54 protein-coding genes (1 of these 54 only partly in view) are annotated in these 54,720 nt (G+C 65.9%); 17 read left to right on the forward strand and 37 right to left on the reverse strand.

Annotated elements, in window-relative coordinates; translation table 11 throughout:
* Positions 1-689 (reverse strand): alpha/beta fold hydrolase (locus ACK4SV_RS08360; protein ID WP_409917363.1); only part of this gene is annotated, 689 nt, incomplete at its 3' end.
* Entirely contained in the window at positions 689-1,411 is a 723-nt protein-coding gene (locus tag ACK4SV_RS08365) for a DUF4197 domain-containing protein (RefSeq protein ID WP_409917364.1), read from the reverse strand. The genes ACK4SV_RS08360 and ACK4SV_RS08365, both read right to left, overlap by 1 nt.
* 202 nt (positions 1,412-1,613) lie before the next feature.
* On the opposite strand from ACK4SV_RS08365, the gene ACK4SV_RS08370 reads away from it, so the two are divergent.
* The 5 genes from ACK4SV_RS08370 (at position 1,614) to ACK4SV_RS08390 (ending at position 5,966) form a co-directional block, all read left to right on the forward strand.
* Positions 1,614-1,979: a BlaI/MecI/CopY family transcriptional regulator gene (locus ACK4SV_RS08370; protein WP_409917365.1), complete on the forward strand. Its 366-nt coding sequence runs from the start codon at positions 1,614-1,616 to the stop codon at positions 1,977-1,979.
* Positions 1,980-1,987: 8 nt separating this feature from the next.
* Entirely contained in the window at positions 1,988-3,922 is a 1,935-nt protein-coding gene (locus ACK4SV_RS08375; RefSeq protein ID WP_409917366.1) for a M56 family metallopeptidase, read from the forward strand.
* A gap of 184 nt (positions 3,923-4,106) precedes the next feature.
* Positions 4,107-4,538, forward strand: coding sequence for a hypothetical protein (locus ACK4SV_RS08380; RefSeq protein WP_409917367.1), 432 nt, complete (start codon positions 4,107-4,109; stop codon positions 4,536-4,538).
* 14 nt (positions 4,539-4,552) lie between these two features.
* Positions 4,553-5,362: a 3-deoxy-manno-octulosonate cytidylyltransferase gene (locus tag ACK4SV_RS08385; protein WP_409917368.1), complete on the forward strand. Its 810-nt coding sequence runs from the start codon at positions 4,553-4,555 to the stop codon at positions 5,360-5,362.
* A 4-nt stretch (positions 5,363-5,366) separates the two neighbouring features.
* The gene (locus ACK4SV_RS08390; protein WP_409917369.1) at positions 5,367-5,966 is read left to right on the forward strand and encodes a histidine phosphatase family protein; all 600 of its coding nucleotides are present in this window, start codon (positions 5,367-5,369) and stop codon (positions 5,964-5,966) included.
* A 12-nt stretch (positions 5,967-5,978) separates the two neighbouring features.
* On the opposite strand, the gene ACK4SV_RS08395 is transcribed toward ACK4SV_RS08390, so the two are convergent.
* Together ACK4SV_RS08395 and pepN are read right to left on the reverse strand one after the other, a co-directional pair.
* Positions 5,979-8,375, reverse strand: coding sequence for an ATP-binding protein (locus tag ACK4SV_RS08395; protein ID WP_409917370.1), 2,397 nt, complete (start codon positions 8,373-8,375; stop codon positions 5,979-5,981).
* A gap of 96 nt (positions 8,376-8,471) precedes the next feature.
* Positions 8,472-11,099, reverse strand: coding sequence for an aminopeptidase N (gene pepN, locus ACK4SV_RS08400; protein ID WP_409917371.1), 2,628 nt, complete (start codon positions 11,097-11,099; stop codon positions 8,472-8,474).
* A 108-nt stretch (positions 11,100-11,207) separates the two neighbouring features.
* Between pepN and ACK4SV_RS08405 the strand changes: the two genes are divergently transcribed.
* Complete coding sequence (locus ACK4SV_RS08405; protein WP_409917372.1) at positions 11,208-11,579, forward strand: VanZ family protein; 372 nt, start codon at positions 11,208-11,210, stop codon at positions 11,577-11,579.
* Position 11,580: 1 nt separating this feature from the next.
* Here the strand turns inward: ACK4SV_RS08405 and ACK4SV_RS08410 are convergent, their stop codons facing one another.
* Positions 11,581-12,159: a hypothetical protein gene (locus ACK4SV_RS08410; protein ID WP_409917373.1), complete on the reverse strand. Its 579-nt coding sequence runs from the start codon at positions 12,157-12,159 to the stop codon at positions 11,581-11,583.
* A gap of 202 nt (positions 12,160-12,361) precedes the next feature.
* Here ACK4SV_RS08410 and ACK4SV_RS08415 point away from each other — a divergent pair, with 202 nt between their 5' ends.
* Entirely contained in the window at positions 12,362-13,477 is a 1,116-nt protein-coding gene (locus tag ACK4SV_RS08415) for an acyl-CoA dehydrogenase family protein (protein WP_409917374.1), read from the forward strand.
* A gap of 73 nt (positions 13,478-13,550) precedes the next feature.
* On the opposite strand, the gene ACK4SV_RS08420 is transcribed toward ACK4SV_RS08415, so the two are convergent.
* Positions 13,551-14,054 (reverse strand): hypothetical protein, encoded by a 504-nt coding sequence (locus tag ACK4SV_RS08420; RefSeq protein ID WP_409917375.1) that lies wholly within the window; start codon positions 14,052-14,054, stop codon positions 13,551-13,553.
* A 229-nt stretch (positions 14,055-14,283) separates the two neighbouring features.
* Between ACK4SV_RS08420 and ACK4SV_RS08425 the strand changes: the two genes are divergently transcribed.
* Positions 14,284-15,489 (forward strand): acyl-CoA dehydrogenase family protein, encoded by a 1,206-nt coding sequence (locus tag ACK4SV_RS08425; RefSeq protein ID WP_409917376.1) that lies wholly within the window; start codon positions 14,284-14,286, stop codon positions 15,487-15,489.
* Between the two features lie 101 nt (positions 15,490-15,590).
* Complete coding sequence (locus ACK4SV_RS08430) at positions 15,591-15,788, forward strand: DUF2892 domain-containing protein (RefSeq protein WP_409917377.1); 198 nt, start codon at positions 15,591-15,593, stop codon at positions 15,786-15,788.
* Between the two features lie 6 nt (positions 15,789-15,794).
* Here ACK4SV_RS08430 and ACK4SV_RS08435 read toward each other — a convergent pair whose 3' ends face one another.
* The 4 genes from ACK4SV_RS08435 to ACK4SV_RS08450 are packed head-to-tail and all read right to left on the reverse strand — an operon-like array spanning position 15,795 to position 19,258.
* Positions 15,795-16,394 carry an ABC-type transport auxiliary lipoprotein family protein gene (locus tag ACK4SV_RS08435; RefSeq protein WP_409917378.1) on the reverse strand — a complete coding sequence of 200 codons (600 nt, stop codon included), beginning with the start codon at positions 16,392-16,394 and terminating at the stop codon, positions 15,795-15,797.
* Positions 16,391-17,347: an MlaD family protein gene (locus tag ACK4SV_RS08440; protein ID WP_409917379.1), complete on the reverse strand. Its 957-nt coding sequence runs from the start codon at positions 17,345-17,347 to the stop codon at positions 16,391-16,393. The genes ACK4SV_RS08435 and ACK4SV_RS08440 overlap by 4 nt, the downstream gene beginning before the upstream one ends.
* A 22-nt stretch (positions 17,348-17,369) precedes the next feature.
* Complete coding sequence (locus ACK4SV_RS08445; protein ID WP_409917380.1) at positions 17,370-18,137, reverse strand: ABC transporter ATP-binding protein; 768 nt, start codon at positions 18,135-18,137, stop codon at positions 17,370-17,372.
* Positions 18,134-19,258, reverse strand: coding sequence for an ABC transporter permease (locus ACK4SV_RS08450; protein WP_409917381.1), 1,125 nt, complete (start codon positions 19,256-19,258; stop codon positions 18,134-18,136). Before ACK4SV_RS08450 ends, ACK4SV_RS08445 begins: the two co-directional genes overlap by 4 nt.
* 87 nt (positions 19,259-19,345) lie before the next feature.
* Here ACK4SV_RS08450 and dgcA point away from each other — a divergent pair, with 87 nt between their 5' ends.
* Complete coding sequence (gene dgcA, locus ACK4SV_RS08455) at positions 19,346-20,329, forward strand: N-acetyl-D-Glu racemase DgcA (RefSeq protein WP_409917382.1); 984 nt, start codon at positions 19,346-19,348, stop codon at positions 20,327-20,329.
* A 204-nt stretch (positions 20,330-20,533) separates the two neighbouring features.
* On the opposite strand, the gene ACK4SV_RS08460 is transcribed toward dgcA, so the two are convergent.
* Complete coding sequence (locus ACK4SV_RS08460; RefSeq protein WP_409917383.1) at positions 20,534-22,420, reverse strand: ABC-F family ATP-binding cassette domain-containing protein; 1,887 nt, start codon at positions 22,418-22,420, stop codon at positions 20,534-20,536.
* A 44-nt stretch (positions 22,421-22,464) separates the two neighbouring features.
* Positions 22,465-23,577 (reverse strand): hypothetical protein, encoded by a 1,113-nt coding sequence (locus tag ACK4SV_RS08465; RefSeq protein ID WP_409917384.1) that lies wholly within the window; start codon positions 23,575-23,577, stop codon positions 22,465-22,467.
* Positions 23,578-23,684: 107 nt separating this feature from the next.
* Here ACK4SV_RS08465 and ACK4SV_RS08470 point away from each other — a divergent pair, with 107 nt between their 5' ends.
* Entirely contained in the window at positions 23,685-24,101 is a 417-nt protein-coding gene (locus tag ACK4SV_RS08470; protein WP_409917385.1) for a PaaI family thioesterase, read from the forward strand.
* 15 nt (positions 24,102-24,116) lie between these two features.
* Here the strand turns inward: ACK4SV_RS08470 and ACK4SV_RS08475 are convergent, their stop codons facing one another.
* The gene (locus ACK4SV_RS08475; protein ID WP_409917386.1) at positions 24,117-24,644 is read right to left on the reverse strand and encodes a hypothetical protein; all 528 of its coding nucleotides are present in this window, start codon (positions 24,642-24,644) and stop codon (positions 24,117-24,119) included.
* 194 nt (positions 24,645-24,838) lie between these two features.
* Between ACK4SV_RS08475 and pip the strand changes: the two genes are divergently transcribed.
* Entirely contained in the window at positions 24,839-25,828 is a 990-nt protein-coding gene (gene pip / locus ACK4SV_RS08480; RefSeq protein ID WP_409917387.1) for a prolyl aminopeptidase, read from the forward strand.
* Between the two features lie 127 nt (positions 25,829-25,955).
* Here the strand turns inward: pip and ACK4SV_RS08485 are convergent, their stop codons facing one another.
* The 7 genes from ACK4SV_RS08485 to ACK4SV_RS08515 form a co-directional block, all read right to left on the reverse strand.
* Positions 25,956-27,371: a sodium-dependent transporter gene (locus tag ACK4SV_RS08485; protein WP_409917388.1), complete on the reverse strand. Its 1,416-nt coding sequence runs from the start codon at positions 27,369-27,371 to the stop codon at positions 25,956-25,958.
* A gap of 83 nt (positions 27,372-27,454) precedes the next feature.
* Entirely contained in the window at positions 27,455-28,690 is a 1,236-nt protein-coding gene (rodA, locus tag ACK4SV_RS08490) for a rod shape-determining protein RodA (protein WP_409917389.1), read from the reverse strand.
* Positions 28,687-30,624: a penicillin-binding protein 2 gene (gene mrdA / locus ACK4SV_RS08495; protein WP_409917390.1), complete on the reverse strand. Its 1,938-nt coding sequence runs from the start codon at positions 30,622-30,624 to the stop codon at positions 28,687-28,689. The genes rodA and mrdA overlap by 4 nt, the downstream gene beginning before the upstream one ends.
* Positions 30,621-31,172 carry a hypothetical protein gene (locus tag ACK4SV_RS08500; RefSeq protein WP_409917391.1) on the reverse strand — a complete coding sequence of 184 codons (552 nt, stop codon included), beginning with the start codon at positions 31,170-31,172 and terminating at the stop codon, positions 30,621-30,623. Before ACK4SV_RS08500 ends, mrdA begins: the two co-directional genes overlap by 4 nt.
* Positions 31,169-32,065, reverse strand: coding sequence for a rod shape-determining protein MreC (mreC, locus tag ACK4SV_RS08505; RefSeq protein WP_409917392.1), 897 nt, complete (start codon positions 32,063-32,065; stop codon positions 31,169-31,171). The genes ACK4SV_RS08500 and mreC overlap by 4 nt, the downstream gene beginning before the upstream one ends.
* A gap of 37 nt (positions 32,066-32,102) precedes the next feature.
* Entirely contained in the window at positions 32,103-33,143 is a 1,041-nt protein-coding gene (locus ACK4SV_RS08510) for a rod shape-determining protein (RefSeq protein ID WP_409917393.1), read from the reverse strand.
* Positions 33,144-33,639: 496 nt separating this feature from the next.
* Positions 33,640-35,982 (reverse strand): ATP-dependent helicase, encoded by a 2,343-nt coding sequence (locus ACK4SV_RS08515; RefSeq protein ID WP_409917441.1) that lies wholly within the window; start codon positions 35,980-35,982, stop codon positions 33,640-33,642.
* Between the two features lie 160 nt (positions 35,983-36,142).
* Between ACK4SV_RS08515 and ACK4SV_RS08520 the strand changes: the two genes are divergently transcribed.
* Positions 36,143-36,880 carry a hypothetical protein gene (locus ACK4SV_RS08520; RefSeq protein WP_409917394.1) on the forward strand — a complete coding sequence of 246 codons (738 nt, stop codon included), beginning with the start codon at positions 36,143-36,145 and terminating at the stop codon, positions 36,878-36,880.
* Positions 36,881-36,886: 6 nt separating this feature from the next.
* Here the strand turns inward: ACK4SV_RS08520 and ACK4SV_RS08525 are convergent, their stop codons facing one another.
* Both ACK4SV_RS08525 and ACK4SV_RS08530 read right to left on the reverse strand, forming a co-directional pair.
* Positions 36,887-37,438 carry a DUF3833 domain-containing protein gene (locus tag ACK4SV_RS08525; RefSeq protein WP_409917395.1) on the reverse strand — a complete coding sequence of 184 codons (552 nt, stop codon included), beginning with the start codon at positions 37,436-37,438 and terminating at the stop codon, positions 36,887-36,889.
* A 67-nt stretch (positions 37,439-37,505) separates the two neighbouring features.
* Positions 37,506-38,612 (reverse strand): NADH:flavin oxidoreductase, encoded by a 1,107-nt coding sequence (locus tag ACK4SV_RS08530; protein WP_409917396.1) that lies wholly within the window; start codon positions 38,610-38,612, stop codon positions 37,506-37,508.
* Positions 38,613-38,728: 116 nt separating this feature from the next.
* Between ACK4SV_RS08530 and ACK4SV_RS08535 the strand changes: the two genes are divergently transcribed.
* Positions 38,729-39,739 carry a hypothetical protein gene (locus ACK4SV_RS08535; protein ID WP_409917397.1) on the forward strand — a complete coding sequence of 337 codons (1,011 nt, stop codon included), beginning with the start codon at positions 38,729-38,731 and terminating at the stop codon, positions 39,737-39,739.
* A gap of 217 nt (positions 39,740-39,956) precedes the next feature.
* Here ACK4SV_RS08535 and ACK4SV_RS08540 read toward each other — a convergent pair whose 3' ends face one another.
* The 8 genes from ACK4SV_RS08540 to fumC all read right to left on the reverse strand — a co-directional run bounded on the left by ACK4SV_RS08540 (position 39,957) and on the right by fumC (position 44,174).
* Positions 39,957-40,148 (reverse strand): DUF4169 family protein, encoded by a 192-nt coding sequence (locus ACK4SV_RS08540; RefSeq protein ID WP_409917398.1) that lies wholly within the window; start codon positions 40,146-40,148, stop codon positions 39,957-39,959.
* 47 nt (positions 40,149-40,195) lie between these two features.
* Positions 40,196-40,711 carry a hypothetical protein gene (locus ACK4SV_RS08545; RefSeq protein WP_409917399.1) on the reverse strand — a complete coding sequence of 172 codons (516 nt, stop codon included), beginning with the start codon at positions 40,709-40,711 and terminating at the stop codon, positions 40,196-40,198.
* 47 nt (positions 40,712-40,758) lie between these two features.
* Positions 40,759-41,361, reverse strand: a complete 603-nt coding sequence (locus ACK4SV_RS08550) for a GNAT family N-acetyltransferase (protein WP_409917400.1) — start codon at positions 41,359-41,361, stop codon at positions 40,759-40,761.
* Positions 41,358-41,654, reverse strand: coding sequence for an aspartate decarboxylase (locus ACK4SV_RS08555; RefSeq protein ID WP_409917401.1), 297 nt, complete (start codon positions 41,652-41,654; stop codon positions 41,358-41,360). Before ACK4SV_RS08555 ends, ACK4SV_RS08550 begins: the two co-directional genes overlap by 4 nt.
* 88 nt (positions 41,655-41,742) lie before the next feature.
* Positions 41,743-42,042 (reverse strand): CcdB family protein, encoded by a 300-nt coding sequence (locus ACK4SV_RS08560; RefSeq protein WP_409917402.1) that lies wholly within the window; start codon positions 42,040-42,042, stop codon positions 41,743-41,745.
* A 3-nt stretch (positions 42,043-42,045) separates the two neighbouring features.
* On the reverse strand, positions 42,046-42,270 hold the full coding sequence (locus ACK4SV_RS08565) for a type II toxin-antitoxin system CcdA family antitoxin (protein ID WP_409917403.1): 225 nt from the start codon (positions 42,268-42,270) through the stop codon (positions 42,046-42,048).
* 98 nt (positions 42,271-42,368) lie between these two features.
* On the reverse strand, positions 42,369-42,701 hold the full coding sequence (locus ACK4SV_RS08570) for a PepSY domain-containing protein (RefSeq protein WP_409917404.1): 333 nt from the start codon (positions 42,699-42,701) through the stop codon (positions 42,369-42,371).
* Positions 42,702-42,773: 72 nt separating this feature from the next.
* Positions 42,774-44,174 carry a class II fumarate hydratase gene (gene fumC, locus ACK4SV_RS08575; RefSeq protein ID WP_409917405.1) on the reverse strand — a complete coding sequence of 467 codons (1,401 nt, stop codon included), beginning with the start codon at positions 44,172-44,174 and terminating at the stop codon, positions 42,774-42,776.
* Positions 44,175-44,422: 248 nt separating this feature from the next.
* Here fumC and ACK4SV_RS08580 point away from each other — a divergent pair, with 248 nt between their 5' ends.
* A complete protein-coding gene (locus tag ACK4SV_RS08580; RefSeq protein WP_409917406.1) occupies positions 44,423-46,657 on the forward strand; it encodes a patatin-like phospholipase family protein in 2,235 nt (744 codons plus the stop codon).
* Between the two features lie 3 nt (positions 46,658-46,660).
* On the opposite strand, the gene ACK4SV_RS08585 is transcribed toward ACK4SV_RS08580, so the two are convergent.
* From ACK4SV_RS08585 to ACK4SV_RS08605, 5 genes are all read right to left on the reverse strand, one after another.
* A complete protein-coding gene (locus tag ACK4SV_RS08585) occupies positions 46,661-48,295 on the reverse strand; it encodes an ATP-binding protein (protein WP_409917407.1) in 1,635 nt (544 codons plus the stop codon).
* 81 nt (positions 48,296-48,376) lie between these two features.
* Positions 48,377-48,973: an ATP-dependent Clp protease proteolytic subunit gene (locus tag ACK4SV_RS08590; protein WP_409917408.1), complete on the reverse strand. Its 597-nt coding sequence runs from the start codon at positions 48,971-48,973 to the stop codon at positions 48,377-48,379.
* A gap of 96 nt (positions 48,974-49,069) precedes the next feature.
* A complete protein-coding gene (gene recQ, locus ACK4SV_RS08595; protein WP_409917409.1) occupies positions 49,070-50,908 on the reverse strand; it encodes a DNA helicase RecQ in 1,839 nt (612 codons plus the stop codon).
* Between the two features lie 92 nt (positions 50,909-51,000).
* Complete coding sequence (locus ACK4SV_RS08600; protein ID WP_409917410.1) at positions 51,001-51,300, reverse strand: addiction module antidote protein; 300 nt, start codon at positions 51,298-51,300, stop codon at positions 51,001-51,003.
* A 3-nt stretch (positions 51,301-51,303) separates the two neighbouring features.
* Complete coding sequence (locus ACK4SV_RS08605; RefSeq protein ID WP_409917411.1) at positions 51,304-51,594, reverse strand: type II toxin-antitoxin system RelE/ParE family toxin; 291 nt, start codon at positions 51,592-51,594, stop codon at positions 51,304-51,306.
* Positions 51,595-51,771: 177 nt separating this feature from the next.
* Between ACK4SV_RS08605 and ACK4SV_RS08610 the strand changes: the two genes are divergently transcribed.
* Together ACK4SV_RS08610 and ACK4SV_RS08615 are read left to right on the forward strand one after the other, a co-directional pair.
* The gene (locus ACK4SV_RS08610; RefSeq protein ID WP_409917412.1) at positions 51,772-52,467 is read left to right on the forward strand and encodes a pirin family protein; all 696 of its coding nucleotides are present in this window, start codon (positions 51,772-51,774) and stop codon (positions 52,465-52,467) included.
* A 114-nt stretch (positions 52,468-52,581) separates the two neighbouring features.
* Positions 52,582-53,049, forward strand: a complete 468-nt coding sequence (locus ACK4SV_RS08615; RefSeq protein ID WP_409917413.1) for a hypothetical protein — start codon at positions 52,582-52,584, stop codon at positions 53,047-53,049.
* A gap of 173 nt (positions 53,050-53,222) precedes the next feature.
* On the opposite strand, the gene ACK4SV_RS08620 is transcribed toward ACK4SV_RS08615, so the two are convergent.
* The gene (locus ACK4SV_RS08620) at positions 53,223-54,578 is read right to left on the reverse strand and encodes a mechanosensitive ion channel family protein (RefSeq protein ID WP_409917414.1); all 1,356 of its coding nucleotides are present in this window, start codon (positions 54,576-54,578) and stop codon (positions 53,223-53,225) included.
* Positions 54,579-54,709: 131 nt separating this feature from the next.
* Positions 54,710-54,720 carry the 3' portion of a hypothetical protein gene (locus ACK4SV_RS08625; protein ID WP_409917415.1) on the reverse strand. Its footprint extends 472 nt past the window's final position, so only the last 11 of its 483 coding nucleotides appear in the window; its start codon lies off the right edge, out of view; its stop codon occupies positions 54,710-54,712.

Consider the following 54,720-nt stretch of genomic DNA (forward strand, 5'->3'; position numbering starts at 1 on the left):
GGGGCATTTCGCTGGGCGCGGAAGGTTTTTGCCTCCCATTTCGGGGCACAAGTGAGGCCCCAGCGCTGTTCCTCCGCATCGGGAGGGCCATTGTCGACCCGGTCCAGCCCGTCCAGCAGGTAGTCGGCCAGGAACGGCTCGCGCCAGGACTGGAAAGCGCCGCGCCCGGTATAGGAGTCCAGCGCGGCGCGGAAGGAATCGAACACAGACCGGCGCTTGCGCGCGCGGGCGGCCATCTTGTTGCGCATGAACAGCCAGGACACAGGCGGGAACACATGGTTCCAGAAATAGGCCGTGCGCGAGAGGATCACGGGATCTGCCAGCACGAGACCCTTCACCAGGTCCGGCCGCTTGCCGGCAACGAGCAGCGCAACGCAGCCGCCCATCGAATGCCCGCACAGCACGACGCCCTGCGGCGCTTCCTTTTCGAGGAATTCGATGACGTCATCGCGGTAACGGTTCCAGGAGGCCATGCCGCCTTTTTTCGGCATCGTGGTGCGGCCATGGCCGCGCAGGTCGAGCGCCCCGACGCGCGCGCGCAGGCCCAGCGGCGCCAGCATCGACTGATAGGTCATGGCATTGAAGCCGGTGGCGTGCAGCCAGATGGCGGCAAACGGCTTGACCGGATCACCGAACTCGATGCCCGCCATCTCGCCGCCGGAGCTCATTTCCTCCCGGAAACGCCGCATCAGCGCTGTCCTCCGAAGACACGGCGGAGCAGGTCGGTCGTACGCGCCACTGGGTTCTCCCTGATATTTTTCTCTTCTTCGGCCACATAGAGGAACAGCCCGTCAAGCCCGAACTGGACGGCATGGGATGTCAGGTCCGCCTGCAGGCCGGCGGTCGCGCCCCCTGCGCCCACCTGCCCCGCGACGCTTTCCAGCGCGCTGAAGGCGCCGGAACGGGCGAGCGCATCGCGCACATGCGGGGTGAAGGCGGCGCGCAGGTTTGCCTCGGTGCGGGCGCGCAGGAAATCGGTGGCGGCGGTGTTGCCGCCATTCAGGATACGGACGGCATCCTCGATCGTCATCTGGCGGATGGCGCTGACGACCAGGGTGCGCGCTTCCGGCATCGCGGCCTCGGCGGCGCGGTTGATGCGCAGCTCCAGATCATCGAGCGGGCCGCTGGCGCCGATCAGGGCAAGTTGGCGCTGGGTGTTGCGGTAGGCATTCGGCAGCGGAATGCGCACTTTCGGATCGCCGAAATAGCCATCGGTGCGGCCGAGGCGGCCAGCGACATTGTTGGTGCCGAGCGTGAGCGCTTCGCGCAGGCCCGCATCAATCTCTGCCGCGGTGACCGGGCCGCCGGCGGCGGTCTGGATACTGCCGAGGACGCGGCCATAATCGCCCGCGCTTTCGCACCCCGCCGGCAGGATGGCGAGCGCAAGCGCGAGGAAAAGGCCGGGTCTCATCAAGGGGGTGTCTCCGGATACCCTGCCGGAACGGGCCGGGCCTCAAGAGGGACCCTACAGGACGCTTCCCGCGAATAGAAGGGGCAGCGCGCCGCATGGCGCTGCTGCTTGGCAGGTTACGCAGAATTCATCGGGAAGGCGGTTGACTACATGTGTAGTCACCGATAGTGACCACACCTGTAGTCAATTGGAGCTTCCTGGGATGATCCAGATTTCGGCAGCCGAACTTGAAGTGATGGATGTGCTGTGGGCCGAACCCGGCCTTGGCGCGAGCGAGGTCTTCGACCGGCTCGACCGTACCAAGGACTGGAACATCCGCACCGTGAAGACCTTCCTGGCGCGCCTCGTCGAGAAGGGCGCGCTGAAGACCGAGGAGGATGGCCGCCGCTTCCTCTATCATCCGGCGATTGCTGAGGCGCATTACAAGGCCGAAGCCGCCGGCCAGTTCGTGGACCGGGTGTTTTCCGGGCGCGCGGCGCCGCTGGTGGCCTATCTGGCCGACAGCCGCGGGCTGACAGCGGACGACATTGCCGAACTCGAAAAACTGCTTGGGGACCTGAAGAAATGAGCGCCCGGATGTCTGAACTCTCCATGCTGCACGCGCTGGAAACCCTTGGCGGGGCGAGCCTCCTGATCCTTCTGGTGCTGGCGGTGCGCCGGCCCGTGGCGCGCCATTTCGGGGCGGGCCTTGCCTATGCGCTGTGGCTGTTGCCGCTGGCGCGGCTGGTGATGCCGCCGCTGCCGGGCGGGGTTTCGGTTTTCTCCTGGCTGAAGGGCGCGCCGGACCCGGCGCCTGTGGCCGATACATGGATGCCAGCGGCTGATGCGGCGTTGGCTGCCCCGCCTGCGATGGCATCGGCCGAAACAAGTTGGCGCGCTGAGCCTGCCCTGCCCGCGCCGGATGCGATGCTTGCGGGTGCCGGCGGGATGATCGAGCTGGCCGCGCTGGTTGGGGCCGCTGTGTGGCTGACCGGAGCGATCTGGATGGCCGGGCGGAGCCTCGCGGCGCATGTGCAGTTCATGGCCATCGTGAAGCGCGAAGGCAGGCCCGCCAGCGGCGCGCTGGCGGCACTTGCAGCCACTGTGGCAGCCGACATGGGCCTGCGCCGGAGCCCCCGCGTGGTGACGAGCCTGATCGCCAGCGGCCCGTTCGTGACCGGGCTGGCCCGGCCGACCGTGGTGCTGCCCGCCTGGTTCGAGGCGGAGTATTCCCAGCTGGAGGCCCGCGCTGCCCTGTCGCACGAGATGATGCACCTAAAGCGCGGCGACCTGTGGGCGCTGCAGGCCGCCGAGCTTGCGATTGCCGCGATGTGGTTCAATCCCCTCGCCCATGTCGCCCGCACCGCCTTCCGCACCGATCAGGAAGCCGCCTGCGACGCCGATGTGCTGGCGCGCGGACACCTCAGCCCGCACGCCTATGGCACGGCGCTGGTGAAAGCCGTGCGGATGCAGACGCCCTGCCGGATGCACATGGCTGCAAGCCTTCCCCTCACTCACGCCCTGAAAGAGAGACTGAAACTTATGGCCCATCCTGCCCCTGATGCCCGCCTGCGCCGGACCGGCGTGGCCGCTGCCGCCCTGCTGGGCGCCGCTGCCCTTGCCGCAACCGCCTCGATTGCGGCTGCCGGAGAGCCCGCTGCGGCCACCGAGATCAAGATCACGGATGGCGCGCTGTGGCTGGACGGCGAGAAGGTCGGCAACCGCCATGTGGTCCTGCTGAGCGATCCGGCGGAGGGCATCGCACCTGTGCCGCCGCGCCCGCCCGGCGCTCCGGGTGCAACGGAGATCCGTGTCCGGATGAAATCCGACATCAACGAACTGGTCGGTGCAGAGGGGCTTGGCCCGATCATCGCCGCTGCCCAGGATCCGGTGATCCGGGAAATCGCCGAGACCGCACGGGAGCTGGCCTCTGTGCATACCGAACTGGGCGCCTTGCGCCGGTCGGGACAGGATTCAGCCCGCGCGAACGCGCTGGAAGCGCGCGCCAAGGCGCTGGAAGCGCAGATCGAGGCTCAGGCCGCGCGTATCGAGGCCCGCGTGAATGCCGGAACCGAAGCCCGCGTGCACATTCTGGAGCGCCGCATCGAGACACACGCCGCCAATCTGGAAGCAGCGATCGAACACCGGGTGAGCGCCTCGATCGACCGGGAGCGGATTTCCGGGCGGACTGACATGCTGCGCGGCCTTGCGTCCGAGTGCCGGGACAGCGAACTCGCCGGCGGCGAGACGCGCGTGCTCACCCGGCAGACGCCGCAGGGCGACACGGTGAAGCTCGCCTGCATCGACAGCAGCACCGGCCAGTCGCGGACCGCCGCGCTGAGCGTGCTGGCCGCCCTGCCCGGCCTGACCGAGGCCGAGCGCGAGCGGGTGCAATCGGCCAGCGAAGGCGGCAGCCGCACATTCATCTACCGGACCTCGCGCCGTGGAGAGGGCGTGCCCGCACCCGAAGCCCCGGCCTTCCCTGTGCCGCCGCAGCCACCGGAAGCACCTGCTGCGCCTGAATGGCCCTGATCTGCGAACCCTGATCGGCCAGCCCTGACGCGAGCGGCCCGAAGAAGCACGCCGCGCGGCCCGGCCTCCCTCCCCCGAAGTCTGGGCCGGGAGCCGGGCCTTCCGGCATCTGCCCGAGCCTTGCGCGCCGCCCCGCCGGAGGGCTAGTGTCGCGGCCTGCAGGAACCGCCGCGAGGATGCCCCGATGACAAGATGGATTGTGCCGCTTCTGATCGGCCTCTTCCTGCTGCCGGCCTGCGCGACCCGGCCCGAACCGTGCACGCCGGAATGGATTGATTACCGCGTCTCGCAGACCTTCTCCTCCTTCGCGTCAGAGAACAGGAGCCTGATCAACGACATCCGCCGCGTGACCCGCGCCGATGGCAGCCTCGACCCGGTGCAGACGATCCTGCTGGCCGGGCGGACGGAAGATATTGGCCAGTTCGTGCGCAGCTTCGATACGGTGGTCGGGCGCGACATCCGCGCGGCCTATGCGCAATGCGGGCGCGATGACCGGTTCGTGCCGGCGATTACTGAGTTCCTCGCGCGCGAGGGCGTGCCGCAGCCGGCGCTGGACTGGATCGGGCCGGTTCTGGCGCTGGTGCAGGTGTCGCAATCCTCCGGCGAGCAGCGCTGAAGGACACCGAAGCGATGGAAACCCTGATCGTCGTTCCTGCCCGCTATGGCTCCACACGGCTGCCGGGCAAGCCGCTGGCGGAGATTGCCGGGCGCAGCATGGTGAGCCGGGTGGCGGAGCTGGCGCGCCGCGCCGCCGCAGCGCTGGGACGGGCAGACTGTGTGGTGGCCACCGATGACATGCGCATCCTGGAACATTGCCGCGACAAGGGCATCAATGTGGTGATGACGGATGCGCGCCTGCCGTCCGGCTCCGACCGGGCGCTGGCGGCGGCAGAGGGGCTCGGCGTCAATCCGGACTTCATCGTCAACCTGCAGGGCGACGCGCCGTTCACGCCGGTGGCGCATGTCGTGGCGGTGGTGAACGCCCTGCGCACCACAGGCGCGGATGCGGCGACGCCTTATATCCGCCTGAGCTGGAAGGCGCTGGACCAGCTGCGCGCGCACAAGCGGGAGACGCCCTTCTCCGGCACGACGCTGGTGGCAGACCCCAAGGGGCGCGCGCTGTGGTTTTCCAAGACCATCCTGCCGGCGATCCGCAAGGAGGAGGCGCTGCGCGCGCTGGGGCCGCTCTCGCCGGTGTGCCAGCATATCGGGCTTTACGGTTTCCGGCTGGAGGCGCTGAAGCGCTACTGCGCGCTGCCCGAGAGCCATTATGAGCGCCTGGAAGGGCTGGAGCAGCTGCGCCTGATCGAGAACGGGATGCGGGTGCAGGCGGTGGAGGTGGAGCCGGGGCCGATTGCCATTCCGGGCATCGACACGGCGGAGGATATTGCGCTGGCCGAACGCCTTGTTGCAGAGCTTGGCGAGCCGGACCGGGTATAAGGCGATGGCGCGGCTGTTCATCGTCCGGCATGGCAATACGTTCGATGAGGGGCAGACTGTTACCCGCGTCGGCGCGCGGACGGACCTGCCCCTGTCGAATTCCGGGCGCATCCAGGCGATCGGGCTGGCGGCGTATTTCCGCGAGATGCGTTTTGCCGCCGCGCTCGCCTCGCCGCTGATCCGGACACGGGAGACCGCGCGCACGATCCTCAGCTGGCGGACGGACAGCCCGGCGCTGCTGATTGCGCCTTTCCTGACCGAGATTGATTACGGGCCGGACGAGAATGAGCCGGAATGGAAGGTCGCCGCCCGGCTGGGGCCAGCATTGGAGGCCTGGGACCGCGACGCGGCCGTGCCGCCCGGCTGGATCGTGGATGTGGAGGCGATCCGGGCTGGCTGGCGGGGGCTGATCACGCGGGCGGCAGACCTGCCGGAGGACGCGGCGGCGCTGGTGGTGACATCAAACGGGATTGCGCGGTTCCTGCCGGATGTGGCGGATGCCGCGCCGGACGGGATTGACCGCAAGCTGAAGACCGGCGCGTTTGGCGAGCTTGCGGTGTCTGCCGGGCGCGCGGAAATCCTGCGCTGGAATGTGCGGCCTTAGGACAGACTGCGTTCAGGCAACATCGCGCGCGTCTTCGTTGTATTGCGCCGCGAGCGGGCCGCCGATGGGCAGGATGAATGCCACGGTCGTTCCCTCGCCATAGATCGAGGATAGCTGCATCCGGCCGCCATGCATCTCGGCGAAGGATTTCGTGAGCGCGAGCCCGAGGCCGGTGCCTTCATGATTGCGGTCGCGGGTTTTCGACACCTGCTCGAAGGGCTGGGCGAGGCGCGGCAGGTCTTCAGCGGGGATGCCGATGCCGGTATCGGTGACGCCGAAATAGATGTCCGGCCCGCGCTGCTCGACCGTGATGGTGATGCGCCCGCCGGGATCGGTGAACTTGATGGCATTGGAGACGAGGTTCAGCATCATCTGGCGGATGGCGCGGTGATCGGCGTCGATGTCCGGCATGTTCTGCTGGGCTTCGAGAATGAGCTCGACCTCTTTCTCCTCGGCGCGGCGGCGGATCATGCGGATGGCGGCATCGACCGGATCGACCGGGTCGATCAGCTGTGTGCTGATGGTCATCTTGCCGGCCTCGATCTTCGCCATGTCGAGGATGTCGTTGATCATGTCGAGCAGGTGCTGGCCGGAGGTGAGGATGTCGCGCGCATATTCCTTGTAGGAAGGATCGCCGAGGGGGCCGGCGAGCTCGCTGGTCATGATCTCGGAGAAGCCGATGATGGCATTGAGCGGTGTGCGCAGCTCATGGCTCATATTGGCGAGGAAGGCGGACTTGCTGCTGGCCGCGCGCTCGGCCTTGTCGCGCTCTTCCTTGAGCTTGCGGGAAAGCTCCATCGTCTGGCCTTCGGAGCGTTCGAGGTCCAGCGCGGTGCGGCGGAGTTTTTCCTTCTGGCGGCGGAGTTCTTCCTCATTGCGGACGTTTGGCGTGACATCAACGCCCACGGTCATGAAGCCGCCATCGGAGGTTTCCCGCTCGATCATCTTCAGCCAGCGGCCCGACCGCAGGGCGATCAGCGAGGTGCGGTTATCCTCTGTGGACTGACGCTCCGAAATAACGCTGCCGGCGCGGGCGATCTGGATGGTTTCGTGGCTCATGCCGGGGCGGAGCGTATCCTGCAGGCCGAAATCAATCGCGAAGGCGCGGTTCCAGTAAAGGAGGCGCTTGCGCATGTCCCAGAGGGCGAAGGGGCCATCGAATCCCTCGATGGCGGCGCGCAGGCGGCGTTCGGCGGTCTTGACGCGGTCTTCGGCCTGTTTGCGGTCGGTGGCGTCCAGCATCATGCCGCCGAAGACGGCGCCGCCGGTGACGGGATCGGTGGACTGGCTGCCGCGCAGTTCGATCCAGCGCAGCGGGGCGACCTGGGCGATGAAGGTGAGGTGGATCCAGCCGATGCCGCGGGCCTTGGTGAAACTGCTGGTGATCTGCGAGCGGCTTTCGATGGGCGCGCGCTCGAGGAATTCCTTGAGGGTGAGGCTGGTGGCGCGGCTGAGGCCGAGGAGCGCGGCAGCGCCGTCGCTGAAGAAGAAGCTGTCTTCGGCCTGGTTCCATTCCCAATAGCCGGCGCGGGCGCCGTGCATGACGAGGCCGAGGATACGGTCGGATTCGCCGCTGCGGGTCTGCTCGATCAGGCGGGCGCGCTCATGTGCCGACAGGCGCCGGACGAGGCCGAAGAGCGCCAGCGCCGGGGCCGCGACGAGCAGGAACACGATGACAAAACTCGCGAGCGCCGACAGGGTGAGCAGCGGGCGTTCCTCGGTGAGGCAGACAGAGAGGGGGCTGGCCGTGACCGGGGCGCAGGCGGTGGCGGCGCCGTCCATCCCGGCCCGGAATATCCGTGGGCGGGCAGTATCGGCCTGCCGGGCGAAGGGCTCCAGCGCGCCCTCGCCGAGGCCGGTCAGGTAGCCGCCGGCATGAAGGGAGACGAACACCGGCGCGGAGGGCGTCTCCAGCACATCCCTGTACGGAGCAATGGCGATCTGGTTGGCATGGGTGCCGGCCGCGCGGAAGACGAGATCCCCTTCCGCACTGAAGGCCACCTTCTGGCCGCGGGAGAGCGCGGCGGCGGCCCGGGCGGCCTCGCCGAGACGCGAGCCGGGCGGGGATTGCAGCGCATCGCTCAGGGAGACGAGCGCGTCGATGCCGGGCGTCTGCGCAGCAGCGCGCGAGCGGGCGAGGCCGCTGCCTTCGGCGATGGCGATGGCGGCTTCGGCAACCCCAGCGCGCGCCTCGATCCGCAGGGCGATGTTGCGGGCCTCACCGCGCAGCGCCATGAGGCGGGCCGCTTCGCTGGTCTGGCGCTCGTCCCAGGCTTTCAGGAACAGGCCGGACCCCATCAGGAGGAGGATCAGCGGCAGGAGGAGTTTCAGGCGGCGTGCGTCATCCGGCCCGTCCGGCCCCCTGGCGGCGGGTGGTTTCGGCTTTTTACGGTCATCCGTTCTGGCCAAGGCTCCGCCCGTCCGGTGGCTGCGGCCCGGAAATCCGGGCAAACTTCCTTGTCAGGGCCAAATATTGATCGAGCGTTAAGACTTCCGGGCCCGGAATTAACCTCCTGAGGGCTCCGCAAGCGCGCGTCCTGCAATATCTGCAGCGTTTGGCGACAGGCCGGCGGCCACCAGACGCTCCAGGCAGGATTTTGCCTCCCCCCTCGCCCGGGGCTCCAGGAGGCGCCATTGTTCGAAGGCGGTAAGGAGCCGGGCGCCGAGGGCGGGGTTCGCCCGGTCGGCGGCGAGGATCGTGTCCTCGACCGCACGGTAACCGGTGCCATCGGGGGCGTGGAAGGCGGCGAGGTTGGTCATCGAGAAGGCGGCGATGACGGCGCGCACGCGGTTGGGATTGCGCAGGTCGAAGTCCGGATGCGCGATCAGCCGGCGGACATCTTCGGCACTGCCGAGGCCGGCCTGGACGGAGAACCATTTGTCCATGACGAGCGGATTGGCGCGCCATTTCGCTTCGAAATCAGCGAGCGCCTCGGCCCGGCCGGGGCCGCCGGCAACCGTCAGGGCGCGCAGGGCCGCGAGCTGTTCGGTCATGTTCGGCGCGCCGCGATAGAGGGCGGCGAGGGTTTCGGCGGCCGCCGCATCGCCTTTGCCGCCGAGCAGCAGGATGAAGGCCGAGCGCAGCGCGCGGATGGAGGCCTGCTCCGCCCCCGGATCATAGGGCGCGGGCGACGGCGCGGCCAGCGTCGCGGCAATCTCGGGCGCCAGCGCAGCGCAGATGGATGATTGCAGCTTGCGGCGGGCCGCCGCGAGAGCGACGGGGTCTGCCGGTTCGCGGTCGAGGAAGAGTTCCCCGACATCCGGCAGGCGAGTCAGCAGGGCGGCGAAGGCAGGGTCATCCATCGCGCCGCGCACGGCAGCGGCGATGGCAGAGACGAGCGCGTCATCCGGCGCAGCCTGTGAGCCATCGGCGAGAGCGAGGATTTCCTGGCGGATGAGGACCTGCAGACCGTCCCACATGTTGAAGCGGTCGGTCTCGGCCCGGGCGAGGGCGAGCTGGTCTTCGCGGGAGAGCGCGCGGGAGAGGCGCACGGGGGCGGAGAAGTCACGGTTCAGCGACAGGACCGGGCGGGCGCTGCCGGGCGGCAGGCGGAAGGTGAGTTCGGTTTCGTCCGTATCCAGAAGGATCAGGAAGGGCTCGGCGGCGCGGCCTTCAGCGGCGACATGCCCGCCCTTGCCATCGAGGAGGGCAGAGAGGAGCGGCACGGGAACGGGCTGTTTCACCGGCTGGCCGGGCGTCGGGCGGGTGGACTGGGCGAGGCGGACAGTGAGCGTGGCGGCGCGCTCGTCCCAGCTTTCGGTGACGGTGATTTCAGGCGTGCCGGCCTGGGCGTACCAGCGGCGGAACTGTGACAGGTCTCGGCCAGTCACAGCCTCGAAACAGGCATAGAAATCCTCGATGGTGACGGCCTCGCCATCATGGTGCTCGAAATAGAGGTCCATGCCCTTGCGATAGGCGTCGGCGCCGATGATGCGGCGGAGCATACCGATCAGCTCGGCGCCCTTCTCGTAGACGGTGGCCGTATACAGATTGTCGATGGCGCCATAGGTGTCCGGCCGCACCGAATGGGCGAGCGGGCCGGCGTCTTCGGCAAACTGGCGGGCGCGCAGGCGGATGACATCCTTGATACGCTGGACGGGACGCGAGCGCATGTCGGCGGAGAAGTTCTGATCCCGGAAGACGGTGAGGCCTTCCTTCAGGCAGAGCTGGAACCAGTCGCGGCAGGTGATGCGGTTGCCGGTCCAGTTGTGGAAGTATTCATGGGCGACGATGGATTCGATGGCCTCGAAATCAGCGTCCGTGGCGGTGGCTTCATCGGCGAGGACATAGGCCGAGTTGAAGATGTTGAGGCCCTTGTTCTCCATGGCGCCGAAATTGAAATCGCGCACGGCCACGATGTTGAAGACGCCGAGATCATATTCGCGGCCATAGGCTTCCTCATCCCAGCGCATGGAGCGTTTGAGGGAGTCCATCGCCCAGGCGGCGCGGGGTGCTTCGCCCTTGTCGACATAGATGCCAAGCTCGATGGCGTCGCCGCTGGCGGTGGTGAAGCTGTCTTTCAGGACGTCATAATCGCCGGCGCAGAGCGCGAAGAGATAGGCGGGCTTCTTATGGGGGTCGTCCCATTCGGCGAAGTGCCAGCCATCTTCAAGATCGCCCGAGGCGCCGGGCGTGCCATTCGAAAGCAGGTAGGGGCATGAGGCTTTGGGTGCTTCGAGGCGGACCTGAAAGCGGCTCATCACATCTGGCCGGTCGGGATAATAGGTGATGCGGCGGAAACCGACGGCCTCGCACTGGGTGCAGAAGCGCCCGCCGGACATGTAGAGGCCGGAGAGAGCCGTGTTGGCCTCGGGCGCGATCTCGACCACGGTTTCGAGCGTGAAGGGGCCCTGCGGCGGGGCGTGAAGCGTCAGGCCATGGGCGTCGGCGGTGAAGTCTGCGGGGTCGAGCGGGCGCAGCTCGCCGCCATCTTCGGCAATGTAGATGGATTTCAGCGTCAGCGCTTCACCGTCGAGGCGCATCGGGCCGGCGGCCTGCGGCGTGATCGCCAGCGCGGCGCGCACCTCGGTGTGTTTCGGGTCCAGCCGGAAGACGAGGCGGACGCCGTCAATCGTGAAAGGGTAAGGGGCGTAATCGGCGAGGCGGACGGCAACAGGCGTTTCGGTGCGCATCAGGGGGAGGCTCCGGCTTGGACTCTGGGAAGACTTTCCTCGTACCGGACCGGGGCGGAGGCGTCGAGGCCTGTTGCCCAGAAGAGACCCCTCTGGCAGAGCGGGGCGATGCCGCCCTCCCCGCCCCGCCTGACGCCCGGATTGCGCCGATCAGCCGGTATGGCCGCGCTGCTGACGGCGCTGGCGATTGCCTGGCTGTCGCTGATCCCGGCAGAGGGCGTGCCGGCGCCGCAGGTGTCCGACAAGATCCGGCATTTCGTGGCCTATGCCGCGCTCGCCCTGCCATTCACCGTGTGGATGGGGGTGCGGCGCTGGCTGGCGGCGGCGGTGATTGCGGCGGTCTATGGCGCGGCGATGGAGGTGGCGCAGGCGCTGGCGCCGACGGGCCGCGAAGGCTCGTTTGGAGATGCAGCGGCCAATGCCGGAGGGGCGCTGATCGGGGCGCTGGCTGCGCGCCTGATCTGGCGCGGGCAGGACTGAGTTATTCGGCCGCTTCGGCGGGCTCGTATTCCAGCCGGTAGACATCGCGCAGGATGGCGCTGCACCGGCGCACGAGGGCGAGCATCTCCTCGTCCATCCGCTCGGGATAGGCGGAGGCATGGTCGGTCAGCTTACGGGCGATCCGCAGGAGGTCCGGTGCGTGGACGATGATGCGGGCCTGATGCTCGACGCGCTGGGGGTCGCGGTCATATTCGGTGGAGGGCACGCGCCAGCCGCCGGTGCTGCCATCATCGGTGGCGATCACGGGATAGGTGCCGGGATTGGCGCTGGGAGCGCCGGGCATATCATCCGCGCGCCAGCGGATCATGCGGCGCACGACGCGCCAGTGTTCCAGCAGCAGGTCATCATCCTCGTCGGCTTCCGGCGCGTGATCCTGCATCGCCTGTTCGGAGACGAGTTCATGGCCCTGGAACAGCCGGCCGAGGCCGCAATCATAGGATATGCGCAGCGGCTCATCGACGCCCTTGACCCAATGTGGCACGATACGCTCAACCCGCACCCAGGTGCCGACTGGTTTTACGAAGACGCGCTGCGCCTTGTGGAAGAGGGCTTTGGCCATGAAGAGGGTCCCGCAACTGTTCCCGGGATAGTGCCAGAGGAAGGTGCCGGAACCGTAACCGGGATCGGTCAAATTTCCCCGAAGTTACGGGCAAATTTGTTTCCCTTGGGTCACGGCTTTCCGTGCGCGTAAAGCGCGCTATGCTGATCATTCAGACAGAAACAGACCCTGCCCCAAGGGGCAAAACGGGAGCGGACGCGCGATGAATTTCGATTTTTCTGAAGACCAGAAATACCTGGCCGGTGAGGCCCGGAAGTTTCTTTCGCAGGAGTGCACGACGGCGCATGTGCGCGCCGTGCTGAACGATGCGTCGGTGCCCTATCACAAGGAGCTGTGGGGCAAGATTGCGGAGATGGGCTGGCTGGGCACGACCATTCCGGAAGAGCATGGCGGGCTTGGCCTCGGAATGCTGGAAATGTGCGTGCTGGCCGAGGAGATCGGCCGGGCGATTGCGCCGGTGCCGTTTGCCTCCACCGTCTATTACCTGACCGAGGCGGTGAAGCTGGCGGGCAGCGAGACGCAGAAGGCCGCCATCCTGCCGCGCATTGCCGCCGGCGAAGTGATCGGCGCGTATGCGGCAAGCGAAGGCCCCGGCCATCCGGACGCCGCCAGCCTGAAGACCGTGTTCGATGGCGAGACGCTCACCGGCACGAAGATCCCGGTCGCGGACGGCGATGTGGCGACCCATGCGGTTGTGCTGGCGAAGGAAGGCTCGGGCGCCTCGCTCGTGCTGGTGGACCTCTCCGGGCCCGGCGTGACGCGCAAGACGCTGCAGACGCTGGACCCGACGCGCAGCCATGCCGAGATCACTTTCAGCAAGACGCCGGCCCAGCGCCTTGGCGGCAAGGGCGACGGCGCGATGCTGAATGACCAGTTGATGGACCGGGTGGCGGTGCTGCTGGCGTTCGAACAGCTCGGCGGAGCCTCGGTCTGCCTCGAGATGGCGAACGAATATGCCAAGCAGCGCTACGCCTTTGGCCGGCCGATCGGCGGCAACCAGGCGATCAAACACAAGCTGGCCGACATGTATGTGAAGAATGAGGTCGCGCGCTCGAACAGCTATTACGGCGCCTGGGCGCTGTCGACCGGCGCAGCGGAGCTGCCGGAAGCGGCGGCGGCGGCGCGGGTGGCGGCATCGGAAGCGTTCTGGTTTGCCTCGAAGGAAAACATCCAGACGCATGGCGGCATGGGCTTCACCTGGGAAGTCGACTGCCACCTGTTCTATCGCCGCGCCAAGCTCTTGTCTGTGCAGGCCGGCGCACCGAAGGTGTGGAAGGAAAAACTGGTTCGCGCCCTCGAGGCGAAGAATGCGGCCTGAGGCCCGCCTTCCCCCCAAAGAAAACGGGCGGCAGGGAGAACCCCGCCGCCCGTATACGGCCCTTTCGCGGGGCCTATTCGGCAGACGTCCAGTTGACCGACGCGGTCGGCGTGTTGCCAGCATCGGTGTAGACGCTGAGGCGGGCGGTCTTGTAGCCGATCTCGAAATTCTCGACGATGGCATCGCCTTCACCGACATAGGTGGAGTAGTTGTTGAAGGTGGCGTTCGTCAGGTCCCAGACCTGGCGGCCGGGCTTGCCATCCTGGGTCATCGTCACACGGACGGTTGGCAGGGTTGTGCCGTCCACGACATGTTTGAGGATGGTGACGGACGAGGCATCAAAACCGCGCGAGACATAGAGCGCGCCGGTGAACAGCTGCATCCGCTTCGGCTCGACCGGCATGTAGGTTTCCGGATCATAGGCCGGCTGCTGGGACACGCTGAAGGTGAGGCTGGACGCAGAAACCCTTGTATTTCCGGCCTCGATCTCGATACCCGCATGGGCGAGACCGGCGATGAGCAGAGAAGCCGCCATGGCACCGGCGAAGCGGCGGGTGTTGGCAACGAAGTTCAGCATTTTGGTGTGTCCCTTTCTGAGGCGTGGGAGGTGTCAGCCCAGCGCTGCCCGCCCATTCGCCGTCTGTACATACGACGCGCGAAGTGCGGAGGGAATAAGGCAACCGCCCGGCGAGTTCCGCACACTGCAAACATTTTTTTCGCGTCTCCGGCGGGGATGGCTCTGGCCTTCCGCAGCGGGAACGCACAATCATCCCCTGAAATCCTGAAGACAGCCGACGGAGACCGACATGGACTTCAATGACACCCCCGAAGAAGCCGCCTTCCGCAAGGAGGCCCATGACTTCCTCTCCAAGCACCTGAAGCCGAAAGGCGCCCAACCGATGCGCAATGCCATCGACGGGAAGGAATTCCTGCGCCGGGCGAAAGAGTGGCAGAAGACGAAAGCCGAGGGCGGCTTTGCCCAGATCACTTGGCCCAAGGAATGGGGCGGGCGCGGCGGCACCTCGATGCAGGCCGTCATCTGGGGCCAGGAAGAAGCAAAGTTCGACGCGCCGACCGGCCCGTTCGCCATCGGCCTTGGCATGTGCATTCCGACCGTCATCGCCTTCGGATCGGATGAGCACAAGAAGCGCTATGTGAAGAAGGCCCTGATGGGCGAGGAGATCTGGTGCCAGCTGTTCTCCGAGCCTTCGGCCGGCTCTGACGTGGCGGGGCTGAAGACCCGCGCGGTGAAGGACGGCGACCATTGGGTGATCAATGGCCAGAAGGTCTGGACTTCCGGCGCGCATTATTCCGACTACGGAATCCTGCTCGTGCGCACCGACCCGAAAGTGCCCAAGCACAAGGGCCTGACCATGTTCATCGTGAACATGAAGCAGCAGGGCGTTGAAGCCCGGCCGATCCACCAGGCGAGCGGCGGCCGGGAATTCAACGAGGTGTATTTCACCGATGTGCGCATTCCGGACTCCGACCGGCTGGGCGAGGTTGGCGCGGGCTGGAAAGTTGCGCTCGTCACGCTGATGAATGAGCGCCTTGCGGTGGGCGGCTCGCCCGGGCCGGACTGGGGCGAGATCATGGCCTATGCCCGCGACGCCGGCAGCATGGGCGACCAGGCCTTCCGCGAGAAGCTGGCGGACTGGTACGTGGCAGCCCAGGGCTACAAGCTGACGAAGTTCCGTACCCAGACGGCGCTCTCGCGCGGCCAGACGCCGGGGCCGGAAAACTCCATCGGCAAGATCATCACCGCCAACCATCTGCAGGACATCTGCAACTCGGCCATCGAGATGCAGGACCATTACGGCATCATCTCTGACAGCTCAATGATGCCGGCTGAAGCGATCTTCCAGCAGAGCTTCATGTGGGCGCCGGGCCTGCGCATTGCGGGCGGCACGGACGAGATCCTGAAGAATATCATCGCCGAGCGCGTTCTGGGCCTGCCCCAGGATGTGCGCGTCGACAAGGACCTTGCCTTCGACCAGATGAAATCCGGCTGAGGCGTCCGGGTTTCTACGGATACGCGCCCGGCTGCTCCGGGTGCACTACAAGCGGCGGGTTCCTGAACCGGGACCCGCCGTTTCTTTTTGGGGAGCAACCTATGTTCAAGACCAATGAAGGCACGATCGACCGGGCGCTGCGCATCATCGTCGGCGTGGTGCTGATTGCGATGGTGTTCACCGGGCCGCAGACGCCCTGGGGCTGGATCGGCCTTGTGCCGCTGGCGACCGGGCTGATCGGCTGGTGCCCGCTTTACACGCTGCTTGGCATCCGCACCTGCCCGGTCAAGCCGGGCTGACACGGATCACTCCGCGCCGCTGTCCTCGGTCGAGCTGGCAACGAAGGCGGCGACATCCGATACGCAGGCGCGCCCCGCATCGGTGAGCGCCTTGGCGCGCGCGGCGTTGGTGTTGTCGAGCGCGATGGCGGAGGTGGCGACATTGGTTTGGCTGATCACCGTGCGGCGGCGGCCATCAAGCAGGGTCGCTTCAAGCCGGCATAGGGCCGTGGTGCCGCTGAGGGTGAAATCGGAGATGCGCCAGACGAGCTCGAAGCGCGCCGGGGCGCCGGAACTGGAGCCGACCGCGACGCCCTGCCCCTCTCCGCCGAGGGAATCGAGCAGGGCTGTCTGCATCATATGAGTGGCGCTGTCCGACCACTGAATACCCCGAATGATGCGCAGGGCGCCGGTGGCATCCTCTGCCGCAATCGCCCGGCCGGAGAAAAGCCGCGAGGCTTCCGGCTCGCGCACCACGACCGAGGCGCTGAGCCGGTGGGCAGGCTCCATCGGCCCGATCCGGTAGAGCGCTTCAGGCGTCTCGGGCTGCGGGATGACGTTGACGCAGGCCGCCAGCAGGAGCGGCAGGCCGGCGCCGAGCGCGGCGCGGAGCAAGGGTCGGGTCATCGGCGTCTCTCCTCATAGGGCAGCGGGTCTCCGGTCACGAAGCCCTGCGGGTTGCGTTCAATCTCGCGGGCCATCCGGTCCAGGCGGTTGATCAGGATACGGAGGTCATGGGTTGTCGTGCCGGCCGTTTCCAGCGCGGCGGTGGCCGGGCCTTCCATCAGGTCGGCTGTGGCATCAGCGGCGCGAGTGGCGGCAGCCAGCGTCTGTTCCGCTGATTGCGACAGGCGGCGGACATCTTCTGTCAGCGTGCGGACTTCGGCGGTGGCGGCCTCGATATTCTCAGCCGCGGATTTGCCGAAGAGTTCGATTTCGATGGAAGCAGCTTCCACGGCCTTTGCGGCCTCGGAGGCGTCAGCCAGCATCACCATGGCGGCGGTGATAGGGCCATCATCGGCAGCGAGGCGCTGGGATACCGTTTCGATATTGCGGAGCGTTCGGCTGACGGAGGCGATGTTTTCATCCGTGAGGATCAGGTTGATCCGGTCGAAGGTGAGGTTGGCGCGGCCGAGCGCCTGGGCGCCGCCGGCGACGATCTGGTCGACGAGGGTGCGTTCGGAACGGATCACCGGGACGGCTTCACCGGGCCGCGCTTCAAGCAGCTGGCCGGTGCCTGCGCTGATCTGGACGAAGGTCGCGCCCGTGATGCCGGCCAGCTGGATGCTGGCGGTGGAATCGGTGCGGATGGGCGTGTCGCGCGACACCCGCACGCGGGCGCGCACCTTGGCGGCATCGGCCCGGTCGACCCGCACATCGGCGACCTCGCCCACCTTGATGCCGATATAACGCACCGCCGAGCCCTGCTCGAGCGAGACCGGGCCATCGAAGACGATGTCATAGGATTTGTAATCGCGCCGGTATTCCGACTGGCCGAACCAGAGCACGAAGCTCGCCGCGAAGACGGTGGCCAGCACGACAAGCGCGCCGATCAGTGCGTAGTTTGCCCGGGTTTCCATAGCCTGTCCTTCCGCGCCTTTCCTAGTGTCCTGCAGCCGCTGCGCGTCCGCGCGGCCCGCCGAAATATTCCTGAATCCATGGATGCGGATGATGCCTGAGCTCCGCGATGGTTCCGGTGGTGAGTACCTTTTTCTCCCCGATCACGGCGATCCGGTCACAGACGGCGTGCAGCGTGTCGAGGTCATGGGTGACAAGGAAGACGGTGAGGCCGAGGGCCTGTTGCAGGTCGCGGATCAGCTTGTCGAACGCGGCAGCCGTGATCGGATCGAGGCCAGCGGTCGGCTCGTCGAGGAAGAGGAGTTCAGGATCGAGCGCGAGGGCGCGGGCAAGCGCGGCGCGCTTGCGCATCCCGCCGGAGAGGTCGGAGGGGTATTTGTCGGCTGCGCTGGACGGCAGGCCGGACATGTGGATCTTCATTTCAGCGAGCGACCGCCGGAGGGCGGGGCTGAGCGCAGTGTGCTCGCGCATCGGCACCATGACATTCTCCGCCACGGTGAGGTTCGAAAAAAGTGCGCCATCCTGGAACATGATGCCCCAGCGGCGCTCGAGCGCGATGCGGTCCTCGCGGCTGAGCTTCTCGAGCTGCTGGCCGAAGACTTCGACGCTTCCGGCAGAGGGTGGCTTCAGGCCAGTTATCGCCCGCAGCATGACGGATTTTCCGCCCCCGGACGGTCCGATGATGCCGACGACCTCGCCGCGGTGGATATCGAGATCGGCGTCCTCGAGCACGACATTGCGCCCGAACGCGACCTTCATGCCGCGCACCCGGATGATCGCCTCGGCGCTCATATGCTGAGTTCCATGTAGAAGATGGCGAACAGCGCATCGATGACGATGATGGCGAAGATGGCCTGCACCACGGAGGTCGTGGTCGCGCGGCCGAGGGACTGGACGCTGCCACCGGTGAGGAGGCCCTGCCGGCAGGCGATGAGTGCGACGACGAGGCCGAAGACCGGGGATTTCGACATGCCGACCCAGAATTGGTCCAGCGGGACGGAGCTGCGCATCCGCTCCAGGAACACGCCGGGATTGATGTCCAGCGCCGACCAGGCGACCGCCATGCCGCCGCCGATGCCGGCGAGGGTGGCCGCGAAGGTGAGGATCGGCGTCATAACCAGCATGGCAAGGACACGCGGGGCGACGATGACTTCCATCGGCTTCAGGCCGAGGGTTTGCATCGCGTCGATTTCCTGGCGCATCTTCATCGAGCCGATCTGCGCGGTGAAGGAGGAGTTGGTACGCCCCGCCAGCACGATGCCGGTGAGCACGACGCCGAATTCGCGCAGCATGGAGAAGCCGATGAGCTCGATCGTGTAGATCTCCAGCCCGAAATCACGCAGCGACGTGGCCCCGATGAAGGCGACCACCATGCCGACGAAGAAGGACAGGAAGACGACGATCGGCAGGGCGTTGAAGCCGGCTTCTTCCATGACGGCGAAGATCGAGGTCCAGCGCAGCTTCCAGGGGCGGAGGGCGAGGCGCGCAAGGGTGGCGACCGTTTCGCCGAGGAAAGTGAGGATGCCGGTGACTTCGCGCAGGAAGTCCATCGTGCCCTGCCCGACCCGGGCGAGCATCGCGAGCAGGCCCGCGGAGGGCTTATCAGGCGGCGAGACCGGCTCGGCATGGGGATGGACCTGGGCGAGAAGGCCTTCGGCGACGGGGTGATCGCCTTGAAGGCGCGCCGGCCAGGCGCCGGCGGCACGCAGCGTGCGGTCAATGAGAAAGGCGCCGGAGGTGTCGATACGGCCAAGACCAGAGACATCCAGCACCAGCCCCTGCCCCGCCCGGACCGCGCCGAGACCGGCATCGACAAGGTGAATCGTCGCGACCGTCCAGTCCCCGCTGAGGCGGAGTATCTGGCCTTCGCCGCCCTCTTCGAGCGCGAAACCGGGGACAGTCGGATGGTACATTCTGTGATCCTGCCTGACCTTTCTAGCGAAACATGCTTAAGAACGGCCCCGGCGCAACCAATCGGATTCACCTGACAGGATTAACCAATGGCTCATAGACGGATGACGATCACGGCCATTTCCTCGCCCCTGAAGGCGCCGTTCGCGATTTCGCGGGGCACGAAGACCCATGCGGAAACCGTGCGTGTTGTGCTGGAGGAAGCGGGCAAGGCGGGCCGGGGCGAGAGTGTGCCGTATGGGCGCTATGGCGAAACTCCGCAATCTGTGATCGAGGAAATTGAAGCAGCTCGCGCTGAAGTTGAGGGCGGGATCAGCCGCGAGGCGCTGCAGGCGCGGATGAAGCCGGGGGCGGCGCGCTGCGCGGTTGACTGCGCGCTGTGGGACCTTGAGGCGAAGCTGAGCGGACAGCCGGTCTGGCAGCTCGCGGGCCTGCCCGAGCCGAAGCCGGTGGAGACGGCGGTGACGATCAGCCTCGGCGTGCCGGAGGAGATGGCGGAGGCCGCGCGTGCGGCGCCGGGGCGGCTGCTCAAACTGAAGCTCGGCAGCGAGGGCGGCCTCGCGCGGATCGAGGCGGTGCATGGTGCGCGCCCCGATGCGCGGTTGATCGCGGATGCCAATGAGGGCCTGAGCGCAGCGGAGCTGGCGGCGATCTCCCGCAAGGCGGCCGGGCTGGGCCTCGTGCTGATCGAGCAGCCTTTTGCTGCCGGCAAGGATGAGGCGCTCTTGAAACGCCCGGGCGCGATTGCGGTGTGCGCGGACGAAAGCGCGCATACGGCCGGCGATATCCAGATGATCGCGCGGATGTATGACGCGGTGAATGTGAAGCTCGACAAGGCCGGCGGGCTGACCGAGGCGCTGGCCATGGCGCGCGCGGCGAAGGCGGCGGGGCTCGGCGTGATGGCGGGGTGTATGGTGGCAGGCTCGCTGTCGATGGCGCCGGCGGTGCTGCTGGCGCAGCTGGCGGACGCAGCGGACCTTGATGGGCCGCTCTGGCTGGCGGAGGATGTCGAGGGGGGATTGGCGTATACGGAGGGGTTTGTGAGCCCGCCGGGGGCTCGGCTTTGGGGTTGAAAGACCCTCACCTCCCACCGCCTTCGGCGGCGGGCCCCTCCTCTCCCACTTTGTGGGAGAGGGGTTAAGGGACGTTCGAAGCGGCGCGGTGAAAACCCCTCTCCCTCTGGGAGAGGAGGGGCCCATTGCGAAGCAATGGGAGGTGAGGGTCTTTCATCAGTCTGCTGAAGAGTCTGGGTCCCGGTATTCGCCGGAATGACAGGGTCAGGAGGCGGCAGATTCCTTCAGCGCCGCTTCATATTCTTCCAGCGCCATCAGCCATGCTTCTTCGGCTTTTGCAGCCTCTGCTTCCAGCTTGCCGCGTTCGATGGAGAGTTCTGTCATTTTCTGGGGCGAGAGGCCGGATCTGGCGAGCTCTGTGTCGATGGTGCGTATACGGGCGTTTGCCTTCTCGAAGGATTTTTCGGCGGCGTCGGCTTTCTTTTTCAGGGGCGCGGCGGTGTCGCGGGCCTGGGCATTGCGGCGGCGGTCTTCGGCCGGGTCGGCGCTGGCCTTGGTGGCGCCGGCTTTCTCGCGGTCGGAGCTCATGACGAGGGCGCGGTAATCGGCGAGGTCGCCGGCATAGGGCGCGACCTTGCCATCCTTCACCAGCCAGAGCTGGTCGGCGGTTGCCTCGGCGAGGTACACATCATGGGTGATCAGGAGGACGGCGCCGGGAAAGTCGTTGAGCGCATAGATAAGCGCTTCGCGGCTGTCGATATCGAGGTGGGAGGTCGGCTCGTCGAGGATCAGGATGTGGGGCTTTGCGAGCGCGATGAGGCCGAGGATGAGGCGGACCTTTTCGCCGCCGGAGAGTTTCTCGACCTTCGTTTCGACCTTCTCATGGCTGAAGCCGATCTGGGCAGCGACGGCGCGCTGCTTCGCGACGGGGGTATCTTTCGGCAGGGCGCGCATGACGTGTTCGAGGACGGTGTCGCCTTCGGTCAGCTCATCGAGCTGGTCCTGCGAGAAGTATCCGATCTCGACTTTCTTCGGCACCTTGCGATTGCCCGCGAGCAAAGGCAGGCGTTCGGCGATGGATTTCACCAGCGTGGTCTTGCCCTGCCCGTTCGTGCCGATGATGGCGATGCGGTCGTCAGGATCCAGCCGCAGGCGGACGTTTTTCAGAATGACCGCCTGCGGACCATAGCCGAGATGGGCGTCCTCGATCTCCAGCAGCGGCGGGGAGAGTTTCGTTTCCGGCTCCGGGAAAGAAAAAGGCAGGGTCCGCTCCGCGATCGGAACGGTGATTTCCTGCATCTTCTCCAGCATCTTGATGCGGCTCTGCGCCTGCCGGGCCTTGGAAGCCTTGGCGCGGAAGCGGTCGACGAAGGCCTGCAGGTGGGCGCGGTCCTTGTCCTGTTTCGATTTCTGGCTTTCGAGCTGGGCGAGTTTTGCCGCGCGCAGCTTCAGCCAGTCATCATAGCCGCCGGGCGTGATCGTCAGCTTACGGTGTTCCAGCGCCATCGTGTGCGTGACCGAACGGTTCAGCATCTCGCGGTCATGGCTGACGATGAGGACCGTGTTGGGATAGCGGCGCAGATAGCCTTCGAGCCAGGCGGCGCCTTCAAGGTCGAGATAGTTGGTCGGCTCGTCCAGCAGCAGGAGGTCGGGCTGGGCAAAGAGTGCGCCGGCGATGGCGGCCCGCATCCGCCAGCCGCCGGAGAATTCGCGCGTCGCGCGGGAGAGGTCGGCGGTTGTGAAACCGAGGCCCATCAGGATTTCGGAGGCGCGCGCCTCTGCGGTCCAGGCATCGATATCGAGGAGGCGGGCATGGATGTCGCCGATCCGGTCGGGATCGGTCGCGGTTTCGGCTTCCTGCATCAGGGCGTGGCGCTCAGCGTCGGCCTCGAGGACGACATCGAGGATGGTCTGGTCTGTCGGGGCGACTTCCTGGGCGACCCAGCCGAGGCGGGCGCCATTCTGCAGGCGGATGGGGCTGTCCTTGCCGGGTGCGGCGATTTCCTCGCGGATGAGGCGCAGGAGCGTGGACTTGCCGGTGCCGTTGCGCCCGATCAGGCCGACTTTCCAGCCGGCAGACACGCGAGCGGAGGCGCCCTCGAACAGCGGGCGCGCTTCGACGCGGTAATCAAGGTTGCGGATTTCGAGCATGGCGGGGCTTTACCCGCCCTGCCCGCAAAAATCACGCCTCTATTTCACCCCGCCCCGTCGAGCATGTCCTTGAAGCCGCTTGGTGCGTGCTTGCCGATGAAAAGCTGCTCATAGGCGCCGATGCCGGTGGAGGTCTCCCCATCCGGGCCTTTATGGACGGCGCGGACGATTTCCTGGATGTGGAGGTTTTCGGGGTTGGCCCATGTAAGGCTCGCAGGTTCCCAATCCTCCCGCACGGTCATCAGCTGGTCGCCCTGGAAAGCCCCGTGACGGAATTTGGCATGGCCATAGCCGAGCCCCTTCATCAGGAAGGTGCCCATCGGTTCAAACTCCACCGTATGCGGACGGCCGGAGGGGTCCTTCACTGCGAGGGTGGCCGAGGCCATGCGGCGCGTGCCTTTCGCGTAGCGCACATCCATGTTCGCTTCGCCCAGATGCAAGCCCGAGCCCTGCGGCGCGCCGTCCGGCATCAGCACGGCGCGGGTGTTCCAGGCCTCGCCATGTTCGTCATCATTGCGGTGGAAGAACATCGAGAGGTTCGGGAACTGGGTGGGCGTCCAGAGCCAGTAGAATTGCGGCGGCATCGGCGGGATCATCGGCTGGGGATCCGGCGCGCCGATGGGGCGCACACCCCAGGAACGGTCGCGCGTGCCGGTCCAGCTGGCCGGATCAATCGCGATTTCCTGCCCGTCGATGCGCAGCTTGCCGGACCAGCGGCCATTCTGCGTCATGCGGGTCAGGTCCATCATCATGCGCGGGCCGATGCGGCGGGTGAAGCGCGGCTCTTCGATGGGGGCAGAGCGCCCGGTGAATTCGGCGTCGAGCGCGATGCCGTCGGTTTCGGCGAGCTTAAGGCGCACGCGCTTCAGCGGCTCCAGGACCTCGACCGAGAGCCCGCCGACATGCATGTCCATCCGCTCCATATTCAGCGGGCGGGAGAAGAAGACCGAGGATTGCTTGCCGCCCCGCAGGACAGAGACTGCGCCATCAATGATGTTGAGGTGCGGATAGATACCCATTGCGGCAGCGAAGAAGGTGGCGCCATCCGCGCTGTAGCCGTTGAAGAAAAACCGGTCATAGAAATTGCGGTCGGAGCCGGCGAAGGCGATGGGCTCGGGCGTCTGGTGGATAGGGTATTCGTCTCCGGCGGTGAGCATGGGGTGTCTCCTTCCTCGGCGTGACCTCTAGGCGGGCGGCGCTCTGAGGGGCAAGTTTGCGCGGGGGCTGACCGGGATCAAGCGGTGCCGCGACGGGAGGGCAGGCCATGACGAAGTTTACCGCCGATGAGGCGAACGCTTTCCTGAACGGCGCGTTTCCGGGGCGCGGCGACGAGAACCAGGTGGTGCTGATGGAGCCCGGCCGGGCCATCGTGCGGCTGGAGGCAGACGCGCGGCACCTGCGCCCCGGAGGCTATATCTCCGGCCCGACGCAGATGAGCCTCGCCGATACAGCGGCCTATATGGCGATTATGACCGTGACCGGGCTGGAGCCGATGACGGTGACCAGCAACCTCAACATCAACTTCCTGCGCCCGTGCATCGGCAAGGCGGTGCTGGCGGAGGGGCGGCTTATGAAGATTGGCCAGGCGCTGGCGGTGATCGAGGTGGATGTGCGGATCGAGGGGGCGGAGAAGCCTGCAAGCCATGCGATCGTGACCTATGCCCTGCCCCGCAAGGACTGACCTCGCGAAGATAGATCAGGAAACGGCGCCGCCGGCCCCGGCATAGCGATCCGCCAGCCGGTCTGCGACGCGGCGGGCTTCGTCAATGGCGCTGGCAAAGCGGGTGAGTTCCTCGGAGACCGGCGACGTATCCATATCTGCGCGGACAGATACAGCGTCCAGCGCCTCGGCGAAGCTGCGATAGGCGATCTGGGCGCGCACGAGGGCGCGCTCATAGCTGATGACATCGCCGCGCCCGGATCCTTCGCCCGCTGTGCCGGTCAGCACGTCGCGGGCTTCACTTGTGACCGCCTCGAGGCCGGCCCGCGCCGCTTCGCTGTCGGCAGCAATGCGGCCGAGCACGATGGCGGGGGCATGGGTGTGGGCGCCGATCCGGCTGGTATAGGCGGCACCGGCGGGGGTGGCGCGGCCATGCAGCAGCGTGTTCGCCAGGCCCAGCATCCCGCGGTCTGCCTCCGCCCAGCCCTTTTCGGCCAGCATGTCGCAATACGCATCAGAGGCGAGGCGGAGCGCCGACTGGCTCTGGGTGAGCGAGGTTTCCACGGTCGTTTCCCCGGATACGACCGAAACGGTTGCGCATCCTGCGAGAATGCCTAGGGATAGAGAGACAAAAAGCAGCCGCATCAAACCTGTGATCCACCCTCAGCCGATTTCCGCGTTCGGATTAAACCCTAAGGGACACGTCTGACCATGTCCAGCAATCCACAGGAAACTGCCCCAGAATATGTGAAGAGCGCATGAACAGACGCCAGACACGCAGGTCCTTATACTATCGGCATGAACCTTATGCGTCAGGGCGCCTGCGGGTTTCGGACCTGCATGAGATTTTCTGGGAAGAATCAGGCAATCCGGATGGCATTCCGGTCGTCGCGCTGCATGGCGGCCCCGGTGGCGGCTCCAGCCCCGAGATGCGGCGCTTCTTCGATCCCGAGCGCTACCGCATCTTCCTGTTCGACCAGCGCGGCTGCGGGCGCTCCACGCCCCATTCGGAACTGCGCGAGAACACGACCTGGGACCTGGTGGCTGATATGGAGGCGCTGCGCGAAAAGGCGGGGGTGAAAGCCTGGCTTGTATTCGGCGGCTCCTGGGGCTCGACCCTGTCGCTCGCCTATGCGGTGACCCATCCCCAGCGTGTGCTGGGCCTTGTGCTGCGGGGCATCTTCCTCGTCAGCAAGGCGGAGATCGGCTGGTTCTACCAGTCCGGCGCGAGCCACCTGTTTCCGGACGCGTATGAGCAATATGTGGCGCCCATTCCCGAAGCAGAGCGCGGCGACCTCTTGCACGCCTTCTACCGGCGCCTGACGGGCAGCGACCCGCAGGCGCGTATCGAGGCAGCGCGCGCCTGGTCGCGCTGGGAGGGGCAAACCCTCTCGATCAAGGGGCCGCTGACGGCGCCGCCGCGCTTCAATGAGGATGATTTCGTTGATGCCTTCGCGCGCATCGAATGCCATTATTTCGTCAATGGCGGCTTCTTTGAAACCGATGGCTGGCTGCTGGAGCAGGCGGCGGCAAAGCTGCGCGGCATACCGGGCGTGATCGTACACGGACGATATGACGTGGTCACCCCGCTCTCGAGCGCCTGGGCGCTGTCGAAGGCCTGGCCGAATGCCGAACTGCACATCGTGCCGGACGCCGGACACTCCTCCATGGAGCCCGGCATCGTGGACCGCCTTGTTCAGGCCACGGATGATTTTGCGGACAAGCTGGGCGTCAGGGCGCGGGTTTAGCCAAATCGCTTCTCGTAGGTCGGATAGAGGCCGAATGGCCGAAATCCGACGCACACGGGCGCTGTGTTTCGCGGGTGGCGGATTTCGCTTCGCTCTATCCGCCCTACGGGTTGCGAAGCGACGCCCCCTACTCTTCCGCCTCCCAGTTCGGGCCGAGCAGCACTTCGAGGGCGCCCGGGAGCTGGACGTGGTACTGGTCCTGGATCTTGTCGAGGAAGCCGAAGACCAGGACGAGGCCGATGAAGGGCGGGACGAACCAGCGGATCAGGAACCGCCAGACATTCATGATCATGCCTTCGCCAAGCTCGGAGGTGAGCATGTCGCGGCTGAGGATCCAGCCGGCGAAGATCGCCGCGAGCAGGCCGCCGAGCGGCAGGAGCAGGCCCTCGGTCATGAAGTCCATGAAGTCGAGATAGTCGAGGGAGAAGACATAGGCCGCGCCGACCATGAACAGCACGAAGCCGACCCCGCAGGCTGCGCCGACGCGGGTGACGCCCTGGCGTTCCTCCAGCCATGAGACTGACACTTCCATCAGCGAGATGGAGGAGGTGAAGGCCGCAAACAGCGCGAGCGCGAAGAAGACGATGGCAAACAGGCTGCCGCCGGGGATCGCCTCGAACGCGACGGGCATGGAGATGAAGAACAGGCTGGGGCCGGCGGCTTCATCAAGCCCGGCGGCGAAGACAATCGGGAAGATCGCAAAGCCCGCGATCAGCGCGACGAAGGTGTCAGAGCCCACGATAATGCCGGAGGATTGCGGGATGTTTGTCCGCCGGTCGAGATAGGCGCCATAGGTGATCATCAGGCCGACGCCGACTCCGATGGAGAAGAAGGCCTGGCCAAGAGCGGCGAGGAAGGTCTTGAAGCCGACATCCTCCCATTTCGGCTCAAAGATGAAGGCGGCGGTGCGCGCGACATCGCCATTCGCCATCGAGAAGCCGACCACGACCAGCACCATGATGAAGAAGGCCGGCATGAGGATGGTGGCCACCCGCTCGATCCCCGCCTTCACACCGCGGCCGACGATGAAGATGTTGGCTGCGATGAACAGGCCAAGCAGCATCAGGATGTACCATTTCGAGCTCATGGGCATGTCGCCCTGCCCGATGGTGTTGAGGAAGTTCTGCGCGGATTCGTCCGCCGTCGTGCCGTGCAGGTCGCCGCCAACGGCCTGGATCAGGTAAGCGAGCAGCCAGGTGGAAATCACCATGTAGAAGGTGAGGATGAAGAAGGCGGTGAGCGAGCCGACCCAGGCAATGATGCCCCAGTTCTGGCTCTTGCTTTCGGCGCGGGCGAGCGACTGGACGCCCTCGACCGCCGACATGCCGGATTTGCGGCCCATCGAGTATTCCGCCATCAGCAGCGGCAGGGCGATCAGCAGGACGCAGAGAATGTAGATGATGATGAAGGCGCCGCCGCCATTCTGGCCGGCCGTGTAGGGAAAGCGCCAGAAATTGCCGAGGCCGACGGCGGAGCCGACCGCTGCCATGATGAAGCCGAACCTGGAGCCCCAGGTTTCAGCCTTGCGGCCAATGTCTGCCATGAATCACGCTCCCCGGGGCACTGTTTGGCGTGACGTTACCGGCCACGGGGCAAAAATCAACGCGATACGCTGCGCAAGCGGGGTCAGATAAGGCCCCGGGCGGTGAGCTTCTCGCCCTGATGGACATGCGCCGAGATAATCAGGCCGAAACAGGCCATGACGGTGAGCAGCGCGGTGCCGCCATAGGAGATGAACGGCAGCGGCATTCCGACGACCGGGAGCAAGCCGATCACCATGCTGATATTGAAGATGGCGAAGAAGGCGACGGTGGAGGCCGCCCCGCAGGCAGCCAGCCGCCCGAACCAGCTGCGACAGCGCAGGGCGGCGAGGAATGACCACACGAGCAGGAAGGCGAAGGCCGTCAGAAGCGCGGTTGCGCCGATCAGGCCGAATTCCTCCGCAATCACGGTCAGGATGAAGTCGGTATGCTGTTCGGGCACATAATCCTGCTGCGACTGGATGCCCTGAAGATAGCCCCTGCCCCGCACGCCGCCCGCGCCGATGGCAATCTTGGCCTGTTCGATCTGGTAGCTCTCGCCGAGGCCATTGGTCGGCTCGCCCGTCAGGCCCGCGATGAAGGTGTCGACCCGCTCGCGCTGATAGGGGGCGAGGATGAACAGGTAGAGCGCCGGAACCGAGGCGATGCCGAGCGCCAGGACGCTGCCGACGATCCTGAGCGACAGGCCGGCAAAGAAGATGAGCATACAGCCGGACGCAACGAGCGCGAGCGTGGTGCCAAGGTCCGGCTGCTTGAAGACGAGCGCGGCGGGCACGAGGATGATGCCGAGGGCGCCCAGATGGGTCAGCAGGCCGGGCACGTGATTATTGGTGCTGAACACGGTGTGATAATAGCGGGCGAGCGCCATCGTGATGGTGAGTTTTGCGAGCTCCGAAGGCTGGAGCATCATGCCGCCAATGCGGATCCAGCGCTGCGCGCCGCCGCCCATGACACCGAACTGATCCACAAGGATCAGGAGGACAAGCGTGGCGAAATAGGCCGGAAAGGCAAGCGCCGCCCAGACTTTCAGCGGCGTCAGCGCGAGCACCAGTAGAAGGACGAGGCCGATGCCGAAACGGACAAGGTGGTTGCGCCAGAGGTCGGCCTCTGCGGGGTTCGGCGCCTGGGCAACCGGATCCCAGGCGGTGGAGAACAGCATCGCCGCGCCGGTCAACGCCATCGCGCTGATCACGAGGATGGTGCCCCATGGCAGGCGCGCGAGCTTGGCGAGCGGCCCGAAGGTTGCGAACTGCAGGTCCGAACTGGCGATACGGGTGCGCGCCTCGCCCCGGGTGAAGCCTGTATATCCCTCGCGGCTCATGCAGGATCCCCGTCAGGGGAAGTGCCGGTCGCGGCTTGTTGCTGGTATTTGGGCGTGCGCCCACTGTCGAGGCGCAGGGCCGCCGCCATGATGTCGCGCGCGACGGGCGCTGCGGTGCGCGAGCCGCCCTCACCATGCTCGACGATGACAGAGACGGCGTATTTGGGATCATTGTGCGGCGCATAGCCGACGAACAGGGCGTGGTCACGCAGCTCGCGGGCGATGTCATCCCCGCCGCGCACCCGTCCTGCGGCGCGCTCGGCAGCCGTGATGCGGCGCACCTGGGCGGTGCCGGTCTTGCCGGCCATGCGGGGCCCGCCGAGCCCGAGATCGCCGGAGCGTACGGCTGTCCCGCCACCTTCAGAGGTCACGCCATACATGCCGCGCTTCTGGATCTCCATGATCGCAGCATCGAGCGGGCCATCGAGGGTTGCATCATTCGTCTCCGGGCCGAGGCCGATCATCCGGGGACGGAGCGCTGCACCGCCCGACGCGATGCGCGCGGTCATCAGGGCAAGCTGCAGCGGCGTGGTGCCAAGCTGGCCCTGGCCGATGCCGAAGTTGAGGGTTTCGCCTTCGAACCAGGGTTCGCCGCGCACGCGCTGTTTCCAGTCAGGATCGGGCACAAGGCCGGCGCGCCCGCCAGTCATGCCCAGCACGAACGCCTCGCCGAAGCCGAACCTGTGCGAGACTTCGGCAATCTTGCGCACGCCGGTCCGCCGGGCGATCTCGTAGAAATACACGTCGCAGGACTGTTTGATGCCCTCATGCATGTCCATGGAGCCATGGCCGCCGCGTTTCCAGCAATGCCAGGTGCGGTTGCCGAAGCGGTAATGGCCGGGGCAGCGCACCCGGTCTGACGGCTTGACGACGCCCGCTTCGAGCGCGGCGGTGGCAACCACCATCTTGAAGGTCGAACCCGGCGGGTAGACGCCGCCATGCGCGCGCGGATAGAGCGGCGCGCGCGGGTCATCACGCAGAAGCGCATAGTCTGCGCCGGAAATGCCGTTGACGAAACTGTTCGGGTCGAAGGCCGGGGTGGAGACCATGGCGAGGATATCGCCGGTAGCGACTTCCATCAGGACCGCTGCGCCGCTTTCGCCCTCGAAACGCTCGATCGCGATGCGCTGTAGCTCGGCGTCGATAGTGACGTAGAGGTCCTTGCCCGGCACGGCGGCCTGGCGGGGGTCCTGTTCGGGTTCCCAGAGCGGGCGGCCATGGGCGTTGGCGACGACCCGGCGGCGTCCGGGGCGGCCGCGCAGCCAGTCTTCTGCGAAGCGTTCCATGCCCTGCCGGCCGGTGCGCATATCGGGATGGCGGAACATTTCCTGATAGGTGCGCCGGTCTTCCGGGCCGAGCCCTTCTGTCAGGCGTTCGAGATCCTCTGCGCTGGCGCGCGCGACATAGCCGAGAACGTGGGCGAAATCCCGACCGCGCGGATAGGAGCGCGTCGAGGCCATCTGCACATCGACGCCGGGCATCTCTGCCGCGTGCACCTGCATCCGGGAGAAATCCTCATAGGTCAGCTCCTGCGCGACGATGACGGGCAGGAAGGCCGCATTGCGCCGGCGGGCGTTGCGGATGTCGTCGAGGATGCGCTGGGCGCGCGCGTCCGGAAGTTCGATGAGCCGCGAGATCTGCGCCAGCGTTGCGACCGGATCGGAGAGCTGTTCCGGGATCACGGTCACCCGGCCCGCCTGGCGCTGGGAGGCAAGCGGGCGGCCGAACCGGTCGAGGATCTGGCCCCGCTCCGGCGGGGCCATCACCAGCTTGATGTGATTGGCGGCGGCAAGGCGCTGATACCGTTCGCGCTCCAGATATTGCAGCTGGAACAGCCGCGCGACGAGCCCGGCCCAGACCACACCCCCAACGCCTGCTGCAATGAACAGGCGGCGGTCGAACACGTCATCGGCGTTTTTGTGCTTCCGGCTCATTCGCTCTGCCCTGGCCTTTCGCCCGGCCGGCGTCCGAGATCGAACATCCGCCAGGCTGCAAGATAGAAGACGCCGGTCGTTGCGACCGACATGAGGATCGGCGAAGACCGCACGGGCTGGTTCGTCGTGACGCTGGCGAACACCCAGACCATCAGGAAGGCCGCCGCGAGCATGAAGACCGGCCCGGCGGCTGCCACGAGGGCATCGCGCATCCCGTCTGTCTGCTCGGTAATGAAGGCGCTGAGGCCGTAGACGGCGAGGTTGATCACCGCGAAACAGCCAAGCGGCGCATTCGAGACGATGTCCTGCATCAGCCCGAACAGAAGCAGCAGGACCATCGGGCGGACGGACAGGCCGGCCCGGCCCCACCCCATGGCGCCCCAGAGCGCCGCATAAGGCCAGGCAATCGTCACGCCGAAGAGTTCGCGCGGAAGCATCCCGATCGTGCCGGCGAGCGCGATGAAGAATGCACCGAAAGCGAGCCGGGCGCTGGGCGCAAGGCCGCTCCAGATGGATTTGGGCTTCCTGCCAAGGGCGAGACGGTTCATGGGGCCCCTCCCCCTTGCTGGACGGCTCCGACGCCGGCTTCGCTGACCGCTTCGGCGGGCGGAGACTCAGGCGGAGGTTCTGGCACAGGCTGCGGGATTTCCGGCGGATAGATCATGCGGACATAGCCGCCCGGATGCTCCCGCATGGCGAGGCGCACGCGCCAGCTGCCGCCTTCCTTGCGGGCCGTGCCGACCACGAGTCCGCGCGGATAGGCGCCGCCATCGCCAGAGGTGAGGATGCGCTCGCCTTCGATGAAATCTGTCTCTTCCGGCATGTCGCTGAGGCGGCCGGCCTCGCGGTCCTGGCCGTACATGATGCCGCGCACGCCGCTGACTTCGCCCATCACCGGCAGGCGGCTCGAATAATCACTCACCAGGAGAATGCGCGCCGACCGCTCGCCGAGATGGATCACGCGGCCGACAAGGCCGCCTTCATTGACGGCGACAGAGCCGGGCGCGACGCCCTGCAGCCGGCCGGCATTGGCGAGCAGGGTCTGCGAGAACGGGCCATCGACCTCGGTCATCACGCGGGCAGTGACGCCGCGCTCCGGCGGCTCGCCCATCAGGTTCAGGATGCGCTCATAGGCTTCCAGCCGGTCGGCCATCGAAATGGCAGCGGCCTTGTAGCGGGCAAGGTCGCGCACCTCGCCTTCGAGTTCGCGGATGCGCCGCTCGCGGACGGCCTGGCCGGTGATACGGGCCCAGAGGCCGATCTCGTCTGGGGCGCGCAGCCGGTCGCTGACCGTGGTGCGGGCGGGCACGAAGAAGTTGCTGATCTGCGGCGCGCTCTGCGCGACCACGAGCGCAAGGGCCACGGCGATGAGCACGCCGAGCACCAGCCTGCGGGCCCCGCGGCCGGCTGTTTTCTGACCTGAGCGGCCAAAGCGCGCCATGTGTCTGGCTCCCTCGCCGATCCGCGCTGCCCGCGACTCAGACCTCCGGGCAGAGGACGCTTTTCATTTTTGAATAATTTTCGAGCACATGGCCACACCCGTTGACCACACATTTCAGCGGATCGTCTGCGATCATCACCGGAAGCTGGGCCTGGTTGCGGATGACGGTGTCGAGATTTCGCAGCAGCGCGCCGCCGCCGGTGAGCACGATGCCGCGGTCGACAATGTCCGCCGCCAGTTCCGGCGGCATGGCTTCGAGCGCGATTTTCACCGCGTCCACGATGTCGGTCACAGGCTCTTTCAGGGCTTCGGCGATCATCGCCTCAGTGATCTCGGTTTCCTTCGGAACGCCGTCCAGCGTGCCGCGGCCGCGCACGGTCAGCGCCATGCCGGTGCCGTTTTCCGGCGGCAGGGCGGTGCCGATTTCCTTCTTGATCCGCTCGGCAGACATTTCGCCGATGAGGATTTTCTGCTCGCGGCGTAGATAGTTGACGATGGCCTGGTCCATCTTGTCGCCGCCGACGCGCACCGAGCGGGAATAGACAATGCCGCCAAGCGACAGGACCGCGACTTCCGAGGTGCCGCCGCCGATATCGACGACCATGGAGCCGGCCGGATCATCAATCGGCAGGCCGGCGCCGATGGCGGCTGCCATGGGCTCCTCGATCAGCTCGACATGACGGGCGCCGGCGGCAAGGGCCGACTGGTGGATGGCGCGGCGCTCGACGCTGGTAGCGGAGCTTGGCACGCAGATGATGATGAGGGGGGAGACGAAGGCGCGGCGATTGTGCACTTTCCGGATGAAGTGCTTGATCATCTCCTCGGCGACTTCGAAGTCCGCGATAACGCCGTCGCGCATGGGGCGGATTGCCTCCATGTTCACGGGCGTCTTGCCGAGCATGTTCTTGGCCTGCTCGCCGACGGCATAGACGATCTTGCGGCCGCCCTGCGTCATGTAGGCGACGACAGACGGCTCATCGAGCTGGACGCCCTGACCCTTCACATAGACAAGGGTGTTGGCGGTCCCGAGGTCGATGGCCATGTCTGTGGACAACAGGCCGAGAAGGCTACCGATCATGCTGTTATCAGCTCTTTCCTATACGGTCCGGATCGTACCGTCCGGGTTTGCGCGCACGTGTGATACCAGCCCCGTACACCATCTGCCGTTAACGCCCCATTAAAGCAAGAGTCCGGGCTCAGTTAAACGGAACGAGTCGTACATATGCGTGAAATCTGTTGCAAACAGGCGCTTTCTTGCGATGCTGAGTGGAGATTCGAGCAGGCCCCTCAGGGGTTATGGTACAGTTCGTTCCGATTTTCTTAACCGTTCGGGGTGGCCGATTCAGGAATTCGGGGGGCTATCTGGCGCGGCGAGGCGGGCGCCGCCTGCGCAGATGACCGGCAGGTGAACGCCGCGTTCGGATTTCGTCGGGTTGCCATATGAGAGGGTTCACCTGCAGCGCCGGGCGGCCCGCAGTGTTTCCTCCCAGCCCCTGAAGCAGCGCGAACAGCGGAGCCGGCCCATCCTCCCCCTCGGCCGCCCCGCCTGAGCCCGGCGCTGCACCCCTTGCCGCTCAGGCAGCTGTCACGAAGGTGGCGATGACTTTCTTGCGGCCGGACTTGTCGAAATCGACGGTCAGCTTGTTGCCCTCGCTGAAGGCGACCCGGCCATAGCCGAACTTCTCATGAAAGACGCGAGCGCCGGTCCTGAAGCCGGAGGCGCCGGTGTCGGTGGCGGTGAGGCCGGAGGCGTCGCGCGGCGGGGCGCCGGTGGGCCGGGCCGCATTCTCCTTCAGCCGCTTCCAGCCGGGGCTCTGATAGTCGGAGCGCTCGCCAAGGTCCTCCACCGTGCCAGTGAAGGCGGTTGTCCCCGCAGGCAGGCCGGAATAGCCGGTCTCGGACACGGCATCGACGTGTTCAGGCGGCAGTTCGTCAATGAACCGGCTGGGCATCACGGCCTGCCAGCGGCCATAGATCTGCCGGTTGGCGACGAAGGAGATGTAGCAGCGCGCCCGCGCGCGCGTGATGCCGACATAGGCGAGGCGGCGCTCTTCCTCGAGCCCTTTGAGGCCGCTTTCGTCGAGGCTGCGGCGGGAGGGGAAGACTTCCTCCTCCCAGCCCGGCAGGAACACCATCGGCCATTCGAGGCCCTTGGCGGCATGGAGCGTCAGGATCTGGACCTGGTCCTCCCCTGCCCCGCCGGCGGCGACATCCATCACCAGTTCCACATGCTCCAGGAAGCCTGCGAGGCTGTCGAACTCGCCCATCGCGCGGACGAGTTCCTTGAGGTTGTCGAGCCGGCCCTGCGCCTGCGGGCTGCGGTCCTTCTGCAGCATGTCCGTATAGCCGGACTCCTCGAGGATCATCTCGGCAAGCTCGGTATGGGGCATGCCGTCTGCGAGGCGGCCGCGCCAGAAATTGATCTGGTCGATGAACTGGGTGAGGCCGCGCTTTGCCGGGCCTTTGATCTCGTCAGTCTGCAGCACCAGCGGCGCCAGCGTGAAGAGGCTGCGCCCATCGGCGCGGGCATAGGCCTGCAGCTTGGCAATGGAGGAATCCCCCACGCCCCGCTTCGGCTCGTTCACAACACGCTCGAAGGCGAGGTCGTCATCGGGGGAGCGGATGAGGCGGAGATAGGCGAGGGCATCGCGGATCTCGGCGCGCTCGAAGAAGCGCGGGCCGCCGATGACGCGGTAGGGAATGCCCAGCAGGATGAAGCGCTCCTCGAAGGCACGCATCTGCCAGGAGGCGCGCACGAGGACCGCGCAATCATCATGCCGCCCGCCCGCGCGCACCCAGCTTTCGATGTCGTCGGCGATCAGGCGGCTTTCCGCCTCCCCGTCCCACAGGCCGCGCACGCGCACCTTCGAGGCATCCGGGTCGGCGGCGAGGGCATTGTCATCGCCGACATACAGCGTCTTGCCGAGGCGGCCGCGATTGTGCGCGATGACGCCGGAGGCGGCCGCGAGGATATGATGGGTGGAGCGGTAATTCCGCTCCAGCCGGACGACCTTGGCGCCGGGAAAGTCCTTCTCGAAGCGCAGGATGTTATCCACCTCTGCGCCCCGCCAACCATAGATTGACTGGTCGTCATCGCCCACGCAGCAGATATTCTTCGAGCCCTGCGCCAGAAGGCGCAGCCAGAGATATTGGGCGACGTTGGTATCCTGATACTCATCGACCAGGATATAGCGGAACCGGTCGTGATATTCCTTAAGGATATCAGGGTTCTGCTGAAAGATCGTGATGTTGTGGATCAGCAGGTCGCCGAAATCGCAGGCATTCAGCACTTTCAGCCGCGCCTGGTAGATCTCATAGCATTTAATGCCCTTGCCATTGCCGAACAGGGCGGCGTCCTCGGCGGGCACCTTGTCCGGGGTGAGCGCCTTGTTCTTCCAGTTGTCGATCAGGCCGGCGAGATAGCGCGGCGCCCAGCGTTTCGGGTCGAGGCCCTCGGCCTGCACGATCTGCTTGCAGAGGCGGACCTGGTCATCGGTATCGAGGATGGTGAAGCTGGATTTCAGGCCGGCGAGTTCGGCATGCCTGCGGAGGATCTGCGCCGAGATGGAGTGGAAGGTGCCGAGCCATCTGAGGCCCTCGCCGGCCTCGCCGAGCAGGGCAAGCGCGCGTTCGCGCATCTCGCGGGCCGCCTTGTTCGTGAAGGTCACCGTCAGCGTCTGCGAGGGCCAGGCGAGCCGCGTCGCCACGATATGCGCCAGGCGTGCTGTCAGCACACGGGTCTTGCCCGTGCCGGCGCCGGCGAGGACCAGCAGCGGGCCTTCGGTGTGCAGCACGGCTTCGCGCTGCTCCGGATTGAGGCCGCCGAGATAGGCGGCCTGCCCGGTGGGCGCGGGCGGGCGGGCGGCGGCCATCTGGCTGATCGACAGGCGATTCGGATTGGAACTCATGGCGAACATATAGCAGGGGGCGCCCGTGAAGACACCCGCCCGCTGCGCGGCTTCGGCCCCTTCCCCCCTGAACAGGCAATTGGCAAGCGTAGCGCCCTGCGCGAGCTTCAGGCGGCGCTGACCCGATTCGGGGCGGGCTTGCGCCTTGATCTGAAGAGGGGGAGCTGCCATGGCACGCAAGGATGAGACCACCGCGCGGGAGGATTTCCGCTATGGCGGGCTGCAGGTTTTCACCTCTGCCTTCCTGATCGGCCTGATGGCGCTGATGATGCTGATGTTCGTCTGGCTGGCGGCGGAGATTACCGTGGGCGGCGATCTGGTGTTCGGCCTCTCCCTTTTTGGGGCGTGTCTTCTGTTTGTTGCCCTCAGCCGCATCATGGTGCGCGATTTCATCTTCCGCAGCCGCTGGCGTATCCAGCTGGGGCCGGAGGAGGCCTGGTTCAGCCTGCCGGTCTGGCGGCTCTTGTCCGGGCCAGAGCCAAGCCTGGTGGGCCCCCTCGCCTATTCTTCCATCGCGGCCATCGAGTGGCGCGAGGAAGCGATGCGCAGCCTGGGGCTGACCGCGCTGAACCGGGTTTATGCCATCCGGCTGAAATCCGGCGGGGTGATCGCGCTCGGCGAAGACCGGCCAGTGGCAGACACTGGTCAGTATACGGCGCTTGCCGGCGACGCCGCGCGCGCCCTTGCAAACCGCGCCCGCGTCCAGCTGGTGGAACGTCCGATGGCGGAGGGAAAGACTGGCTTCCTCACCCTTTGGGGCAATGAGCGCGCGCCCTGGCCGGAGGATGACACGCCCGGCGCGCTGAGCGAAGAGGATGAGCGCGGCATACGCCGCGGGCTGGCGCTGACGCAGTTTGTGCCGATCGCTGCCTTCGCGATAATTATCCTTGTGCGGATTTTTGGCTGAGCCGGCTCAGGGCTTCCTGAAGGCGATGGTCACCTGGCCGATCTCGACGCCGAAGCGGGTGACATAGGCGCGGTTGATCAGCACGCCGTCTTCCATCAGGAACATCCAGTCATTGAAGCCGACATTCCAGACAGAGTCGCCGACTTTCAGGTCGACCTTGTATTTCCAGTTGAAGGCGTTGCCGGTGACCTGCCCTTCGGCATAGCCCGGCACGTCGCCAGCAGTGCCCCGGTAGCGGCCATTACCCAGGATGTCGATTTCCCAGATGCGGGTGTCGAGCTCGCCATCATCATAGACGAAATGCTCGGTGAGGGTCAGGCGGTTGCCCTCGACCTCTCCGAGGATATCGACCGTGAACTGACGGCGGACATTTCGGAACCTGTCCTCGAACAGACCATAGGCGCGCGTCTCCCCAAGGAAGTAGTCTTCCAGCACCAGCTGCCGCGGGGCGCCCTCGAAACGGACCAGCTGGGCCGGGCCGGGTGTGGCGCAGCCGGTGGCGGCGGCAGTTGTGAGGCCCGCCGCCAGGACAGGCGCGACAAGGCGTGCATTGCGCATGAGCAGGGGCTCCGTGCTGAGAGTCTGTGCTGTCAGTACGAAGCCCGCGCCTTGCCGGATTACAGCATCAGTAAAGCGTCGCCAGTGCCTTGGCGTCGTAGTCGGCGATTTCGCTGACGCGGCCTTCCTTGACCTTGGTGGCCCATTCGGGGTCCTGCAGGAGGGCGCGGCCGACGCCGACGAGGTCGAATTCGCCCCGGTCCAGCCGCGCTTCGAGGTCGTCCATCGAGCGCTGGCCGGCGCCCTGACCGGCGAAGGCATAGATGAAGTCGCCATTCAGGCCGACCGAGCCGACGGTGATCGTGGGAAGGCCGGTGAGCTTCTTCGCCCAGCCGGCGCCGTTGAGACCATTCTCGCCATCGATTTCCGGGAATTCCGGCTCCCAATAGCGGCGCTGCGAGACGTGGAGACAGTCCACGCCGGCATCGACGAACACTTTCAGGAAGGCTTCCAGCTCCTGCGGCGTGGGCGCGAGGCGGGCGGTGTAATCCTGCTGCTTCCACTGCGAATAGCGCAGGATGATCGGATAGTCCGGGCCGACTTTCCTGCGGATCTCGCGGATGATGTCGCCTCCGAAGCTCGCGCGCTCGGGCAGGCTGCCGCCATATTTGTCGGAGCGCTTGTTCATCGCGTCCCAGAAGAACTGGTCGACGAGGTACCCATGCGCGCCGTGGATCTCCAGTGTGTCGAAGCCGAGGCGTTTGGACTCCGCCGCTGCATCGGCAAAGGCCATGACCATATCGTCCACTTCCGCGCTGGTGGGCTCGGGCAGCACCTGCTTGCCGGTATGGGTGATGCCGGAGGGGCTGTCGGTCGGCGCGTCCGGTTCCGGCCCGGTGCCGGCCTTGCGCACCATGCCCTGGTGCCAGATCTGGGGCGCGATAGCCCCGCCATTGGCGTGGACCTTGGAGACGACGCGCGCCCAGCCGGCCAGCGCATCGGCCTTGTAGAAATTCGGAACGTTGGGATCGTTGGACGAGCCGCCCCGGCGCACAGTGGTGCCTTCGGTGACAATCAGGCCGACATCGGCGGCGGCGCGGCGGGCATAGTAATCGGCCACATCCTCCCCCGGAACACCGCCCGGAGATTTCGAGCGCGTCATGGGCGCCATGACGATGCGGTTCTTGAGGTCCAGATTCTTCAGCCGGAAAGGCGTGAACAGGGTGCGCGTCATGGGAAGTGTCCTTCAAATGCTCGCAGCAGAAGTGGGCGGGTCCTGTTTCGCCGTCAACCATTGACGTAACGGCCAGTCAGCGGCACGGCTGAAGCGACACTTGAGGGGGGGCTCACTTGAAACATTTCCTGCCGGTTGCCATTGCGCTCCTGTCCGCTGCCGCGTGCCAGACGCCAGGCTATGAATACAGCGCCCGCGCCGCGCCGAACTTTCCCGAAGCCCTGAATTACACCGATGTGTCAGTGGGGCGGTTCCGGGGGCCGGCCTCGGATGTGGCGGAAGCCGGGTTCCAGGCGCTGATCGAGGACGCCGAACTCGGCGGGCAGCGCTGGTTCACGAACACGCAGTCGCGGCGCCCGCAGGGGATCTATGAAGGCGAAGTCTTCATCACCGGGTTCCGGCGCGAGACGCGGCTGCAGCGCGAACGCCGCTGCGACACGCACCGGGGCCTGTTCAGCTGCGAGACCTATGTGGTGGTTGAGCAGCGCTGCCCGAAGGACATTGTGGATGTGTCGGTTGCTGCCACGCTGGTCGATTTTGCGAGCGGCCGGCCGGTCTTTACGGCCGAAAGGGGCGCCGGGGCGGAGCGCGAGGAGTGCTTCGACATCGCGGTCTATCCTGACACCGGGCAGGCAACCGGCGCGGTGGGCGAGACAGTGAACGAAACCTTCAACCTGCGGGACGCGCCCGTGGGGCTTGTGGCCGATGCCGTGGCCGCTGCGATACCGGGATTCCGGTTCGACATCGCGCCGTACATGACCACGCTTCGGGCCGAGATCGTCAGCAAGCCGCTGGTGCCCGAGGAGGCGTCTGACTACCGGTTCGAGGCGGCTGTGAAGGCAACCCGGCGCGGCGAGATCATCGGCGCCTGCGCGCAATGGCAGGAGCTGGCCGCCGCCTACCCGTCTGCGCCGGGTATCCTGCACAATTGGGGCGCCTGTACCGAGGCAAGGGGCGACCTGGCCGGGGCGCACACCCTTTATGCACGATCCGCGGAGATTGCCCGGGGCATTCCCCTGCTGCGTGACCGGGATGCGCGGCCGATTTTCGATGCGCTGGCCCGTGTTTCACGCGGCCGGTATGAGGATCAGCTGATTGACGGGGCGAGGAACCCGGCGGGCTATTGAGGGGCGCGCAGAATAGCCGCTACCAGCCCTGAAAGACACCGATGAGAGGAATGCCAGCGGCGCTCGCCTCGGCCGCGATGCCCCAGAGGATGCCCGAGCCGAAGGCCGCAAAGGCAAAGGCCGTCTTCTGCATCACACGCTTCAACATCGGGTCACGGGTCCCTGACTGACACAACACTGTCATGTCCGTGCAAGGCCCGCGCCTGTCAATTCTTTTTTAACCCTCCCCGGAGGGCTCCGTGCGCCGGTGCGCGTCCGTGAGTTTGGCGAGCTTTTCGGCGCGGGCCGCTTCCAGTTGCTTCTCCGCCTTGGTGCGGCCGAATTTGGCGCGATTTTCCTTCGCGCGCTGTTCCTTTTCGGATTTCGCCTTTGCCTTGCGGGCCTTGTTGAGATTGATCGGCGTGGTCATGATCCCTGCACTCTGCCTCTTGTCCCGAACTCCGGGCGGCGTCCGCTTCAGTAAGCCTGTTGAAGCCATTCACTTTCTGAACTGAGCAAATCGCGTATGATTTCAACGTTCTCTTCGGTTGCCGTCTGTTCCGGCCATGCCTTCGGGGCTTGCCCGGTCCCCCAACTGCCATGTCCTGCCTTCACACAGACGGTATCGAAATAGGTGAGGTATTCATTGTATTGGCGCCGCTGCGCCCGGAAGGCGGCGTAGGCCGAGTTGAGGCCTGTCGATTCATTGTGATTTCGGGTCATTGCCGGATTGCGGCGAACGCAGCCTTCGGATTCACCCTCGGCGCAGACCCATTGTCCCGAATTGGAGAGCGCATCAAGACGAGCCGCAATACGGTCCATCCGCTCATGCAGCGCCGATTGGCTCTCAGCGGCGCGCTGGTGCAGCGTCGTCAGTTCGCCGAACCTGTGCTCGCAGCGCGAGCCATCATCAGCGCCTTGCGGCAGGCCGGGCGGCGCGAGGAGGCAGAGGCTGGCAGCGAACGCCAGAATGCGCAGAGAGTGCCGCTTCATCTGGTATCCTCACGATTGGCCCGGAAACGGGTCATATGCGCAATGTCCTAAGGACCTTGCCGGAAGCCTGCAAGACGCGCATCGAGCCGGACCTTCACTTCCGGCCATTCCCGGTCGAGGATGGAGAAGAATACCGTATTGCGCACGAAGCCATCCGGCAGGGTGCGGTGATTGCGCAGCACGCCTTCTTTCTGAGCGCCGAGTTTCAGGACACCGGCCTGCGAACGCTGGTTGCGCTCATCCACCTGGAACTGCACGCGCCGCGCGCCCCAGGCTTCAAAGGCATGGCCCAGCAGGAGGCGTTTGGCAGACGGGTTGACGGCAGTGCCCTGCGCTTCGGGCGCATAGCATGTCATGCCGATTTCGACGGATTTGTTGGTTTCGCTCGGGTCCAGGTAGCTGGTGATGCCGAGGAAATTACCCGTATCCGGCGCTGTGACGGCGTAGGCGATCATGCTTCCGTCACTCGTCCGCCTGCGGATTGTCTCGATCCAGCCGCCGACCCAGTCGCCCGGCCCGCGGAAGGACCAGAGCCGGAAGATGTCCGGCGCACGTTCCGCAAGGGCATGAAGCTCACCGCCATCCGTCTCCGGATCAAACGTCCGGAGGCGGATGAAATCGTTCACGAGCGCCGGGACAGCGAGGCTCATTCCTTGTGGGAGTCCCGCCATTGTTCCATGGCCAGCGAAATGGCGAAGGTCTCGCGATATTTCGGGCTGGAGGCCGGACGCGGAGGCTTGGCCGCCGTCAGCGCCATGATCTCGGCGAGCTTGTTATGCGCCGCGCCCGACTGGCCGGCGCCGATATAAGCATGCAGCTCGACCAGCGCCGAAGAGAGCGGATCGTGCGCGCGAATGACGAAATAGGGCTCGTCCTCGGCGAGCTTCGGCAGCACATCGAACTGGGACGGGTTGGATTTCGAGCCGATCGGGGGCTTGGACATGGGGCGTGCCTTTCCGGACATGAAGTGATTCTTCTGGAGCCACTCTAGCCCCGCCCCGCCCCGCCGTCAGCCGGGCATTGCGGCGGCGTCAGATGCCGAAGAACAGCCGGTTGATGGCATTCGCGATGGGGTATTCGTGGGCGGTGAGTGTCGTCACCTGCTGGCCAAGTTCCTTGACCGGGATAGCTGCCATCTGCTCGGTCGCGAGCGCGAATCGGGTTTCGCCGAAATCGAATACCGGGTTGAGCCCCTCGGCGACGGCGAACCGGGAAGTATCGAGCAATGGCGCGGCAACGACAGAGCTGGCTTCCGCGATCAGGGGATGGCTCAGGATCAGGACCAACCTGTCAGGCTGCTTCCGGAGCGTGAAGACCGCCAGGTAATCCATGCTTCAGAACATCCGGAGGCCGTCGGACCAGAGCCCCTCTTCCTCGATCTGCCGGGCCTTGGCCTGAAGCGCAGCCTTGTTCTCCTCCGCCCAGCGCCGCATTTCCTCGGCACGGGTTTCGAAGCGGATAGCTTCTTCAGCGACAGCTGACAGGTTGATGCCGGCAGCCTTGGCCTTTGCGACAAGGTCTTTGTCGAGCGTAAGGCTCACCCGGGTCTTGTTGGCCATAGCTGCCTCCGCACGCCGATTATGCGTATGAACTATACGTATGTACCATGCGTATGGCCAGCCCGCACACCTGCTCGTCGCGGTTGAGACTTCCGCACCTAGTTCGGGCGGCGGTCGTCGCTGCCGCTGTGGCGCGTGCCCGGCCCGTAGCGCTCGACCTTGACGACCTCGCCCGTGCGCCCATCGACGGAAACTTCGATCTTAATGCCGGAGGCGTCGACGCCTTCCATCTTCCAGACGCCGCGGCGGGCCTTAGTCTCGTAGATCTGCACCATGCCTTCGGCGCGGGCGATCGCGGCGGCCTCGCCTTGGGTCACCGCGAAGCCGGCCGCCGGGCGGCTGTCATCCCCGCCCCGGTGGGCAAGCGCTGCACCGGCCGGCGCGGCTGCGATGATGGCGGCCAGAATGAGTGTCCGAACCTGTGAGCGCATGGCGGGTTTCCTCCCTTTGAACCTCTCCGGGCAGGTCTAGACCTGCCCGGACAACGCGGCATGAACAGGCATTCAGGCCGGATCCGGCCCGATCATCTTCTCCGGGCGGACGATGTTGTCGAAGTCTTCTTCGGAGATGCCCAGCGCGAGGGCCTCTACCTTCAGGGTCGTGCCGTTCTTGTGGGCGTTCTTGGCGACCTTGGCGGCGAGGTCATAGCCATACTTTTCCTTCAGCGGCGTCACCAGCATCAGCGAGTTTTCAAGGCCGCGCTGGATGTTGTCGAGGCGCGGCTCGATGCCCACGACGCAATTCTCGGTGAAGGACACGGCCGCATCTGCCAGCAGGCGCACCGACTGGAGGAAGTTGTACGCCATCATCGGGTTGAAGACGTTGAGCTCGAAATGGCCCTGGCTGCCGGCAAAGGCGATGGCGGCATTGTTGCCGAGGATGTGCGCGCAGACCTGCGTCAGCGCCTCGCACTGGGTCGGGTTCACCTTGCCCGGCATGATGGAGGAGCCCGGCTCATTCTCCGGCAGCGCCAGTTCGCCAAGGCCCGAGCGGGGGCCTGAGCCGAGGAAGCGGATATCGTTGGCGATCTTGAACGCGCTCATCGCCACGGTCGTGATGGCGCCATGCGTGAACACCATCGCGTCATGTGCGGCGAGGGCCTCGAACTTGTTCGGGGCGGTGGTGAATTTGAGGCCGGTGATCTGCGCGATCTTGTCCGCCACCATCTCGGCAAAGCCGGCGGGTGAGGCGAGGCCGGTGCCGACCGCCGTGCCGCCCTGGGCAAGCTCCATCAGCATCGGCAGCGTCATCTCGATGCGCTGGATGCCGTTCTCGATCTGCTTCGCATAGCCGGAGAATTCCTGGCCGAGCGTGACGGGCGTTGCATCCTGCGTATGCGTGCGGCCGATCTTGATGATGTCTTTCCAGGCCTCGGCCTTGTCGTTCAGGGCGTTGCGCAGCGTCTGCAGCGCCGGGATCAGCCGGTGGACGACTTCCTCGGCGCAGGCGATGTGCATCGCAGTCGGGAAGGTGTCGTTCGACGATTGGGACATGTTCACATGATCGTTCGGGTGGACGGGCTTCTTCGAGCCCATCTCCCCGCCGAGCATCTCAATCGCGCGGTTCGAGATCACCTCATTGGCGTTCATGTTCGACTGCGTGCCCGAGCCCGTCTGCCAGACGACGAGGGGGAAATGCGCATCCAGCTTGCCCTCGATCACCTCCTCGGCGGCCCTGACGATCACCTTGCCGATCTCGGCGTCCATCTTGCCGAGGGCCATATTGGTCTCGGCGGCGGCCTTCTTGACGATGCCGAGCGCGCGAATCACCGGGGCGGGCTGGCGCTCCCAGCCGATCTTGAAGTTCCCCAGCGAGCGCTGCGCCTGCGCGCCCCAATACTTGTCCGCCTCGACCTCGATGGGGCCGAAGGTGTCAGACTCGGTGCGGGTGGGGGTCGTGGCCATGGGCGGGGCTCCTGAAGCGAGGATGGGTCTATATCGCCGCGCGGTGTAGCCCCCTGCTGGGGAGGCATCAAGGGCTTGCACGGCTGCGCCCACGGTGCAAAGTCCCTTTATGCCCTTGGTAAAACATGGGGTGTATGAACGGCGCGGCTTCCCGCCCAAACCGTTGATTTCAGGGGTTGTCCTCATTTTCTTCCAGACCACGAGCGCCTTGCTTGCCTTCGCGCCGGGCCTGCTGCAGGAGCATCACCATGTCCTTGCCTGACCGCAGACTTTCCGCAGCCCGGCGCCTGACCCGGCTGGCCGTGCTTGCGGCGGGATGGGCAATGGCCGCTGGCGCAGCTGTCGCGGACGAGACAGAAACCACCCCTGAGAGACCGAAGATCGCACTCGTCCTGTCTGGCGGCGGCGCGCTGGGGCTGGCGCATGTCGGCGCGATCCAGGAACTGGAAGCGATGGGCCTGCGCCCCGACATGGTGGTCGGCACCTCGATGGGCGCCGTCATCGGCGGGCTCTATGCCTCCGGCATGAGCAGCGAGGCCCTCGCCGAGGCGGTCGAAAGCGCGGACTGGGCCGGCATCTTCAATCCCGCCCCGCAGCGCCGGCGGCTGACCTTCCGGCAGAAACAGCAGCAGGCGGATTTTCCGGGTACGGCGAGCCTCGGCGTTTCGGGCGCGGGCCTTATCCTGCCGACAGGCGCGGTGTCCGACCAGACGCTGATGAAGGAGCTGCGCCGCTTCACCCCCGCCCGCATGGCAATGGAGAGTTTTGACGACCTGCCGATCCCCTTCCGTGCGGTGGCGACGGATATCGCGACCGGGGAAGCCGTGATCCTGGACCGGGGCGAACTGCCGATGGCGATGCGGGCATCCATGTCCGTGCCCGGTGTATTTGCCGCCGTGCCTCTGGATGGGCGCCTGCTGGTCGATGGCGGACTGGCGGCGAACATTCCGGTGAGTGTGGCGCGGGAGATGGGCGCTGATATCGTCATCGCGGTCTGGACACCGAACGAGCTCCTGCCGCAGGAACAGATCGGATCAGTCGTCAGCGTGCTCTCACAGACCGTCAGCCTGCTGATCCTTGCAAATGAGCGGGCGGAAACGGCCGCTATGCTGCCGGATGACATCCTGCTCCGCGTTGACACCGGCAAGATCGGCCCGACGGCGTTTACCCGCAGCGGCGAATTGTTCGCCGCCGGGCGGGCTGCTGTTACCGGCGAAATGGCGCGCCTGTCTGCGCTGGCGGCGGAACGCCCCGCACCGCCGGAGAGGCCCCGCGAGCCGGACCCGCGGGTCATATCCTTCGTCCGTATCGAGAATACATCGCGGCTGAGCCAGTCCCTGCTGGAAGCGCGCACCCTGCCCCTGCTTGGCCAGCCGGCGGATCCGGCCGAGATCAATGAAGTGATCGATGACATCTACGCCCTCGGCCCGTTCGAGCGGGTGGACTATACCCTTGCCGAGCAGGACGGCCTGTCGGGGCTTGTTCTGCGTGCGGAGGACTTACGCCCGGATGCCGGGCGGCTGCGCCTTGGCCTGATCGTCGAGAGCGACTTCAATACGGAGTCCGACGCCTCGGTCTCGACTGATTATCGCAGCCCTGCGCTGGACGCCTATGGCTCGGAAATCCGCGCGCTGGCGACCATCGGAGACCTCGCCGAGTTGGGCCTCGAATACTTCCGGCTGCTGGAGCCGGAGCAGAGCTGGTTTGCCTCCGCCCGCATCGGCGCGCGCAAACGGCCGGTGAACATCTTCTCGGAGCGCGGTTTCAAGACCGGCGCCTATGACCTGACCTACGGCCTCGCCGCACTGGACATCGGGCGGCAGTTCGGCAATTTCGCAGAAATCCGTGTCGGGACAGAATTCGGCACCGGCGAGGCGAAGTTGCGGGAAGGTGTCGCGCCTGTTGACGGAACCGGAGTGAACATTGGCCGGCTGACAGCGTCAGCGGGGTTCGACACGCTCGATGATCCGTTCTTCCCGCGCGAGGGCCAACAGGGAACCTTGCGCTATGCTTACGGACTTGAGGCCCTTGGCGAACGGCAGGACTTCCAGACGATCAGCCTGTCCGGCCTGACAGCGGTCAGCCGCGGCCAGCATACGCTGATGGGGTCCCTGTCAGGAGGCTTCCTGCTGGACGGCACATCCCCATTCGACGCTTCTTACCGGGTTGGCGGATTGTTCAGCCTGTCAGGATACCGGCTGGAGGAATTGACCGGCGAAAACTACCTCGCGGGAAGGATTGTCTATCGCTACGCGATCGGCGGGGGCCAGCCAGCCCTGTTCGGCGTGCCATTGTTTGTAGGCGGATCTGTCGAGGCCGGCGAAGCCTGGTCACGGACGGAGAGTTTCACGCTGGAAGACCTGCGATTTGGCGGCAGTGTCTATACCGGGACCCATACAGCGCTCGGGCCGATCTACCTCGCTTTCGGACGCTCCGAGGGCGGACGGCAGACGGCCTATCTCGTCATTGGACGGACGTTCTGAGCGTCAGCTGGCCGTCGCGCGCGTCTCGCGGCCCGCTGAGATGACCGCATCGGCAAGCGCCGCCACCAGGTGGCGCGGGCGGACCGGTTTCTCGACCAGGCTGGAATAGCCGGCACGCTCGCAGGCAAGGCGCCGTTCCGGGCTGAGATCTGCGGTGACGGCGAGCACAGGCACGCTGCGATTTGGGCTGGATGCGGACCGCGCGGCCCAGAGGACGCTGTCCCCGCCCCCGCCCGGCATGTGAACGTCGGTGAGGATCGCCTGATAGCGGCGCACTGCGATGCGCGCTGCCGCTGTCGCCGCATCGGGCGCAACCTCGACGCGCCATCCGGCAGCGATCAGGGCTTCGCGCATGACGAAGGCGGTCGTCTCATGGTCTTCCGCAATCAGCACTTCGCCGAGGCTGAAGCTCGCCGGGCGCGCGGGCACGGGGTTGTCGACGGCGAGGCGCGGGCCTGCCTTGCGCACCGGCACAGCCACCGTGAAGATGCATCCGCCGCCGGGATTGTCGGCAAGCGCGATGTCCCCGCCGAGGCGGCGGGCGAGCGCGCGGGCGATCGCAAGGCCGAGGCCCGCGCCGCCGGCGGCGTCGGCGGTCATCTCGCCGCCCTGCTCGAAGGCTTCAAACAGGCGGGCCTTGTCCGCATCGGAAATCCCGCGGCCAGTGTCTGTCACGGTCATGATCAGGGAGAGCTCGTCGCCGGCGGGCTCGGTGTAGAGCTGCACTGTGACATGGCCCCGCTCCGTGAACTTCACGGCATTGCTGACGAGATTGAACAGGATCTGGCGCAGGCGCGCGGCATCGCTCTCGATGCGGGCCTCGGCGTTGCGGGCCACCGCCATGCGCAGGGCGACGCGCTTGGCATCCAGGCGCGGCTGCCAGAGGTCGCGCGTCTCGCCGGCAAACTGGCGCAGGTCGAAGGGCTGCAGGGAGACCGTGAGCTTGCCCGCCTCGATACGGGAGAGGTCAAGAAGGTCATTCAGCAGGCGCTCGAGGTGCTGGCCGCTGCCAGCGATCGTCTCGGCGAGACGGCGCAGGTCAGAATTCGGGGCCTGTTCGGAGATTAGGTCTGCAACGCCGAGGATTCCGGTCAGCGGCGTGCGGATCTCGTGGCCGATGAAACCGAGCAGGCGGGCACGGCCTTCGGCGATTGTCTTCAGTTTCGATTCAAGGGCTGTCACCTGCGCCTGCGCCTTGTGCTGGGCGCGGGCGCGGGCGGTGTTTTCCTCGGCAACGGCCTTGAGGATCGAGGAGGGCGCGGCGATACCGGCATAGGCGCCATCCTTCAGCACGATGACGCCATCGGTCAGCGCGCTCGTGCCCTTCTCTGCGGCCTGCTTGGCGATCAGGGCGACGGGGGTGGAGCCCTCTGCGATGACTGGGTGCGGGCTCGCGAGATGAATCACGGGCCGGGACATGAAGATGTCGCGCCCATTGGGGCCGGCGAGCCCCTCCATGAAGCGGGCGCGCGTCACATGGCTGATCCCGGCTGCCCCGCCCTCTTCCGCGCCTGCGCGCAGGATCGGCAGGGCGAACATCGCCGGATCGGACAGGAACAGGGAGAGCGCAGCCCCGGCCATCGTGGAGGACGGGACCGGCGGGACGGCGAGGGCGATTTCTTGGAGGCGAACTGGCATGAAGACCGGAGCGTTAAGGTTAACGCCCGATCTTCACCGGCAAATCTTACCGTCCGGCAAACGCGCCGGAACGGAAATGGCTCAGCTGATCTCGCCGCGATGGCTGACGATCTTTCCGACGAGGCCGTATTCCATCGCCTCGGCCGCGCTCATCCAGAAGTCCCGGTCGGTGTCCTTCTTGATCTGATCGAGGCTCTTGCCCGTTGCGTCCGCGAAGATCCGGTTCAGGCGCTCGCGCATCTTGATGATCTCGCGGGCCTGGATTTCCACATCGGTCGCCTGGCCGCCCACGCCGCCGCGGGGTTCGTGCAGCAGGTAGCGGGTGTTGGGCAGGGAGTAGCGGTTCTCCTTCTTTGCCGCCGAATAGATCAGCGCGCCGGCCGAGGCGACCCAGCCTGTGCCGAGCACTTTCACCGGCGCGGAGACGAATTTGATCATGTCATGGATCATGTCGCCGCTCTCGACATGGCCGCCGGGCGAGGAAATGACCAGCAGGATCGGGTCATTGCTCTCGGCCGAAAGGGCGAGCAGCCGCTCCGACACCATACGGGCCTGTTTGAAGTCGATCCCGCCGGTCAAGAGGATCGTGCGCGACTTGAACAGCGCGTTCTCGATCAGCGAGTTCGGGCTCGCGGAGGCCGGGGTTTCTGTTTCGTCGTCGAGGCGAATGCGGGTCATGCAGGCTCCGGGGGAATCTCGTTTGAAATCTGGCCATATAGGTGCGGTGCCGGAGGCAGCGGGTCAAGGCGCCGGGCTCACTATTCCCCAGCGCGCTCAGGCGTTGCCTGCAACGATCCGGGCGACGTCCTCGGCATAGGCCTGCGCCTTTTTCTCTCCGACGCCGCTGATTTCGGTGAGGGCCTGCGCCGAGGCAGGCCGTTCGCGGGCGATTTCGGCCAGCGTCCGGTCATGAAAAATGACGTAAGGCGGCACGCCGCGCGCCTTGGCGAGGCTGGTGCGCCAGCTGCGCAGGGCCTCGAAAATCGCCTGGTCGCGCTCCGAAAAGTCCGCCAGCACGGCCATCCGGGCGGCGCCCTTGGCACGGCTGCGGCGGCGGGGAGCGGTCACATCCTCGCGCAGGGACACCGCGCGCTCGCCCCGGAACAGCGCGCGGGCGGCATCAGCATCCGGCACGATGACCACGGGGCGCATCGCTTCGCCGCCCTCGGCGATCAGCCCTTCGAACATCAGCGCATCGAATACGCGGTTCCAGCCCTGGCGGGGCAGGTCCTTGCCGATGCCGAAGGTCGAGAGGGTGGAGAATTCGGTGTCGAAATCATCCTTTGCCTCGCCCAGCAGGTGCTGCACCAGCCGCCCTCGCCCGATGCGCTGGCCGCAGCGCAGAACGGCGGAGACTGCCATCTGCGCCCAGCGGGTCGCGTCATGGCGCTCGCCAAGTTCGCCCTTGCAGGCATCGCACACGCCGCAGGGCTCCACTTTTTCTTCGCCGAAATAGCGCCGTACCGCGCCCCGGCGGCAGTCATCGCCATTGAAGAAGGCAAAGAGCTGGCGCGTCTTGGTCAGTTGGACGCGCCTCACTTCGTCCGGCGCATCGCTCGAATAGGTCCATTGCAGCGAGCGGTTCATGTCCGAGGGCCCATAGAGCGCGACGCCCTCGGCCGGCTCACCGTCGCGCCCTGCCCTGCCGACTTCCTGCCAGTAGGCTTCCAGTGTCTTGGGCGGATCGGCGTGGATCACGAAGCGCACATCCGGCTTGTCGACACCCATGCCGAAGGCGACAGTGGCGCACATCACAAGGCCTTCCTCCAGCAGGAAACGGCGCTGGCGCTCGGCCCGCAGCCCAGCCTCCAGCCCGGCATGATAGGCCAGCGATGGCACGCCGGCTTTCTCCAGCGCCTCGGCGAGGTCTTCCACCGCGCTGCGCGTCGCCGCATATACGATGCCGCTCTGCCCGGCGCGCGCCTTGACGAGCTGGACGACGCGGGAGGTGCGGTTGCCCACCTTGGGCTCAGCAGAGAGGATCAGGTTCGGCCGGTCAAAGCTCGCCACATGGACTGCGGCGTCTGCCAGGTCGAGCTGCTGCAGGATGTCCGCGCGCGTGCGCGCATCCGCCGTTGCCGTCACCGCCAGGCGCGGCACGCCGGGGAACAGGCCCTTCAGGCGCCCCAGCGCGCGGTAATCCGGGCGGAAATCATGGCCCCACTGGCTGACACAGTGGGCTTCATCGACGGCAATCAGCGAAATCTTCATGCGCGACAGCCGGTCGGCCAGCCCGTTGCCAAGGCCTTCGGGGGACACATAGAGCAGGTCCATTTCGCCCCGCGCGGCAGCCTCCAGCGCGGCCGCGCGGGCGTTGAACTCCATCGAGCTGTCGAGGCGTTCGGCCCGCACACCGGCGAGCTTCAGCGCGTCCACCTGGTCTGCCATCAGCGCAATCAGCGGCGAGACGACGATGCCGACGCCTTCGCGCAGGAGCGCCGGGATCTGGTAGCAGAGCGATTTGCCGCCCCCGGTCGGCAGCACGGCGAGCGCGTCCCGCCCCGCCAGCGCATCAGCGATCACATCCTCCTGCAGGCCGCGAAACGCATCATAGCCATAAACGCGTTTCAGGAGCGCGCGGGCATCGGCAAGGGTCGGCAGCGGCGAAGGCATACCCCAGCCTTCTGAGGAGATGCGCGGAAGAGGGCAAGGGGTGGGCAGCCATTCTTGCCGAAAGACGGCAGGTCGAACCAGCGCCTGAGTATTTACTCTGCAGGCGGCGGCACCGGTGCTATTGTCAGCTGAACGCCGAGCGCCTTCGCTACCCCGAGAAGTGTCGAGAGCTTCGGGTCACCGTGCTCACCGAGAGATTTATAGAGCCCCTCGCGGGTTATCCCTGCAAGCCTCGCAACTTCCGTCATGCCGATCGCCCGCGCGATATCGTTCAGCGCCTGCTTGATGAAGGCTTCCTCTCCCTCCTCGAACGCTGCCGCAAGATAAGCAGCCCGGTCTTCGGGCGTTTGCAGATGATCTTGAATGTCGAACTTTGTTGTTTTCAGCGCCATGCTTCAGAGCTCCCGTGCCAGTCTTTTCGCGGTCTCGATGTCCCGGTCCTGAGAGCCCTTGTCGCCGCCGCAGAGCAGGATGACCACGAGCTTGCCCTGATGGACGAAATACACCCTGTAGCCCGGCCCGTGGTCGATTTTCATTTCACTCACGCCTTCACCGACAGCTTCGACCTGTCCCGGATTTCCGCCCTCCATCCTTCGAATGCGCGTCAGGATGCGGGCGCGGGCCTGCCTGTCTCTCAGACCGGATAGCCATTTATCGAACAGTTCGGTTTTCCGGACTTCGATCATGTGTATCCTTTAGTTTACAGTACGCAGGTGGTCAAGGTCATGTGAACTACAGACTACAGCCCCCGCCGCCAATTCATGCGCCCCTCGCATGAATGCTATCGCGCCTGCCCCCTGCCCCTGCGCCCTGCTATGCCCATATAGAGCCCAACTGCAACACCCCAGACAGGGAGGCTTCCCATGATTGAACTCCGCCCCTTCGAAAAGCTCGGCCGGTTCCGCAATGACTGGCTGAACGCCCGTTATCACTTCTCCTTCTCCGGCTATCATGATCCCTCGCGGGTCCATCACGGCGCCCTGCGCGTGTGGAATGATGACGAGATCCAGCCCAACACCGGCTTCCCGCCGCATGGCCATGAGTCCATGGAAATCATCACCTATGTCCGCAAGGGCGCGATCACCCACCGGGATTCGATGGGCAATCACGGCCGCACCGAAGCCGGCGATGTCCAGGTGATGAGCGCCGGCTCCGGCGTGCAGCATTCGGAATGGAACGCCGAGAATGAAGTGACCGAGCTGTTCCAGCTCTGGATCATCCCGCGCATCCGCGGCGGCAAGCCGAACTGGGGCGCCCGCAAATTCCCCAAGGGCGACCGCTCCGGCCAGTGGGTCGTGTTCGCCTCCGGCGATGGCGGCGGGGACAGCCTGCCGATCAACCAGGACTCCAAGGTGCAGGGCGCAACCCTCAAGGCCGGCGAGACGCTGACCTATGACCTGAGCGCAGGCCGCTATGGCTACCTCGTCGTCGCCGATGGCGAAGTCGTGCTGAACGGGAAAACCCTGAAAACGCGCGACGCAGCCGCCATCACCGGCGCCGAGACGCTGACGCTGGAAGGCGTCAAGGACGCAGAACTGGTCCTCGTCGATACGATCTGACCCGTCACGGCCTCGTGACTTAAACCGCGCGCCGGGAAGTGTTATGTCTCTGGGCTGACACTCTCCCGGCCGCTTCTGGCCGGCGAGACCCGTGCACCCAAAAGGAGCCCCGGAATGAAAGTCTCTGCCCTTGCCCTGATCCTGATGGCCGCTGCCCCGTTTGCAGCCGCAACCGAAATCGCCGTCAGCTACTCACCAGAGTTCACCGAAAAACTCGAAAAAGATTACGGCCTGCGCGAAGGCGAAGTGCTTTCCAGCCGCGTCGAGCGCGACCTGACCCGGCAGCTGCAGCGCCGGGGCGTGGATGTGTCCCGAATCGAAGTGACCATTCTGGATGCCCGCCCCTCGCGCCCGACCTTCAAACAGGCCGGCGACCAGCCGGGCCTCGACATGTTCCGCTCGGTCAGCACCGGCGGCATGAAGCTGAAGGCGGTCGCGTTTGATGCCTCCGGCGCGCCGATCGGCGACCTTGAGTATCGCTGGTTCGAGAATGACATCACCAATGCCGGCCTGACGACCTGGCAGGATGCGGGCCGCGCATCCGACCGGTTTGCCCGGCGGTTCGTTCAATCCCTGAACTAGGATATCGGGCCGGTTCGCTGGACCGGCCCGATAGCTCGAAATGCTGATACACCTCATCACAGGGCTACGCTCATCCTGAGCGAAGTCGAAGGATGGGCAAAGCAGAGCTGACCCACGCCCCGGCTCGTCCTTCGCCTTCGCTCAGGATGAGCCTACCGATACCTCAGCGCAGACTAGCTTCCCGGCTCGATCCGGACGTTCAGCGTGTCCGGCGATTTGAGGTACAGGTCGCGCTGCGGGATCGGGATGTGGATCTCGTGCTTCTCGAGCGCGGAGTGCACGGCCCAGACATAGTCCGCCATGACCTTCTGGGGACGGATGACCCCTTCATCCGTCAACCAGACGATCAGCTCGAATTCGAGGCGGAACTCGCCGAACTTCACCAGCCAGACCTGCGGCTTGTGATCGCCCCGGTCATCGAAGGTCCAGGGCACGGAGGCAGCGGCTTCAAGGCCCGCCTTCTCGACGATTGCCTTGTCGGTGCCATAGGCGACGCCGAACGGCACATGGATGCGCCGGCGCTGTTCGGTCATCGTCCAGTTGATCAGCTGGGCCTTTATGAAGGCCTCGTTCGGCACGATGATGTCGAGATTGTCGTTGGTGGTGACGACGGTGGAGCGGAAGTTGATCTCCTTCACCTGCCCCATCAGGCCGGACTGAAGCTCGATGAAATCGCCGACTTTCAGCGACTTCTCCATCAGGATGATCACGCCGGAGATAAAGTTCGAGAACACCGATTGCAGGCCGAAGCCGATGCCGACACCGAGCGCACCGGAGAAGAAGGTCAGGGCCGTGACGTTCACGCCGACAAAGTTGAGCGCGATCAGCACCGCGACGATCATCACCCCGATCTTGATGCTCTGGCCCAGGATGCCGCCGACCGAGGCCGGCAGGTCCGAGGCGCTGCGCAGCTGGGAATTGGCAAGGTTGCCCGTCAGCCAGCCGAGCCAGAGCGCGAACCCCGCCAGCGCAAGACTGGTGAAGATGCGCAGCAGGGAAACTTCGCTGTCGCCGAAATCGATGACGGCGGCGTTCAGCGCATCTGCCACCGGCCGCAGCCAGCCGACGATGTAGAGCGCGGTCACCACCCAGGCGGAGTAGGCCACCGCCTTCGACCAGAAGCCGCGCCGCATACTGGCCGTGAAGATACGCACGACAATCCAGGCAATCAGCAGCGCGGCGGCGACATGCAGACCTTCATGGCCGAGGCCGACAGCCTCGAGCACCAGCACAAAGATACCGAGGAGGATCGCCGTGATGACCGCCCAGACGATGCGCGAGAGCGACATGTAGGCGAGCAGGATCAGATCAATGCGGCCACGCTTGCCGGCGGCGTCCATCAGCATCTTGCGCGGATAGCGCGAGAGGAGATAGCCGCCCACGCCCGCCAGGATCAGCGCGCCGAGCTGCCATAAGGTCGCCTCGGACATCAGCGCCGTGGTGAATGTCTCGAGCAACCGGCCCGCAAGCGATTGCGCCGCCGCAATCACCGGGGCGGCCGTCTCCGGCTGCAGCAGGTCAAGACTCATCGGCCCTTGCGATCCTTGTTCCCGACGCTGAGTCGTCGCGCCGGAGCTTACCGGCCCCGCGCCCACAGGCGCAAGGGCCGCAAGGGATTGCCGGCAGGCTCAGCCCTCGAGGCAGGGCAAGCTTGCGGGGCTCACCGCCATT

The organism is Hyphomonas sp. (assembly GCF_046313735.1).
In the GTDB taxonomy this organism is placed as follows: domain Bacteria; phylum Pseudomonadota; class Alphaproteobacteria; order Caulobacterales; family Hyphomonadaceae; genus Hyphomonas.

Bases quoted from the DNA above. Each gene is read 5' to 3' on its own strand.
- dgcA (WP_409917382.1), top strand. From the start codon at position 19,346: ATGGCTCATAGACGGATGACGATCACGGCCATTTCCTCGCCCCTGAAG.
- ACK4SV_RS08445 (WP_409917380.1), bottom strand. From the start codon at position 18,137: ATGAGCGCCGAGGCGATCATCCGGGTGCGCGGCATGAAGGTCGCGTTC.
- ACK4SV_RS08465 (WP_409917384.1), bottom strand. From the start codon at position 23,577: ATGCTCACCGCCGGAGACGAATACCCTATCCACCAGACGCCCGAGCCC.
- rodA (WP_409917389.1), bottom strand. From the start codon at position 28,690: ATGAGCCGCGAGGGATATACAGGCTTCACCCGGGGCGAGGCGCGCACC.
- ACK4SV_RS08450 (WP_409917381.1), bottom strand. From the start codon at position 19,258: ATGTACCATCCGACTGTCCCCGGTTTCGCGCTCGAAGAGGGCGGCGAA.
- ACK4SV_RS08570 (WP_409917404.1), bottom strand. From the start codon at position 42,701: ATGCGCTCACAGGTTCGGACACTCATTCTGGCCGCCATCATCGCAGCC.
- ACK4SV_RS08500 (WP_409917391.1), bottom strand. From the start codon at position 31,172: ATGAACCGTCTCGCCCTTGGCAGGAAGCCCAAATCCATCTGGAGCGGC.
- ACK4SV_RS08415 (WP_409917374.1), top strand. From the start codon at position 12,362: ATGAATTTCGATTTTTCTGAAGACCAGAAATACCTGGCCGGTGAGGCC.
- ACK4SV_RS08580 (WP_409917406.1), top strand. From the start codon at position 44,423: ATGTCCTTGCCTGACCGCAGACTTTCCGCAGCCCGGCGCCTGACCCGG.
- ACK4SV_RS08550 (WP_409917400.1), bottom strand. From the start codon at position 41,361: ATGAGCCTCGCTGTCCCGGCGCTCGTGAACGATTTCATCCGCCTCCGG.
- ACK4SV_RS08420 (WP_409917375.1), bottom strand. From the start codon at position 14,054: ATGCTGAACTTCGTTGCCAACACCCGCCGCTTCGCCGGTGCCATGGCG.
- ACK4SV_RS08370 (WP_409917365.1), top strand. From the start codon at position 1,614: ATGATCCAGATTTCGGCAGCCGAACTTGAAGTGATGGATGTGCTGTGG.
- ACK4SV_RS08540 (WP_409917398.1), bottom strand. From the start codon at position 40,148: ATGACCACGCCGATCAATCTCAACAAGGCCCGCAAGGCAAAGGCGAAA.
- ACK4SV_RS08520 (WP_409917394.1), top strand. From the start codon at position 36,143: ATGGCACGCAAGGATGAGACCACCGCGCGGGAGGATTTCCGCTATGGC.
- ACK4SV_RS08615 (WP_409917413.1), top strand. From the start codon at position 52,582: ATGAAAGTCTCTGCCCTTGCCCTGATCCTGATGGCCGCTGCCCCGTTT.
- ACK4SV_RS08470 (WP_409917385.1), top strand. From the start codon at position 23,685: ATGACGAAGTTTACCGCCGATGAGGCGAACGCTTTCCTGAACGGCGCG.
- ACK4SV_RS08560 (WP_409917402.1), bottom strand. From the start codon at position 42,042: ATGGATTACCTGGCGGTCTTCACGCTCCGGAAGCAGCCTGACAGGTTG.
- ACK4SV_RS08555 (WP_409917401.1), bottom strand. From the start codon at position 41,654: ATGTCCAAGCCCCCGATCGGCTCGAAATCCAACCCGTCCCAGTTCGAT.
- ACK4SV_RS08510 (WP_409917393.1), bottom strand. From the start codon at position 33,143: ATGATCGGTAGCCTTCTCGGCCTGTTGTCCACAGACATGGCCATCGAC.
- ACK4SV_RS08410 (WP_409917373.1), bottom strand. From the start codon at position 12,159: ATGGCCAAAGCCCTCTTCCACAAGGCGCAGCGCGTCTTCGTAAAACCA.
- ACK4SV_RS08460 (WP_409917383.1), bottom strand. From the start codon at position 22,420: ATGCTCGAAATCCGCAACCTTGATTACCGCGTCGAAGCGCGCCCGCTG.
- ACK4SV_RS08620 (WP_409917414.1), bottom strand. From the start codon at position 54,578: ATGAGTCTTGACCTGCTGCAGCCGGAGACGGCCGCCCCGGTGATTGCG.
- ACK4SV_RS08365 (WP_409917364.1), bottom strand. From the start codon at position 1,411: ATGAGACCCGGCCTTTTCCTCGCGCTTGCGCTCGCCATCCTGCCGGCG.
- ACK4SV_RS08390 (WP_409917369.1), top strand. From the start codon at position 5,367: ATGGCGCGGCTGTTCATCGTCCGGCATGGCAATACGTTCGATGAGGGG.
- ACK4SV_RS08385 (WP_409917368.1), top strand. From the start codon at position 4,553: ATGGAAACCCTGATCGTCGTTCCTGCCCGCTATGGCTCCACACGGCTG.
- ACK4SV_RS08530 (WP_409917396.1), bottom strand. From the start codon at position 38,612: ATGACGCGCACCCTGTTCACGCCTTTCCGGCTGAAGAATCTGGACCTC.
- ACK4SV_RS08610 (WP_409917412.1), top strand. From the start codon at position 51,772: ATGATTGAACTCCGCCCCTTCGAAAAGCTCGGCCGGTTCCGCAATGAC.
- pepN (WP_409917371.1), bottom strand. From the start codon at position 11,099: ATGCGCACCGAAACGCCTGTTGCCGTCCGCCTCGCCGATTACGCCCCT.
- ACK4SV_RS08435 (WP_409917378.1), bottom strand. From the start codon at position 16,394: ATGACCCGACCCTTGCTCCGCGCCGCGCTCGGCGCCGGCCTGCCGCTC.
- ACK4SV_RS08485 (WP_409917388.1), bottom strand. From the start codon at position 27,371: ATGGCAGACATTGGCCGCAAGGCTGAAACCTGGGGCTCCAGGTTCGGC.
- recQ (WP_409917409.1), bottom strand. From the start codon at position 50,908: ATGCCTTCGCCGCTGCCGACCCTTGCCGATGCCCGCGCGCTCCTGAAA.
- ACK4SV_RS08405 (WP_409917372.1), top strand. From the start codon at position 11,208: ATGCCGCCCTCCCCGCCCCGCCTGACGCCCGGATTGCGCCGATCAGCC.
- ACK4SV_RS08430 (WP_409917377.1), top strand. From the start codon at position 15,591: ATGTTCAAGACCAATGAAGGCACGATCGACCGGGCGCTGCGCATCATC.
- ACK4SV_RS08375 (WP_409917366.1), top strand. From the start codon at position 1,988: ATGTCTGAACTCTCCATGCTGCACGCGCTGGAAACCCTTGGCGGGGCG.
- ACK4SV_RS08590 (WP_409917408.1), bottom strand. From the start codon at position 48,973: ATGACCCGCATTCGCCTCGACGACGAAACAGAAACCCCGGCCTCCGCG.
- ACK4SV_RS08585 (WP_409917407.1), bottom strand. From the start codon at position 48,295: ATGCCAGTTCGCCTCCAAGAAATCGCCCTCGCCGTCCCGCCGGTCCCG.
- ACK4SV_RS08605 (WP_409917411.1), bottom strand. From the start codon at position 51,594: ATGATCGAAGTCCGGAAAACCGAACTGTTCGATAAATGGCTATCCGGT.
- fumC (WP_409917405.1), bottom strand. From the start codon at position 44,174: ATGGCCACGACCCCCACCCGCACCGAGTCTGACACCTTCGGCCCCATC.
- ACK4SV_RS08440 (WP_409917379.1), bottom strand. From the start codon at position 17,347: ATGGAAACCCGGGCAAACTACGCACTGATCGGCGCGCTTGTCGTGCTG.
- mrdA (WP_409917390.1), bottom strand. From the start codon at position 30,624: ATGAGCCGGAAGCACAAAAACGCCGATGACGTGTTCGACCGCCGCCTG.
- ACK4SV_RS08565 (WP_409917403.1), bottom strand. From the start codon at position 42,270: ATGGCCAACAAGACCCGGGTGAGCCTTACGCTCGACAAAGACCTTGTC.
- mreC (WP_409917392.1), bottom strand. From the start codon at position 32,065: ATGGCGCGCTTTGGCCGCTCAGGTCAGAAAACAGCCGGCCGCGGGGCC.
- ACK4SV_RS08545 (WP_409917399.1), bottom strand. From the start codon at position 40,711: ATGAAGCGGCACTCTCTGCGCATTCTGGCGTTCGCTGCCAGCCTCTGC.
- ACK4SV_RS08380 (WP_409917367.1), top strand. From the start codon at position 4,107: ATGACAAGATGGATTGTGCCGCTTCTGATCGGCCTCTTCCTGCTGCCG.
- ACK4SV_RS08525 (WP_409917395.1), bottom strand. From the start codon at position 37,438: ATGCGCAATGCACGCCTTGTCGCGCCTGTCCTGGCGGCGGGCCTCACA.
- pip (WP_409917387.1), top strand. From the start codon at position 24,839: ATGAACAGACGCCAGACACGCAGGTCCTTATACTATCGGCATGAACCT.
- ACK4SV_RS08515 (WP_409917441.1), bottom strand. From the start codon at position 35,982: ATGTTCGCCATGAGTTCCAATCCGAATCGCCTGTCGATCAGCCAGATG.
- ACK4SV_RS08600 (WP_409917410.1), bottom strand. From the start codon at position 51,300: ATGGCGCTGAAAACAACAAAGTTCGACATTCAAGATCATCTGCAAACG.
- ACK4SV_RS08425 (WP_409917376.1), top strand. From the start codon at position 14,284: ATGGACTTCAATGACACCCCCGAAGAAGCCGCCTTCCGCAAGGAGGCC.